Origin of the sequence: Bacillus cereus group sp. BfR-BA-01408 (assembly GCF_022663305.1) — a bacterium.
Taxonomy (GTDB): Bacteria; Bacillota; Bacilli; order Bacillales; family Bacillaceae_G; genus Bacillus_A; species Bacillus_A pacificus.
Genome location: NZ_JAKUFF010000027.1, coordinates 1 through 52,772, shown reverse-complemented (window position 1 = coordinate 52,772; position 52,772 = coordinate 1). Strand labels below are relative to the sequence as shown.

The following is a 52,772-nucleotide window of genomic DNA, read 5'->3' as shown; positions in this document are numbered from 1 at the left end:
CTTCATCTAATCCCGCAAACATTTCTTTACGTTTTTCTTTCTCTGGAAGCTTTACACCTAGCTCCTCTAACTGTTTCTTTGTATCATCCATAATCGTTTTTACTTTTTGTTTTGTAGCGTCATCTAAATCTTTTTTCGCCGTTTTTGTAGATTGCTCAGCTGCTGGAGTATTCGTTGCCGCGAATGCCGGGATGCCGACTCCCCCAATGATTCCGAATGATAAAGCACCTGCAATCGCTAAATACCCAACTGTTTTCTTCTTCATAGGAAATTTCCTCCTTCATATTTCTAATGCATGTACACTCTCGTATACAATGCCTATAGTAATGTTGGTTTCTTAAAATTTCCTTAACGACTTAACAAAAAAACACCGCTCATGATGAGCGGTGTTTTTCTATGCTTTTTGTAATTGTAATTCTTCACGTTCCATTATTCTTCTTAATACAATTGTTTGTGTCATTGTAAATAAGTTACCTGTTATCCAGTACAACACAAGACCCGATGGTGCCGCAAATCCCATAAATAAAATCATTGCCGGCATCATAATTTGCTGCATTTTCAGCATCTGTACTTGTTCTCCAGCTGTAATATTAGACTGGAAAACCTTCATCTGAATAAATGTCGTTAACGCTGCAATAATCGGTAATATATGATAAGGATCTGCATGTCCTAAGTTCACCCATAAAAACGAAGATGTGCGAATCTCTTCTGTTCGGCTAATCGCATAATACAAAGCAGAGAAAATCGGCATTTGTATAAAGATTGGCCAGCAACCAGCAAGTGGATTCCAACCGCCTGATTTCATTAGTTCTGACATTTCTTTTTGATACTGTTTTTGTTTTTCAAGATCTTTACTTACATCACCGTATTTTTTCTTTAACTTCTGCAATTCAGGTTGCATTTTCTTCATTTTCGCTTGGCTACGATATTGCGAAACAGCTAATGGAATCATTGCTGAACGAATAACGAGCGTCATAATAATGATAGCAATCCCGAAGCTAGCTCCCGGTATATGATGAGCAACAAATTGAATCATAAACGAGATTGGATATACAAAATAATGATCCCAAATTCCCGTACTATGTGCATCAATTGGGGCTGCATTACTACAACCAGATAAAACAAAAACAAGTAATAATGATAAACTAACGAGCGCAGTTCGGTATGATTTTAACATGTTCATTCCTCCAATGTTTCGTAATTATTTAGCGAAACATTGGTGTATACGGACCGACCTCGTCATTCTCTTCACTTGATTCTTGTCTGCGTACAGAACGAATCATTCCATATTTATAAAAAATTGAAAATAGCGGTACATTCCCCGCACTATCTTCACACGTATCAACTAACGCAAATGCTCTTTGTCTACCGCTTGATGCTTGCTGACGCACAAAGCGAGAAACGTTAGCAAGGAAGAAAACTTCTAATAAACAAAGTGCTGTCGTTACAAACGATATATATAGAATTGCATCCTGCAATAAAAATTCCATCGCTTCACATCCTTAATAAGGTCATTTTAGCACATTCGGCAAACATTCTCTATTTCCTTTTATCGTCAAAAAAAGTATTTTGCATATTTTCTCAAGAAAACAATAATTAAGAAACATTGTATTCGCTTTCTTTAGTATATTCACACACATCCATGAATAGGCTTGATTTATTAGAAATTTATAAAATTTTTGCATTATAATAAAACTATTGCCAGTTTTTGAAAAAACCTTTATTCTCTTCTTGTAATCAAAAATGAATATGGAGATGAAACATACTATGGGTCAACTAGGAGACGCCGATTACGTTCCCGACACCGCCTTTTTATCCTTCCCAGCAGCTAAAACATTTCACTTAGAATTTATCATACAGTTGGTTGTTATTTTCGTAGCTTCTATTTTGTATGCAATTTCTATGAATATGTTCTTTATCCCGCATAACATGATTAGCGGTGGATTCGCTGGAGTAGGGATGATTATCGGTTATTTAATGCACTACAATATCGGTGCACTTATCTTTTTACTAAACATTCCTCTTCTTATTTTAAGTCACTTTTACTTAGGCAAGAAGACAACCTTTTTAACAGCGTACTTTGTAGCTGTATCATCATTAGCGATGAACATTATCCCTGTACACCAAGTTTCAGACGATATTTTACTATCTTCTGTATTCGGCGGTGTAATCTGCGGAGCAGCTTCAGGAATCATATTCCGATTTGCTTCTTCAACAGGTGGATTTGATGTCGTTGGATTGATTGTAGCGAAATATCGCGATGTTTCAATTGGAGCAATCATATTTGTATTCAACTTAATCTTACTTGTTGTAGCAGGATTTATTTTCGGATGGGATATTACACTTTATACGTTAATTAGTCGATTTGTAGTCAGCAAAGTGATCGATGCTGTGCATACGAAACATATTAAATTGACGATAATGACAATTACAGAAAAAGGCGAGGAAATAAAAAGCGCCCTACTACATCACGGCATACGTGGCGTGACGATGGTAGATGCTGTCGGCGGCTATACAAACCATAAGAAAAAAATGATTTACACTGTCGTGACTCGCTATGAGTTAGGCGAAATGAAACGTATTATCCGTCAAGTGGATAACAAAGCATTTATGAACATTACTGAAACAGTTGAAATTGTCGGCCGTTTCAAACGTATATAAAGTAAAACTTTAATCAGTGGGGGTTTTCTTCATCCCCCACTGATTAATAGTTGAACCAATCGGACTTTTATGGGCAGTTGATCCCCCACCTAACTTCTTTGCTTTCGCTGAATTTTGAGGTGGGGGTCTTACTGCCCATTAAAGTGGGATAAAAAAGGTCAATACATGAAAGGGCATAACATATTAGTCATATATAATATGTTATGCCCTTTGTTATTCAACTCACGCGCCCTTTAGCATAATAAAATCACTACGTTTATTATGACAAATCAGAGGATAGCATTCCATATACAATACTATCTGTCCATTCATCTTTATTCCAAAAATCTTGTATGAAATGTGCTTCCTTTCTCATGCCTATTCGTTCACACAATTTTTGTGAAGCTATATTACGTGCATCAAGATTAGCTTGTATGCGATGTACATTACATTCATTAAATAATTTAAATACCAAACTACTTACTGCTTCTGTTGCCAAACCTCTCCCAGCTACTTCATTTGAAAAACTATAACCAATCTCAACAGTGTCTTTCATATTTGTGTACCATACAGATAAATCACCAACTACTTTCGTTTTGTATATAACTGCTAAACTTAATATTGAGTCTTTAGTAAGTACATTATTTTCTAGCTTCTTATTAAATCTTTTCTGCATGTCTTCATGAGTCCACTTATTATGTAATAGGAACTTACATGTATCATCATTATTATAAATAGCAAATACATCCTGTAAATCAGTACTCTTAAAAGGTCTAATTGTTAATCTTTCTGTTGTGAATTCCAAGTTAGCTCTCCTCCCTTCCATTCATGGCATAAAATATTTTTTATAGTATTTAAGTCCCCTTCTTATATCCCACCTTGATTACATATTTCATCATAGTAAATGAAAATCCTTCTTCCTCTAAACTGCACCGTTACTGGTATTTCCTTGCGCTTTTTATTTTTTACACTTATTACAAAATCAGATAATTCTATTATTATGCCTCTAAATATGTTATAATGAAAACAGACTCACAAAAAAAGAGTATATAGACTTGGAAGTTTCTCTTATTTTACAAGCAAAAAGAAACGAGCAGTCGGGTATATTTCAGACACCATACACGTAACGGTTTAAAAAACCGATCACTCTTCAATGATCTTTTTATAAAAAGATACGTACAACTAAAACTCACTTCAATATACTATACCTACCTTTTTGACTTCCAAATCATCTTATTACATAAGGAGATGAACATATGAATCAATATATACGATATACAATAGCTGTCCTGTTTGCTATTATCGGCGGAACAATCTGCTTCTGGACAAACACTCAGCTTGGAGAGAATATCATTTTTAATGGAATCGAAACACTTGTAAGCGCTTCAATTTTAGGTGGATACATTTTCTTCCTCTTTAATCCAGAAGAAAATGCGCAAAAAACAATGTTATTAACAATGATCGGAATCGTTGGCGGATGTATTTCCTACTCAATGACTAACTATACATTACCACTTCAATTAAGCTCAGCTTTCTTCCACGGTCTATGGACTTGGTTCATTGCATTCTGTCTAGCAGATGTATTCAACCTATTACAAGACAATGAAGAAGAAAACGGTCGCCAAATTGAAAGTAACTCGTAAGCTGGAAGGGATTCTTCCAGCTTTTTTTATGTTGGCTTGCATACCACGGCATCACAATAAAAAGAAGTTACCCTCACGGCAACTTCTTTTCCATATACCCCATCCAGTATCAACCGGATTATATCAGCGATTTTTCAAATATATCGACGATTTCCCCACTTATATCAGCGATTTTTTCATTATATCGACGGTTCGACACAGGATATCGACTTACCGACATTCTTCGACAATCAATTTTCATCTATATACCTCCGCTCGGAATCCGAAACGAAACGTGTGCCCCGCCTCTCACCTCACTATTTTCTACCTGAGTTTTACCACCATGCTTCTCAACAATTGTCTTAGCAATATATAACCCGAGTCCAAAATGCTCCTTGCTTCCTGAACGCGACTGATCTCCCTGATAAAAACGTTGTAATACTTTTTTCAAATCTCCTTCTTGAAAACCAGGCCCTGAATCATATACATGAAACTCTATTGCGTCATGCCAAGCACATACTTTCAAAAGCATCTTCCCTGACACCGGAGTAAATCGAACTGCATTCATTACGATGTTGTCCATTACTTGACTGATTCGCTCTTGATCAAATACTAAGCTTTGCATATCTTCATTATTTTCAAAGATGACATCCCAATCAATTTCTTTTTTTCTAGCTATGCATTCATATTCTTCTAGTTTTTTAAGAAAGAATGGATTTATATGTACTTTATTTAAACGTAATTGAAATGAGAAACTCTCTAGCTCATTTACTATTTGGAACTCCTCAAGAAGCTTTGTCATTCTGTTTGTGTTTCTTTCAATCGTTTGTAAATACCGATGTAACAAATCTTCATTTTTCCATAAACCACTTTGCAAACCTTCTGTATGACCTTGCACAATCGTTAATGGCGTTTTCAAATCGTGAGAAATAGCTCTAATATATTCTCTCCTTTCTTCTTCTAACTCCCATTGTCGTGACAAACTAGTAGCTAGCGCTGCACGCATATTTTCAAACGAACTGACTAATTCACCAATTTCATTTTTCGCGTTGTACTCTAAATGAAAATTTAAATCCTGCTCTTGAATTCTTTTTGAGGCCTCTGATAGTTCAACTAGTGGTTTCTTTATTCTTTTTCCCATTCGATTTGAAATAATGTAGGACAAAATTGTAATGTATATAAAGGGTGAAGCTAAAAATAAGATTACAAAAAAGGAATCAACTGCCGAAGCAGTAGATATTGTTAAATGATAATTAAACCCTATCGCTCCTTGTAAATCTCCATTCCTATCTACTAAAGGCAGATATGTCGTAACTTCATTATCATCTTCTTCACCATAAATATTTGTATTAATAACACTCGAAATCGGTCTCTCATTTGTTATTAATTTCTTGTTATATGTACCATAAGAAATATCTCCTTGCCTATTAACAATTTGATATTTAATTCCCTCTTTAGGGACAATTTTCTCTAATCCATTTCGCTCTTTCTCATTTAACAATAGTATGCCTTTATCTTTTACATATTCTTTTATCATAGGTATTTTCTGTTCATAATAATTCGCAGGAAATACTTTCCCATTCTTCGTTAGCCAATACCAACCACTAGCCGCTGTTAAAACCGTTAGTATTAAACTACCAAGTAGAACTATTAAGAAGCCAGCTACTAGCTGTTGTTTAATCCTTAACCTTTGCATCAATTCTGTACACTCCACTTATATCCAATTCCCCACACCGTTTGAATATATGTATTTTCTCTGTCATATACACTAAGCTTTGTTCTAATTTTCTTTATATGCTCAACTACAGTAGAGACATCACTTTCACTATCATATCCCCAAATCTTTTCAAACAGCTGCTCTTTCGTCAAAACTTGACCAGCATGAAGTGCTAACATTTTCACAACTTCATACTCTTTTTTTGTAAAATGAATTTTTTCTTTCCCAGTCATTATTTCGTAGTTTTGCAAATCTATTAATATACTTCCATAGCGTAGAAATTCCTTTTGATCCACCATTCTTAAATCTGTCGTACGGCGCAAATTGGCAACAATTCTCGCTTTCAACTCTTTTAAACTAAATGGCTTACTAATATAATCGTCTCCACCAATCAATAAACCTTCTATCCGAGACCGTTCACTACTATCCGCACTTAAAAATAAGATTGGGCATGCATAAGACTCTCTCATCTTCTCGCAAACTTTAAACCCATTCATATCTGGCAACATAACGTCTAAAATAATGAGATCCACGCTATTATCTAATTTCTTCAAAGCTTCTTCACCACTTAATGCACTTCTTACTTCATACCCTTCCATGACAAGACTATCTTCAATAAATGTAAGAATATCTGGTTCATCGTCTACAAGTAGTATTTTGCTCGTCACGGCAAGTCCCCCCTAATTAAATATATCTTTTTTACACCAACTAAACATAGCCGCTATTGCACATCCTCCTAAAATTGTACCATTTATCAGGTAAAATGTTCCTTTCCCCTCACTTAATATTCTTAGAATTGATCCACTTCCAATTACAAAATAACTTAATTCTTCATTCACATATAAACTTGCTACTAATAAACCGACTATTACAAAATATGTAATGATAGCGTTTTGAAACCACAGACTTACAAAACTACTCAACATTGTTAAAGCACTTGCTATAAACCATAGTATTAAATAATATTTTACAGTATATAAAATAGAAGCATTCGCACTATAAATGACTTGTTTATCTAAAAAGAATGTCTCTTCTGCACGCCTTATAAAAAATGTTCCATATATATAACTCTCAATGAATGCCATTAACAAAAACAAACTTACAATGCTCATTTGAGTAATCCATTTCGCCAATAATAATTCCCATCTACCTACGGGACGAATCATAACAAGCCGATACGCACCAGATGAAATTTCACTATTAAAACTATCAATAAATAAGATTGGAAAAATTAATAAGAATAACGTAAAATACCATTCTCTTGTAACTGCGACAGGAAAGTTTAAATTACTTAAGATTGCTTCTGTTCCTTTTGTATCATAAATAGCAACTCCAAAAGTATGAACCCATACGCTATGCAAAATAAGTAGCAGCCCAAAAATAGCTATTAATGCTTTCGTCTTTTTTCTATTAAAAATCCGTTCAAATTCACTTATAAGTATTTGTCTCATTCTTCACACCTCACACAAAATTATCTTTTTTCCCTATACAATAAACTGTTATAGTATTACAAACAACAATGTATAGTAGTAAAACTACAGATCCAAAAAGAATCATTCTTGAGCTACCAGATAAAGATATAGCAATTCCTTCATGTTGCAATTTAATTAAAGAAGAATAATTAATATAAAGAAAAGTCGGGGATTGGCCTATCACTAACGCCAGCGCTGGGTATCCAAAGGAAAATATAATGAATCCCATACCGAGAAGAGTCGCACTTGTTGTCGATTTACTTATAACCGACAGCATAATTAATATGCTAGCCATTGCTACTAAAGTAAGATAAGCAATTCCGTAATAAGAAATACAGTATAAGAACAAGCCAAGTGCATTCGTTTTTTCCGTATGATAAAACAAAAGAATATTCGGTTCATGCTCAAAGAAAATATAGCCAATACAATAACTGCAAATAAAATAAACACTTATAAATAGCAAACTTACCGCTACTATCGTAATTATTTTTGCAATCAGAACCTCCGAATACGTATATGATCTTTGGATTACCATCCTAATTTGACCGCTATGATACTCTTGAGCAAACACAAGAACAATTAAAACGAGTAAAACAAGATTACATATACTCATAAGCATTTCAGATAATGCAAGGACGGGGAACGAATTCGCATATGTATAATCAACCGCTATCCTTTCGACCTCTTGATTATGTTTTAAATAGTACTTAGCAGCCCCAAGTAACATCACTGGTATCATCAAAAAACAAAGCCATGTTACTTTCTTCGCCCAAATCCGCTCCCATTCCGAGCGTACTAACATCATCATGAGCTCATCATCTCCACGAAAATATCTTCTAATTCTTTATTCCTTCCTTGCAATTCTTCCGTCGTTCCCCGCCATATTAATGATCCTTCTCGAATCATGACCCATGAATCACACATAAGCTCCAATTCACGAATTAAATGACTAGAAATGAAAAAAGTAATGCCCTTCTCACGCTGTAAATCGAGTACAATTTTACGAAGCTGCTTAATTCCAACTGGATCCAATCCATTAGACGGTTCATCCAAAATGATAAAATCTGGATCCCCAAGAAGTGCCTGCGCAATCCCTAAACGCTGCTTCATCCCTAACGAATACGTACCAACTTTATCGTCAGCACGATTTTCTAAACCGACGATTTCTAATACTTGCTGCACTTTATTTTCAAGAACTTCTCCACCAGTACGTAACGTAATCCTCCCTAGATTCCGCAAATTTTTTCGTCCTGACATATAAGGGAAAAAAATTGGAGCCTCTACAATTGCGCCTACATGCTGAAGAGCTTCTTTCCGATTTTTTTGTACGCTAATACCATTAACTAATATCTCTCCTTCATTTGGTCGAATTAACCCCATAATTGTTCGAATAAGAGTTGTCTTCCCAGAACCATTTGGCCCAACAAAACCACAAATCTCATTTTTATAAACAGAAAAAGACATATGACTTAGCAACGTTCTCCCCTTCACCTTTTTCGTCACATCTCTTACTTCTAAAACCGCTTTTTTCATCTCTACCGCCTCCTTACTCTAAGAATAGAAGGTAAAAATAAACAATTTATAAACAAATAAAAAGAAGTTACCCTCACGGCAACTTCTTTTCCATATACCCCATCCAGTATCAACCGGATTATATCAGCGATTTTTCAAATATATCGACGATTTCTCCACTTATATCAGCGATTTTTTCATTATATCGACGGTTCGACACAGGATATCGACTTACCGACATTCTTCGACATTCAAGACGCTCAACATACCCTATCCCCCAAGCAATTTACTGCCGAACTCTACGATTAAAAAGATAATTAATAGGATCGCGAGTATTTTTAATGCTACATATGCCACTTTAAAAACAACATAAATGAGCAAGACGATTAAAATAATCGTTAAAATTTCCATCTAGAATTCCTCCAAGCTTTGCTCTTCACATCTTATTTTACTCGCTCCACACTTTTTATGGAACGGCATAAGACGACATAGAAAAAAGAGGATACCTCACCCATCGTAAGATACCCTCTTCTTTAGCTGCTCAAACCATTCTCTCTCTAATTGTAAATATCCCATTTCACTATTCTCAGCGCTCTTCAATTCTTTATCCGCTTTCTTCATATAAATGTGTGACGCTTCCATATCGCCCTCTAAATATTTAATAATTCCTTGTGTACGATAATATCCGTTTAGGTCCATTTTTGTAATAGCCTTCCCATGTTCCTTCGCTTCTTGCAAAGAAAGACGATCCATCTCATAAAGAGCTTTATATAAAAGGTACCAACTATGAAAACTACTAACGAAAAACTTATTTTCTTTCGTTACAGGTAGTTGAACAATTGGTTCTATATACGGTATCGCTCTTTCCATTCCTTCTTGATCAGCTCTAGCATAAAAAACGAGCATAAGTCCGCTCATTATATCTCTTATACTTTTATCCTCTTTTAATTTCTCCTTACTAATTTCTATTAATCTCTCATCCCAATCTTTCGGCCTTTTATAACTAAATAATTCACTCGATACTTGAATGTTATATAAATGCTGCTTAGCCTTTTCATCATCTTTAATTAAAATAAGAAATTGCATGCCATCACTCAAAAACGTTCCTTTTATCGGTACGATTGTAGCTGTAAAAATGACAAAGTGTAAAACAGAAAAATATAAAAGATATTGATAATAACTCACCATGTATATGTAACCGGAAGTAATACCAAATAATAAACTCGTAATCGGTCCACCTAAAGTCATCCACGCCCATTTTTTCGAAAGATTCGGTGTCTCTATAGAAGGCGGCACTAACATCGCCACGCCTCCAAAGTACGCCCATAATTTATTTTCTCGAATGCGTACTTTCCTCTTCTCTTTTTGAAAAGTAATCGGCCCTACTGTCATAAATTTAAAATTCAAACCGCCTATTAAACCAACTACTACATGTCCTAGCTCATGAATGGCTAACACTAACAATGCAATTCCAACTATTGCCCATAGGTTCAAAATTACTTCTAATTTCCCAGTTCGGATTACTCCGTATAAAATGGACAGAATTAGCGCCACTGTCATTGAGCCAGCTGGCCTTCTTAAAATATCCACCTTTTTCTCCCCTTAATAAATCATTTTTCTATGCATTTCGTACATGAATTTTCCAAGATGCAATATCCAAATAAATGAGATTAAGCCAATTAATACAAAATTGATATCACTAGCCACCGTATATATAACGGCAGCCCACCATACATATGCCAATATTGTATTCGTAAATTCATATGCTTTATATCCAGCCTCATGCACAATATGTTTTAATCCTTCATCTGCGTTTTTCGTCCACATTTTCATAGATTCCATATATGTTACACCTTGTTCAGGATATAGCTTATTATAACGATTTTTTGTTATGAGCCCACTAATCACTACAATAGTTAAACAAACGATAGAAGCTACTAAATTCCACACTGCAAATGAAACATTTGTATCCTGCAACAGTGCACGTCTACATGCAATAACTGCATATACAAACCATGCTTGCGTAACTATATCACCTACACGTAAATATATACTTATAATGCCTAATTTTCTGCCTTGTACACTCTCCTCTTCATCACGTGCCTCCGCTAACATACGTGTATTCTTCCAAGTGTAGTACATCATTAAGATTCCAAAAATGGTGCATATACCTATAAATGTATTAGATGATAATTTTCTCGGTTCATCCGAGAGTAAATCTAAAGCTATATAAGATGTTAAAAACCCACCCATCATACTTAATGCCATTTTCCCCACAAAATCAAATTGTTTTTTTCGCTTACTCTTCACCATCATCTTCCCCCTCCACCAACATAAATATTTCCTCCACCGGTACGTTGAAAATTTGTGCAATTTTTAACGACAATACGATAGATGGTGCATAATCCCCGCGCTCAATTAAACTAATCGTTTGCCGCGATGATCCAATCGCTTTCCCTAAATCCCCTTGTGATAAACGATGCTTTGCCCGCAATTCTCTCACTCGATTTTGAAGCTTCATGTCTTCCCTCTTTTTCATTTATTTAATCAAATTGTAAATAATACCCTTATTTTTGTCAATTATAATTGTCATTTTGACGTTAATAATTGACAATTATAACCTATGGGATTTTAAACTGATAAACAAACAAAAGCTTATTAAAATAAAAAAGGCAGTGCATCTGCACTGCCTCCCTAATTTTTGACATAGAATGGATTCCATATTAACTTGCGTTTTGTAAGAATGCTCGTTTTAACTGTTTGCGGAAACGAACTCCTAACGTAATTGCTACAATCGCAATCACTCCAAAAATAATTTTACCAATGTGACCTTCTAGCACTCCAAAAATATCATGTAAGTTTCCACCTAACCAGTAACCACCGATTAAGAAGAATGATACCCAAAATAGAGCACCTGAGTAAATTGTAATTGCAAAACGGCGGAATGGTAAGTTAATAATTCCTGCAAAGTATCCTGTAAAGTGACGTACACCAGGAATAAAGAAACCGATAAAAATCAAGAAGTATCCATACTTATCAAACCACATTCTTGTTAAGTCGATTTTTCTTTGTGTTAAAAATACATATTTCCCATACTTTTGAACAAAGGGCATTCCTAATTTATTTCCTAAAAAGTATTGGATTGTCATTCCTACACTTGTCCCAATAAAGGATAGGATAATTAAAATCGGTAAACTTAAATCACCCTTATGTGCTAAAAATCCCGCATATGCTAACGTTGGCTCTCCCGGAAACGGAAGTGCAATATATTCTAACAGCAAACCAACAAGTACAACATAGTACCCGTATTGCTGAAATAATTCATGAATCCATTCCATGTCATCTCTCCTTTCAATCACGTGCAACTTCTTACTAATATTGTATAAAAAAATTGTCGAAATAACTATCACAATAGCTTACATTTTTATTACATTTTTGTAAGGCTCTCACTAAACTTTTACGTTCATTATGTACTCTCATTTTAAAACAATTTAACAAGTATACACTGCGAAAAATTAGGACCTTAATATGCACTTTTTATCCATTTTTTAACACTTAAAAATCGTTATATTTTGTTCTTAATAAAAAACCACTACAAACTCATACTAACTTCATATTAGCTTCATATACGTATTGTAAGATTATATCGGAATTTGTTGAAAAATTTAACCAATATATGACTAAACATTAATTTGAATAAATATTAATCGCTTTTCGAAATTGAAAAAAGGGTGAATAAAAAATGGAAGCTTATAAAATGCACGATTTTATTAATACAAATGTTGAATCTCACCAAAATGAAACCGTTTTTAATTTGCACATATGTGAAACAAATGAATTTGACGTAAGTTTAACAAAGTCTACAACACTGTCTTTTATCGTTTCAAAAAAGAACATTAAGATTGTTACGAAAAAATGGATTAATTCAAATCAAGAAAGCATGATTGGCAAAAGCTACATCATTCCAACGAAAGCTTTTCACTACTTCTTACCAATTATTTCTGAAACTGAAGATGAATTAAATATTCAAATTCAAAGTTTTGGACTACATGGCGAACTTTTATTAAATGAAAGATTACTTATTGATAAAAACAACAAACACAATGCCAAAATTACTACCTTCTTTGAAACATTAGATGAAAATGTAAATAAAGTATTACGAGGATTGCAAATTCATTGTATGTAAGACTACTACAATAGTAAAAAGGAGAACATAATGAAAAAACTATTATTAAGCGCACTATTATCATTAGGATTTTTAACTATTCCATTCACAAATGCTGAGGCAGCTGCAACAAATGATCAGCTTATCGTGAATACACAGTTAAATAAAATGGATTATTATCAAAACGGAAAATTCATAAAAAGTTTTACTGTCGCTACTGGAAAGGCAGCTACTCCTACACCTAAAGGGACTTTTCAAATCGTAAATAAAATTAAAAATCGTCCTTATTACACAGGCAAAATTAAAGGCGGCGATCCGCGCAATCCACTTGGTGACCGTTGGCTCGGACTAAACATGGCAGGAACTTACGGAACAACTTATGCGATTCATGGTACGAACAATAATCAGGCAATTGGTAAGTGGACAACACTAGGTTGTATTCGTATGTATAACAATGATATACACTGGTTATTTGAGCGTATTCCCCAGCAAGCTACTGTCACTGTAAAATAACCTCAAAGCGCGATTTACGTGTAGCCAAGAATTTTATGTCTTGGCTTATTTTATTTCTTCATTTACAGTAGCAAAACAACTGTATTTACATATATAATAGGAATAGATTGTGTTAGGTAACATCCAAACATTGATAAACATGGATATTAAAATTATACAGTTATAATATTTTATAAATTTTATAATACATACTATAATAGAATTACTGTAATTCTTAAATATTCAGTTTCACTAAACAACTCCCCTTGCTACTTTCATGATTATTTTATGGCAGGGGCTTATTATATGTATAAACAATCTGAGTCATCGAAAAAATGATGAATTCGAATATTGCAGTTAAAAGCGTTATTTAGGAGGTGTTACTATGACGCATATACTGGTGATTGAAGACAACCCAGATATACAAGAACTAATTCGTGAATTTCTAATGGCACAAAACTTTACTGTTGATGTCGTTGGTGCTGGAACAGAAGGTATACTTCTTTTCCAAAAAAATTCATACGATCTTGTCCTCCTTGATGTGATGTTACCAGATATAGATGGCTATAGTATTTGTAAAATTATGCGAGGACAATCTGATGTACCAATCATTATGTTAACAGGCTTACATAATGAAGAAAGTGAAATTAAAGGATTTGAATTAGGTATTGATGACTATATTACGAAACCGTTCCATTACACCGTATTTATTAAACGTGTAGAAGCTGTATTAAGAAGGGCAGCAACGAAGGAAGCCGAAGCTGCGACTATACTACAATTCCATGAATTGATGTTAAATTCTACAGCATACGCCGCTTATGTTCATGGTAATCAAATTGAATTGACAACAAAAGAATTTGAAATTATTTATACTTTACTGCAAAATCGAGGAAAAGTATTATCAAGAAGTGATTTGTTGAATAAGGTATGGGGCTATGAACATTATGGTGATGTAAGAGTTATAGATACACACATTAAAAACTTACGAAAAAAATTAGGAATTCCTTATATTAAAACGGTGAAAGGCATTGGCTACAAAATCGAATCGTAGCAAAGACAACATCACCAAAAATATTTTCATCAAAACCTTATTATTTTGTATTCTTTTATCACTTTGTCTTTATCAAGTTATTTACTTCTTAGCTTCAAACTACGATAAAGAACGTTTTGCGAAAGAAAATGGAACGCATACTACAGAACAAGCGGATTCAGATAAACAAAACGACCAAAGTAAAACGAATCAAAATAAAGCTGTATCACAGGGGGACATGTTTAATTTCCAATCTGCTATTATAGATTATAATTCTCTCTCTACAGCTATCAATCACCTTTTGCAGCCTAGCCAAACTGCAAAAGCAAAAGAACATACTCAAAATATTTCGGGGAAAAATAGCGCTTCTGCTCCACTTACAGAAACGGAAAAGCAAGTCGCTACTAATGATGCCTTACATAAACAAAATGCAGCAAGTAAAGCAAATGATGCACAAGATAATCCAAAATTAACAGATGTACTGCAGCAATTAGCTCCACATATTGGCGCAACAATGCTTGCACTCTCTCTGCTTGGATCTTTAATTTATGCAAAACTAATTGCTAAACCTTTTCAATATATGAGTGATGCTTTAAAAGATATTATGAATCTTGATTTCTCAGATAAAAAGCTACTCAACAAAAATACTGATCAAACAGATTTTAATTTACAAGTAGCTGCTTCACAAATACCAAACATAGTGAAGAATTTGCATGCGAGCAATCAAGATTTAAGAAATGAACTCAAAAAGGAGCAACAATTAGAACAATCCCGTAAAGAATTTATGTCTATGGTTTCCCATGAATTAAAAACACCAATCGCAGCCGTTATGGGACAACTAGATGGCATGATTCACGGAATTGGAGCTTATAAAGATAGAGATAAATATTTAAAACGCTCCTATGAAATGATGCAAGACATTAACATATTAACGGAAAAAATGTCGGAATTATCCAAAATACAAAACCCTCAATTTAAACCTGATTTAAAAGTTATCTCATTAACTAATATTATTGAGGACGTTATGAAGAAAGTAGATTATTTTGTATCTGTAAAGCAGTTAAATGTTCAATCTAACATTAAACAAGATGTACAAGTTTTAGCTGATCCTAAATTTATTCAAACTGCCATTTTTAACATTATTTCAAATGCAATTCATTATACAATTGACCATCAGCATGTATATATAAAGCTTTATGAAAAGCCAAACGGTTACGCATTAGAAGTATTAAATACAGGTTCACAAATAGATGAGGATAAACTTGCCCATTTATTTGAGCCATTCTATCGCGCAAACCCTGACAAACACGGCTTAGTACAAGGTAGTGGTCTTGGGTTATACATTGTAAAACAAATACTAGATAAACATCAATTTCCTTATGGTATACAAAACACGCCTCAAGGTGTAAAATGTTCTATTGTATTCCCAAAAGCAATGTAAAAACCTACTACAATTTCATATCCCAAATTCATACTTCGTATGAGTGGCGGAATTTTGTAGAGTATATGACTCTGTTTCGTTCGCCCGTTATCCTTATTTGGATAGCGGGCGTTTTTTATTATGTAAAAGGAGGATTTTCATGGAGAAATTTAAGTATTCATTACTCGTTTTATTCGGAGCTTGTAGCTACGGCGTACTTTCAACTATTTTCAAACTCGGATTCATTGATGGATTTTCAGCCCATCAACTATTAGGAGGTCAATATGTCTTCGGATGGATCGGTCTTCTTCTGCTCGTTCTTTTCGTTTCACGTCATAAAGTAACAAAAAAGCAATTCTTTTCCTTACTAACAGTTGGCACAACGATGAGTATGACCGGTATCTTCTACGCTATTTCGGTAGAAGAACTACCAGCATCTATCGCTGTCGTCCTACTTTTCCAGTTCACATGGATTGGTGTCGTTATTGAAGCCATTGCAAATCGAACATTTCCAAGTCGTGAGAAAGTTATATCTATCATTATTTTATTTACTGGTACATTGTTTGCAGGCGGTGTCTTTGAAGGCCTCGGACAAAACTTTTCCACAAAAGGTATGATCTTTGGTCTATTAGCCGCTGTCTCTTTTTCATTCTATGTTTTTGCAAGTGGGCGTGTTGCTACAGAAGTTCCGCCTTATACGAAAAGCTTTCTTATGGCAACAAGCGCTACTCTTATCGTATGTCTATTCTTCCCGCCAACCTTTTTAACAGACGGTGCTTTGCAAGATGGCCTATGGAAATATGCTTTCTTCCTCGGGTTGTTCGGCGTTGTCGTACCTGTCATTTGTTTTTCAATTGGCGTACCGAAAGTAGGAACAGGACTTGGTACAATACTAGGAGCAGCTGAATTACCAACGGCCATTATCGCTTCTATTACACTTGTACATGAAGTCGTAACGTTCATGCAGTGGATTGGGATCATCTTTATACTACTTGGAATTTTTACTCCTCAGCTACTTACGGCTAGGAAAGAAAAGAAACATAGTAGCGTGCATAGTGCATGAAAATAGAAACTTGCATATAAATGTAAATACAGTTACAATGTGGTATAATTTCAAATCTATTTGGAGGTATAAATGACTATTTTAAGCGTAGCCTTTTTTGCCATTATGTGTATCTTCTTCCTAATAAGATATATGAAAGAAAAGAAATTTTACGATGTGCTCCTCATTCCCATTTGCATATATGCTGGGGCAGTCAAAACCCCTTTGGTGGAGTACTTAAACTTTAATACCACATTCAAAATAACATATGATATTGCAGCTATTATTCTCGTAATCCTTGCTGTGCTGTTCTTCTTAAAGGATAAGAAAGAGAATCCTACTGCATAACAAAAGACCTTTCATATATTTGAAAGGTCTTTTTCTCTATCTCACTTTACTGCTCCATATAACTTCTCTATCTCACACTCAATTTGTTTTACATCAATCCGTTCAAATAGTGGCTGTACACTATCAATTCTATTCGGCAACGTGTTTTGAGGCTCCCAATTTCGTTTCACAATTGATAATGTGTTTCTAACTCTTTCACTTGAAAATGGTAAAAACGGTTCAAGGAGATTTACAAAATTAGCGATGAGATACACACAATTATAAATCGTTTCTTCGCATGAAACTGGATCATCCTCCCTTTCTTTCCAAGGCTGCCTCTCATCAAAGTATTTATTTGCAAAACGTACTGCATCAAATATTGCTTCTAGCGCCACCTTAAATTTAGTTTGCTCAATCGCCTCTCCTACATGTTTATATAATCCTTCTATTTTATCTTTCAGCTCTACATCAATACTTCCCTTCGGCACGATACCACCATAGTACTTTTCAATAAATTTTAATGTTCGGTTCACAAAGTTTCCGTATGCACCTAACAATTCACTATTATGACTGTAAATAAATTCTCGCCATGAAAAGTCAGTGTCACGATTTTCTGGTGCGTTCACTGTTAAAAAGTAACGAATAGAATCCGGATCATAGCGTTCTAATATATCAGGCACCCATACTGCCCAGTTTTTACTCGTAGATAATTTTCTTTTTTCCACTGTTAAATATTCATTCGAAACGATATGACGAGGAATTGTCCCTTCTCCTATTCCAAGCAATACCGCTGGCCAAATGATAGAATGAAACGGAATATTATCCTTTCCGTGCACATAATATGTTTTCGCTTCTCTATCCCAAAACTCTTGATCATCTTTCCCTGTTTTTTCAGCCCAATGTTTACTCGCCGAATAATATCCTGTCACTGCTTCAATCCATACGTAAATTTTCTTATCTTCATACCCTTCTACTGGAATTGGTACCCCAATTGGTAAATCACGTGATACAGCCCTATCTAGTAACCCTTCCTTTACGTATCTTTCTGTTAGCTGAATTGCATTGTCGCGCCATGTTCCTGTTTGTTTTGCTGTTTCTACAGCCACTTTGATTTGCTCCTGAAATGTATGCAACGCGAAATAGAAATGCTCTGTTTCCTGTACGGATGGTGCACTGCCACATAGCTTACATTTCTTTTCTAACAAATCGAGTGGATCTAAAATAGCTGAACACGCATCACATTGATCTCCTCTTGCTGCTTCATGACAATGCGGACATATTCCTTCTACATAACGATCAGGTAAAAACTGCGTACACGTTTCGCAATATGCTTGTTCCACTGTTTTTTTATAAATATGGCCTTCTTCTAATAAACGTAAAAAAACTTTTTGAACCGTTTTATGATGGTGCTCACTATCTGTACGTGTATAGCAATCATACGTAAAACCAAGGTTACGAAAACATCGCTGGAACTCTTCATGATACTTATTAGCAATTTCCTTCGCCGTCACACCTTCTTGTTTTGCCCGAATTGCAATTGGTGTTCCATTGCAATCACTTCCCGACACATACAACACATTCTCACCTTTTGCCCTGTAATAACGTGCTAAAATATCTCCAGGTAACAAACTCGCAATATGCCCAAGGTGTAATGAGCCATTTGCATATGGCCAAGCTCCTCCAATAAAAATACTCATCTTACATTCCTCCTTTTAAATATAAAAAGCCCCGCCCCTATCTAAAAAAAGATAAGGGCGGGGCTGTATAAACAGTCGCGGTACCACCTTATTTCGCCAATTACTCACATAATTAGCCTTAACAAGTACGGAGCTATATGCTCTTATACTGTGGTTTTGATAACGAGTACCAACTCTCGTCGCCGCCTACTATTATCATTTCATAAGTTCAGGACGAAGCTCAAAGGCCATTGTTCAAATGAATATTCTTGCTTCTTCTCAGCTACCGAAGCTCTCTGGAAAGAATGTGTTCATCCTACTTTTCCTTTTCAACGCTTTTACGTATAACAAGTATTGTACGACTTAATAACAGAAAAATCAAACTTTTGTCCGAAAAGAAAAGGAAATCCCATCCTCCCGCCGAATACCTATACGTTCACAAAAGGAGTGATATGATTGAATCAAAAACAACTAAGCGCGCGGAATGAAAAAAGCTGGAATGCAGCTGCTTATGAAGCTTGGACGAATCGCCACGGGGCGCCAGCAGATTATGCAAAAAAGCTTATGGAAGATCCCATGCGCGAGGTAGATCACTATTTACCTTACATACAATCTCCAAAAGGAAAACGTATTATTAATTTACTCGGGTCAAAAGGAAATAAAGCTGTTGCTCTCGCTCTTTTAGGAGCTGACGTAACGGTTGTTGATATTTCAGCAAGTAATGCAAAATATGCAAATGAACTTGCGGACGCAGCAGGTGTCTCTATTCAGTATGTCGTTTCTGATGTATTACATGTGCAACTATCAGAGTCATTCGATATCGTATTGCTGGAACTTGGTGTACTCCATTACTTTCTCGATTTAAAACCGCTTTTTCAAAAAATTGCTACCTTGCTTAAGCAAGATGGAATGCTTATCCTTCGTGACTATCATCCTGTTTACACGAAATTATTAGGAGTCGACCACCCATCATTTCAGGCCAATGGAAATTATTTTGATGAAGAATTGATTGAAGATGATGTTGCTTATAGCATCCTTCTTACAGAAGCACAGAAAGAATCGCTACCTAAAACAACTATCCGTCGCTGGACGCTAGGAGAAATCATTACAACGCTCGCGGAAGCACATTTTAAAATTGAAAAACTAGTTGAAGAACACGGGTCACATCAAAGGTGGGTCTTCCCTCCTACTGCACCGGAAGGAATGGAAGAACGTGTGCCAGGCCTATATACATTAATTGCAACAGCATGCAAAAAAGGATCCCTTCACGGATAGGATCCTTTTTGCATGCTCACGCATATAAGTTGAGGTTGGAGATTACCATAATTCTGTAGAATAGGACACAAGATATTTCAACATTTCGTCTCTGACTTACGTCGTCAAAAAGGGGTATGACCAACATAACGAAGAGTAATGTTATTAGTTGATACTGATAATCGTTATCAACTAATTAGAAGTATACATGATGTTTTTTCAAATTACAATAGCATTTCTAATTTTTATTTATGAATTTTTCGATATACAAATGTATACATTTTAAGAACATTTACTCATACTGATTTGCTATCTTCCATTATCTGCTATAATTTTCATTGAACAGATTAATAACTTCATAATAATGTTTTTATTAACTCTGTATTAAAATTTATAAATCATAATAAATAGGTTTTAAAAGGTAGGGGTAACGATGAAATATGTTAGCATTCGAAAAAAACTACTGTTCACACTCTTAAGTATTTGTTCCTTATTTAGCATTGCTCTTATTGTTATTCTTTCATTCGCCATGAATCAAGCAAATGAAGTCGAAACCTTAAAAAATGATGTATCCAAAAGAGCAACCATTTTAAAAGAACGTGGCGATTGGTTCCAAGCACAAGTTGCTGGTTTACAAGAATATTTACTGTCACATGATCAAAAAGGATTGGATAAATTCAACCGAGAAGGAAAAAAACTAGCTGATACGAGAGAAAAAGTAACTAGTGATAAAAAACTTTCGGAAGGAATGAAAGAAGCCATTTTAATGGGTGGAAAATGGCGAAGCGTCATAGATAATGAAGTCCTCCCTCTCGCTCGCGAAGGAAAATGGGACGAAGCATCCAAAATCGCTTTAGCTCAAACCGATTATGTAAACGACCTTTTAAGTCGTTTTACGAAATATGCAAATGAAGAAAATGATAAACGTGACGCATTAATTGCTGACGTAGAATCTTCTTCATCTCTTATTCAATATATTATTTTCTTCTCACTTATTACATGTACAGTAACATCTATTTTATTAGCATGGTGGTTCTCTGGTAAACTCGTTAAACCGATACGACAAATTGATGAGAAATTAAAAGAATTAGCTTCTCAAGATGGTGATTTAACTGCTAGGCTGCACGTAACGAGTAAAGATGAAATCGGTGATATCGCCAATTCCTTTAATCAAATGCTCGCTAACTTACAACGTATCATACAACAAGTGCAACAAACATCAACAAGTGTAAAAGAAGCATCTGAAAATGTGTTTATTGAAACAACTGCTTCTATGGAAAATACAGCAAAAACGCAAGAAACTATGAATGCTCTTGAGCATAATATTCGTTCACAAGTCTCCAGCATCGAAGAAAGTTCAACTGCAATGGACGATATGGCAACGAGTGTTCAACGTATTGCAGAATCCGCATCTTCTGTTGCTAGCCTAGCTGTTACTACTTCAGAAAAAGCTGATAGTGGGAATAAAGTCATTGAGAAATCTATTACACAAATGCATACCATTAATGAAGCTGTGAACGCTACATCACAAGTAGTGGAACGACTCATTACACATACAAATCATATTGATACTGCACTTCAATCTATTTCTAATATCGCGGAACAAACGAATTTACTTGCTTTAAATGCTTCCATTGAAGCGGCTCGTGCTGGTGAACATGGAAAAGGCTTCGCTGTTGTTGCCGATGAAGTACGAAAGCTTGCTGAACAATCTCAGCTAGCAGCAACTGATATTAACCATTTACTTCATCAAATTCAAGCAGATACAAAAATAGCAAATGAAATGATGACGCAAGGTCAGTCAGAGGCTTCTGAAGGCATTACAGTCATTCGTACTGCTGGATCTTCATTCTCAGAAATTGTTAACCACATTAACAAAGTCTCTACACAAATGCAGGAGGTGTCTGCAACTGCTGAAGAAATGGCCGCAAGTTCTGAAGAAATGAATGCAGCTTTAAATAACATCGCTTCTATTTCAAGTGAAGTTGCCGCTGAAACATCACAAACAGCAACTTCAGCTGGTGACCAAGTAAACAAAATGAGTGTCGTTGCTAAAAAAGCATCTGAAATGAAAACGACCGTACAAGAACTTGAAGTTCTCGTTTCTCATTTCAAAACAAATGCTTAAAGTGAAAAAAGAGAGATTTACAATCTCTCTTTTTTCACTTTAAAATATCTCTTTCTATCTCTCATTCCGTCTGCTATAATTCCTAAAGGAAAGAAGAAAGCTTTATTCCAGACGGAGTAAAGCTTTCTTTCAATTTTTTACATTAATTAATTCTAATACTATGATTTCACAAAGGAGGATTTTATTATATGAGTTTTATTAGCATTCGAAAAAAACTAATGTTCATGATGGGAACGATTTGCGCTTTATTTGGAATCGCCTTAGCTTTTATTTTATTTTTTGCTATTGATCAATCTCGTCAAGCTGAAGCATTACAAAAAGAGATTTCCCCCCTTGCAACACAATTAAAAGAGCGCGGGGATGCTTACCAAGTACAGCTCTCTGCTTTAAGAGGGTATTTATTACAGCACGATCAAGTTGAATTAGACAAATTTAATGAAATGAGTAAACTTCTTGAAGATAAGAAGGATGAGCTTCTTTCAAATCCTAATCTTTCTCAATCTGTGAAAAGCACAATGGAATCAGGATCGGCTTGGAGAAAATTTATTGAAGAAAAAGTTTTCCCTCTTGCAAAAGAACAAAAGTGGGAAGAAGCTTTACAAGTAGCTTATGCAGAAAATGGTACTGTTTATAAAGTAATTGGTGACTTCACAAATTATAGTAATGAACAAGCTAAGCTACGTGATCAATCTATCGCAAAAATTGATCAATCTTCACTACAAATTGAATATGTTGTCTTCTTATCACTTGTTATTTGTATTATCGTAGCTATCACACTTGCATGGTGGTTCTCTGGTAAACTTGTTAAACCAATTCAACAAATTGATAGCAAGCTAAAAGAATTATCATCTCAAGAAGGTGACTTAACAGCCCGCCTACAAGTAAATAGTAATGATGAAATTGGTACGATTGCAACATCATTTAATAAAATGTTAGAAAATCTACAACATATTATTAATCGTGTTCAAAAAACATCTGTGGAAGTACAAAACGCTTCTGAAAATATGCTAGAAAAAACGAATATATCACGTGAGGCAACAATAAAAGTTCAAAGCTCGATGTCTAGCTTAAATGCAAGTATTCAATCGCAATCTGCTAGCATGGAAGAAAGCTCAACTGCAATGGACGATATGACAGTAAGTGTTCAGCGCATTGCTGAATCTGCTTCATCTGTAACTGAACTTGCTGTAGCTACATCTGAACAAGCTAACGATGGAAATACTGTTATTCAAAAATCTGTTTCACAAATGACAACGATACACGACGCGGTAAATGCTACGTCAGAAGTGGTCGAACGTCTAATCACTCATACAAAATATATTGATACAGCTGTACAATCTATTTCTAATATCGCAGAACAAACAAACTTACTTGCTTTAAACGCCTCTATTGAAGCAGCTCGTGCTGGCGAACAAGGAAAAGGTTTCGCTGTCGTAGCTGACGAAGTTCGAAAACTTGCTGAACAATCTAAAACAGCGGCAACAGATATTAACCAGCTACTACATCAAATTCAACAAGACACTGAAACTGCTAACTCTATGATGTCGCAAGGCCGTTCGGAAGCATCTGAAGGCATTCATGTTATTCGTGAAGCTGGCAATTCTTTCACAACAATTGTAGAACAAGTAAACAAAGTATCTACTCAAATGCAAGACATCTCAGCAACTGCTGAAGAAATGGCTGCAAGTGCTGAAGAAATGAACGCTTCACTGAATAACATCGCTTCTATTTCTACCGAAGTATCTAGTGAAACAGCGGCAACAGCACAATCTGCTGAGAAAAAAGTCGTTACGATGAATGAAATGACACAAACAGCTAAACAAATGAAACAAACAGTTGAAGAATTAGATCAACTCGTATCTCATTTTAAAACTGAATAGCCATTCCAAAAATATTCCTCTTCCAAGAGGAATATTTTTTTGAGCTCATTTCCTGCACTTTAGACATATATCCGTTATAATGAGAATCGATATCATTAATATGTAGGGGGTGCTACACATGTCACAACAAGCATTTGAAGAAAAGTTATATGCAAGCTTAGAAGCTGTTATTGACCCTGAACTCGGTGTTGATATCATTAATCTTGGATTAGTTTATGACGTTACAGCAGATGAAAATAATAATGCTGTCATTACGATGACGATGACTTCTATCGGTTGTCCAATGGCTGGGCAAATTGTATCAGACGTAAAAAAAGTATTATCAACGAACGTACCTGAAGTCAATGAAATAGAAGTAAATGTCGTATGGAATCCGCCCTGGTCTAAAGAACGTATGTCACGTATGGCGAAAATCGCATTAGGTATTCGCGACTAAATACAGAAAGACCTGACATCCTAGTCAGGTCTTTTTCTCTTATTATTTTACACCTACTGCATCATAAGCTTTCGTTACAGCTTGTACAGCTTTAGAGTTTTTACCATATAAATCTTCAGCTGACTGAAGTGCTGCTTGACGCATCATCTTAAAGTCAGAGTTTGCAGTTAAATATTTCGTAAGAGCACGGTAATAAATTTTTTCTGTCGCTTCACGGCCTACTCCTGTTACTTTCACGCCGTAATGCTCCCCGCCTTCAGATACTAAGTATGCAGCTTTATTGTTAATGCTACTGTTAATGTGAACGCCGCCATTATCAGCTGTTCCAGTGTAGCGCTTATTGTAGTGATCTGGGTAACCTTCACCTGGTTTTAATGGATTCGGAATAGATGCTGGATCTTTCAATGAACGAAGTGCATCACCAGGTTTACCAGGTGTATAAATGTCAGCACCTAAATCCCAGCTCTTCTTCTCAACCATAACACCCATAATATCAGATAACGATTCATTTAACGCACCCGGCTCATTTTTATAAACAAGATTTGCTGTATGCTCAGTGACAGCATGCGTTAATTCGTGACCGATAACATCTAGTCCAGCAGATAATGGAATGAATGTTTTACCATCGCCATCACCATACATCATTTGCACACCGTTCCAAGCTGCGTTATTCCAGCTTTCTCCAACGTGAACAGTAGAAATTAGCTTCGCACCTTTATCATCGAAAGAGTTACGATTAAATGTCTTTTTGTAGTAATCATATACTTTCCCTGCATTTACATGCGCATCAACTGCCGCTTTATCTTCGAAGAACTTAGATTTACTCTTAACTTCTTCTCCCGTATACCCAAGAATTTGTGAGAATAGATTAAACCAGTTTTCGTCCATATTCTCTGCATCAAATGTATGGATACCTTGTCCTCGTTTACCATCAAATAAGTTGAATTCTCCTGTTTTCGTATCTTGAGCAATTTCAAATGATTGTTTACCGCCCAATACTCCGTAACCAAATCCTGTAATGTTATCTACAGCGTTATATTTCTCAATCACATTTCCATTTGTCGCATCAACAAAGTAATGCCAATACCCTGGAGCTGGCTTTGAAATCGATGCTTTCACTAAGTATGCAAGATAGTAATTCCCATCTTTTTCATACACATATAAATCTTTTTTCACACCGTCATAATTCTTTACTTTACCAACTTCTTTTTCAATATCTGCCTTTGCAATTGTTTCTGCTTGCTCTGCACTAATCTTTGCAAATGCAGGAATATTTTTATCCTCTAAATTCGGAATAACTTGTCCGAAGAATGCTTTTACATTATTCTCTTTATCTAGTGTAACTGTTTGATCTGAACCGTACACAGGAATGTTATTATGTTTCTCAACTAGCTTCACGTGTGTTGTACCGGATTCAGCATCTTTTTCTTCCCCAACGACATTAAAGTGTTTATCCATATTTCCTGCTAATTTGAACATATCTTTCTTACTCTCTAAATATTGAAAGACCGTTTCTTTTTTATCTAGTCCTTCCGGTGCTTTCCATTCTTCACCTATGTATGCAGGCGTTTTAAATTCTTGATGGTATTGAATTTTTTGTTCTTCCGCTTTCGTTGTTGTTGCTCCAAATGTTCCAAATCCCCCGGCGATAACAGTTAACGCTAATGCTGATGAAATGACTTGCTTTTTCACTATAACATTCCCCATTCCCATAAAGATTTTTGACACTTTTATACAATTCTTGTTTTTCAAGTTGATACCTTTCCCTAAAATTTGAGAAAGTTTTTTCTGACAATTCCACTCAAAAAAAGAGGACATCTATCGGATGTCCTCTTTTCAAACCTTTTATTGTTTTTTCAATTCAATTGCTAAATAGTGAGATTGCTCTTTCGCTACAATATGAATATCTTCTTCTATCGCTTCTGCCGCATCACGCATAACAAGTGTCTCACCGTTGATTACACTACTACCTTCAATTTGTACAAGATACAATTGACGGCCTTCTTTCACTGGAAAATGAATTTCTTTTCCAGCATGTAACGATAAAGCATATAAATTCGCATCTTGATGAATTTGAATTGGTGCCCCGCCTTCTACTTGAGATACCATATGAAACCATTCATTTTCACGCTTGCTCCAATCAAATTTAAACTCACCATAGTTTGGTTTATGGTCCGCGCGATCTGGTAAAATCCAAATTTGTAGTAAACGTAATGTTTCATTTCCTAAATTATGCTCACTATGAAATACACCCGTACCCGCACTCATATATTGAACATGTCCACGCTCAATTGTTCCGCGGTTCCCCATGCTATCTTCATGTGTTAAAGCACCGTCTACAACGTACGAAATGATTTCCATATCGCGGTGGGGATGCATATCAAAACCAGTTTGCGGTGCTACTAAGTCATCATTAATTACACGTAATGCACCGAAGTTCATGTTATTAGGATTATAATAATTTGCAAATGAAAAATGAAAATGTGTATTTAACCAACCGTGATTTGCTCTTCCCATATTTTTATGATCAACTTTTCTAAACATATCCTTCACCTCATATTATCTCGAATTCGAGATTTATTTTAAAATTTTTCTCACTGTAACTTTTTTAGTAATTGTAGTAATTGATGTTGTTCTTCTACATTTAAATTTTGAAACTGCTCCGCTTGGAATGTTTCTTGAGGCGGGATGATTTCTTCATATAAAGCTCTTCCCTTTTCTGTTAACGAAATATATTTTGTAGTACCTTCTTGTTCACGACGAATCCATTCGAGCTGCTCCATTTTATTTAAAAGCTGCGTAATATTTCCCTTCGTAACAAATAGCTTATTTCCAAGCTCTTGCTGCGTTAAACGGCCATGCCCTCCAACTTGAGCTAGTACATCAAACTGAGCGGCAGATACTTTCCATTCTTTCAAATGCTGATTCGTCTCACGAATACTTTTGTTATAAAAACGTGATAAACGAAACCATAGTAGTAAACCTAGTCTATCTTCTGTTTTCATTTCATCACCTCGCTCATTTCATACCATTAGTTTAGAACTAAACTTCATAAAAGTCAATTACTTATTTTTAGTAAGAACCAAAGAAAGCACAGCGCTATTTCTCCACTATGCTTTACATTAACTTTCTATTTTTATATTCATCTAACTTCCTCTCCGCGAACTTTCTCGCATCTTTCTCAATCCATCTATCTTCGTACAATTCACTTCCAACATACAATACTTCGCTCTTATGCTGCATTGCATGACGAAATTCATGCAGTAGTGTTTTAAGGACTTGCTCATACTCTTCCCACATACAAACAAAAATTAATTGTTTTTCTTTATGATAAAAACCACCTACTGGGAATAAAAATTCCTCTTCTTCTTCTCCTAGTGATAAAAGGACATGATTCACATCACACGTATCACAAAAAATAACCGGTGTTTTACATACTTCAATCAGTGAAAATAAATCGTCTCTAAGCCTTTTGACATCCCAAGGAAGCTCCGAATCCAACACATACCAATTCTCCACCTGTTGATATACATTTTGAAACTGGAGTTCCATTTCTCTTTATTCCCCTTTCCAAGCACCCTTTTTTTATATGTATGCCACAATATGGTAAATATTAAACGTATTCTTTCATCCTTGAAAAAATACCAATAAAAAAGGAACCTATGCCGACATAGATTCCTTTTCCGTAATCACTTTTTCATACATATCTTTTACTTTTATTTTTTTAATTTAGTTAGTCTTCGTATCCCACTTAAAGATTTTATTTAAAAATTTATATACATTCTTTGACTCTTTTGTCAGAAGTGGACCTAAGATAGATAGTATAAGCACGTATAGTGCTGAGAATGGCTTCAAGACTGACATTAAACCACCAGCGATACCGATATTGGCCATAATGATGGAGAATTCTCCTCTTGAAACGATTGTTAATCCAATATTTGTTGACGCTTTATGAGATAATCCAGCTTGTCGTCCTGCAATCATCCCCGCTACAAAGTTCCCGATGATTGTAAGAAGAACTGCACCTAACGTTAACCATATCGCTCCGCCCAATGAGAACGGATCAATGCTTAATCCGAAACTGAAGAAGAAAATAGCTCCGAAAAAGTCTCTAAATGGAACAACGAGATGTTCAATTCTGTCACTATGCTCTGTCTCAGAAAAAACTAATCCTAAAAGAAGTGCTCCAATTGCTTCGGCAACGTGAATTGTTTCCGAGAATCCTGCAATAAAGAATAATGAAGCAAATACTACAATAATGAAAATTTCATCCGAACTAATATTAAGCAATTTATTTAATAACGGCGTCGCCTTTCTAGCTACAATAAAGAATAGAAGCATATATCCTAAAGCAATTCCAATTGAAGTAAGGGCACCTAAGAATGAAGCGTGATCCCCTAGAACTAATCCAGAAACGACTGATAAATATACAGCAAGGAATATATCTTCGAACATGATAATTCCTAAAATTAATTCGGTCTCATTATTACCAGTTCTTCTTAAATCCACTAACACCTTTGCAACGATAGCGCTAGAAGAAATCGTAATAATCCCCGCAATAATTAAGATTTCTAGTAAAGGGAATCCCATGATAAATCCGTACAATAACCCAAGTGAAAAGTTAATTAAAATATAGATCGTTCCGCCAATCGCAATAGAACGTCCAGATTTAATTAGTTTTTTCATCGAAAACTCTAGTCCTAGATAGAACAGAAGAAACAGAACGCCAATCCGTCCAAGGAAGGAAATGACACTTGCACTTTCAATAAACTTGAAATCGATCACACCAATTGTCGGCGCATGTGGCCCCACTAACATCCCAAGAACAATTAAAAACGGAATAACTGAGAATTTAAACTTACCAGCAATTACTGCTGCAATTGCAACTAATACTAACGCTGTACCAACTTCAAAAATTAACGTATCCATCTAGTCAGTCCCCCTATTCGAAAGTAACTCATTAATAATTTTTTTAATTTCTTCTCTCTCACCTGAAACTACAAGCATATCGCCTTCCTCAATTACTGTTTCTGGTCCTGGATTAAATAGCTTTTTCATATTCTTTTTCATAACTGCAATAATCGTTACGCTATATGTTTTTCTTATTTCCAGATCGCCGATTGTTTTTCCGATTGCTGGCGCAGCATTCTCCACTTTAAACCACTCAATCGCCAAACCTTCAAAAACCATTTCAACATTTTCTAATGCTCTCGGCTTATATACCATTCCACCTAATATGGCTGCAATTTGTCTTGCCTCTGAGTCACGTAATGAAATACTTGAGATACTTTCTTCATGGTCTGAATCAAAATGATACATTTCTCTACGCCCGTCATCATGAATAACAATCACCATCTTCTCGTTACCTTTCGTAACGATTTGAAACTTATAACCAATACCCGGAAGTTCACTTTCTCTAATATTCATATTTAGCTCCTCCACAACAATTTTTATTTAAATTTTCTGTTTTTCTGTCTTTTATTCATCCAATCAACTTTAGAAACTCTAACCATTCAGGATACCTGTGATTTGGAAATCTTTTATTGTAATAATAAGTGGCTCCTAAAAAGATACTTAAAGATGTAATGATAAAAAATATATTACTTCTCATTTTCAAACTCTTAAGGCTTACTTTCAATAAAGTTTCTTCTTTCAAATTATCCCCTCTTTCTCGCTTTACATTTAGTTTTTTAAAATGGAAACAATTCTAAAAATATTACGATGTAACATAATCATAACATAAAATAACTTTAAGTAACATAATTTTTTAGAAAAATTGATTCTCGTATATTTTTTGCATATAATTTTCTTATTACGGAAAAAAGGAAGTGTATTATATGGTTGATATCTTTAGCAGATTCCTTGAGGTAACGAATAATATTTTATGGTCATATATTCTTATTGCAATGCTAATCGGCTTCGGTCTTTATTTTTCTTTTAAATTAAAATTTGTCCAAATTACTCATTTCGGTGAGATGGTCGGTTTAATTAGTAAAGGATTTAATCGAAAAGAAAAAAAGAAAGATAGCATCTCTCCGTTCCAAGCATTTTGCTTAAGTGCAGCAGCACGTATCGGTATCGGAAATTTAGCTGGTGTAGCATTAGCTATTTCAATGGGTGGACCTGGTGCAGTGTTTTGGATGTGGTTTATCGCCATCCTTGGAGCAGCTACTAGTTTCGTAGAATGTACGCTCGCGCAAATTTATAAAGTAAAAGATGGAAGCAGATTCCGTGGTGGACCCGCATATTACATGGAAAAAGGATTAAACAAACGCTGGATGGGTGTTTGGTTCTCACTTCTTATTACAGTTGCATACGGATTAATTTTCAATTCTGTACAAGCAAATACAGTAACAATTGCATTTGAAAATGCTTTTGGACTAGAGCGAACGATCGTAGGAGCTCTATTAGCTTTATTAGTTGCAGTTATTATTTTCGGTGGCATTAAGAGCATTTCACGTATTACGGAAATGATTGTTCCTCCAATGGCAATCATTTATATTGGTGTGGCTATTTTTGTCGTGATTAACAACTTTACTATGTTACCAAGCATTTTTATGGAAATATTTAATGGTGCATTCGGTTTAGACCAAGCCATCGCTGGTGGTATTGGAGCAGCAATCAAGTACGGAATTCAGCGCGGTCTATTCGCAACAGAAGCAGGTATGGGTAGCTCCCCTAACGCAGCCGCAACATCAGATGTATCTCACCCTGTAAAACAAGGACTTGTTCAAGCATTAGGTGTTTTCGTAGACACATTCTTAGTATGTACATCAACAGCATTTATCGTATTATGTTCTGGACTTTACAAAGGTTCAAATTTAAAAGGTATCGAATTAACACAAAATGCATTAAGTTCACAAATCGGACCGTGGGCAAGCACTTTCTTAGCGATTATTATTTTCCTATTCGCTTTCAGTTCGCTTCTAGGAAACTACTATTATGGTGAAACAAATATCGCATTCATTAAAGAAAGCAAAACATGGTTAATGATTTATCGCGTGGCAGTTGTCGGAATGGTATTCTTCGGATCAATCGCTGCCCTTCAAACAGTTTGGAGCTTAGCTGATTTATTCATGGGACTAATGGTATTCACAAACTTAATTGCCATCTCATTCCTAAGCAAATTCGCCTACGCAGCATTAGTAGACTATATTAAGCAAAAGAAACAAGGAAAAGATCCTGTTTTCGTTGCAAGTTCTATCCCTGGCTTACAAAATACAGAGTGCTGGGATGGACAGGATATAGAAGAAAAACAGAAGGCTGTGTAATAATTAAAAGCGGAGGCGGCTCGTCCAGAATCGCAGGCTATTTGGAGCTCTCGACCTTGAAGCGCTTTTTGCTTCGAGCGAGAGAGCGAAATGCCCGGAGATTCTAGCCGCTGGAGCTGGATATCACTAAAAGTGAAAGCAGCTCGTTTAGAACAACAGCTATATATCAAACAAAATCCCTATTACTTCAACGTAATAGGGATTTTTATTTACAACAGTTCATAATTTGTTCAAATTAATTCCAGCAAAAGGGTTGATTTATACGAATTACTAGATTATAATAATTATAAATTAGTAATTGATATCACATAACAACTCAAAAGGAGATTGATCATAATGAACAAACAAGTAATCGAAGTATTAAACAAACAAGTAGCAGACTGGAGCGTTTTATTCACAAAATTACACAACTTCCATTGGTACGTAAAAGGACCTCAATTCTTCACATTACATGAGAAATTCGAAGAACTTTACACAGAATCAGCTACTCACATCGATGAAATTGCAGAACGTATTTTAGCAATTGGCGGCAAACCAGTAGCAACAATGAAAGAATACTTAGAAATATCTTCTATTCAAGAAGCAGCATACGGAGAAACTGCAGAAGGGATGGTCGAAGCAATCATGAAAGACTACGAAATGATGCTAGTCGAACTGAAAAAAGGCATGGAAATCGCTCAAGACTCTGATGACGAAATGACATCTGACCTACTACTAGGCATCTACACAGAACTAGAAAAACACGCTTGGATGCTACGTGCGTTCTTGAATCAGTAATACTTAAAAGCGGAAGCGGCTCGTTCAGAGTCGCTTTTTTCTATGGAATGGTCGCGCGTATCAGTACATGAAATTTATATCAACGATTTTCCCTATATATCGACGATTCGACATAGGATATCGACTTACCGACAAATCACGACAAGATCTGCGTCCCTCTCCCCTACTTTCATCAATATATTACAATCTCTTTTATGTTAAAATATAGTAACATAGATTCAAAAAAAGCTTTTCCATATTCATCATTTACTACTTAAATGGCGGGAGTGGTTCAGTTGAAAGACTACTTAATTAGAGCATTTTTTGCGTTAATAACAGTTGGGATTGTCTTACTTATAGCTAATATTTTCAACATACGTATCGAGGTGAAAGACTACGCTTTCCTCGTTGTAGTAGCAATTGGTGGCGGCTGGGGTGGCTGGTACTTGTATAAAAAACAAAGTAATCAAAATGATAAAGGCATTCCAAAGTAATACGGAATGCCTTTTTTTATTTCCGCCTATAATAAATAATGAAGTTCAAACCGCTAATACAAACTATCCCAATAAACATATCAAACGACAACGAATCTCCACCTAAATTATACTCATCAACAATAAACCCAGACATAAACAACGTGATCGCCGAAACACCGATACACAATATCGAAATAAACCAAAGAGAAAATTCATTAATTCGCTCTTTCTTCTGTATTGAAACAATTAACATAACAAGAATAGATGCTGCTAAAATACATTTAAAAACCGGCCTTAAAAACACGAATTCTTCCATCTATTTCTCCTTTTTCAAAAACATTACATCTCAACGTTAACATATTTAACCAAATTAAAAACACATGCCTTTTGAAGATAAAGTGACATGTGTTTCCAAAACTCTCTATAAAATTGTATTATGATAACTGCTTCCACTTCGTTCCTAAAACAGGACGCTCGTAATTTTGTATTTCATGAATTAATTTATCGGCTGTCTCAGCTGAAACGATTAACTCTTTATTTGACGGATTCATAAACCCTTCTTCCGCTGCGCGTTCAACCATTTGCAAAATTGGTCCATAAAAATCTTTTATGTTCAATAAACCAACTGGCTTATTATGTATACCAATTTGTGACCAACATACTACTTCAAATAGCTCTTCAAACGTTCCGTATCCCCCCGGCAGTGCGATGAAAGCATCCGAAAGCTCTGCCATTTTCGCTTTACGTTCATGCATCGTTTCTACTTCAATTAATTCTGTTAACCCTGTATGAACGATTTCTCCTCGGAATAGACCGCGCGGCATAACACCTGTTACACGCCCGCCTAAACGAAGTACTTCATTTGCTACTTCTCCCATTAATCCAACGCAAGAACCACCGTATACAAGCTCATAATCGTTCTCAACAAACATTTTCCCTAACGCTATTGCCTGCTCTTTAAATTCTGGTCTCTCCCCTAAGTTGGAACCTGCAAACACACAAATCTTTCTCATCCTTACACCCCGAAACTATATATTGTTATGATACAATGAACATTGTACAACATATTGAGGGGATGAGAAAGAAATGGATATCGTTGCATTTCAAAGATGGGTTGAGGAATTTTACGAAAAACGAAGCTGGTCACAGTATAATGCCTTTATTCGCTTAAATTTCTTAACAGAGGAAGTTGGGGAAGTTTCACGCGTTGTTCGCGCAATCGAAATCGGTCGCGATCGTCCTGATGAAGACGCTAAGACAGAAGAAGAGCTAAAACAAGAACTAAAAGAAGAACTTGGTGATGTACTATCTAATCTTATTATTCTTTCACAAAAATATGATTTAGATTTGCAAGACATTATGGACGCACACGTCACAAAGCTTTCGAAAAGGTTTGAAACATCCAAATGAGAATATTATCAATTGTGATATAATATTCTTGTCACAATACTAAGGGGGATTTTATGTTATCAAAAAAATTGCACGATGCATTAAATGATCAAATGAATTTTGAATTTTACTCTGCCCACGCTTATATGGCAATGGCTGCTTACTGTACAGCCGAAAGCTATGATGGATTCGCTAACTTTTTCCTTGTACAAGCTGAAGAAGAACGTTTCCATGCGATGAAGCTTTACAACTATATTAATGACCGCGGTGAGCGCGCTATTATTACTGGATTTGATAATCCGAATAACGAATATGAATCTGTACTGAACGCTTTTGAAGTAGCACTTGAGCACGAGCGTGAAGTAACGAAACGTATTTACAACCTATCTGATATCGCCTGGGATGAGCGTGAACACGCAACAATTACATTCTTAAAATGGTTCGTCGATGAGCAAGTAGAAGAAGAAGCTTCATTCGATAGCATCATCCAAAAATTAAAACGTATTACAAGCGATTCAAACGCATTATTTATGTTAGATGCTGAATTAGAGAAACGTACATTTACGCCTCCAGCTGAGTAGTATTTCAATCACCTTAATGAATGGATTAAGGTGATTTTTTTATTTCTTCTCTCAGCTGAATAACCCTCGCCACATCTTTCTTATAAAACCTAGAAACCTTTTCAACAAAGTCACTATGAGTAAAAGTCCCATCGCCTTCTTCTACTATGCTCAAATATCCATGTATCAATTTCAAAAACGCTCTAGCATCTTCTCCAGTTAATTGATCAATGTTATCTATAATCTCATCAAACTCCTTTAAAATATCCTGTTCTTCCAACCTAATTCCCCTTCTCTGTATTATTTATCATACCAAAACAAAAAAAGTCGTTTATCCTCTAAGTGAGAGATAAACAACTTTTTTACTATTTATTAAAGCATAACCCCAACGATAACCGCTGATAATATACTTACTAACGTTGCACCGTATACAAGTTTTAATCCGAATGATGATACAACGTTTGCTTGTTTGCCATCGATACTCTTCGTTGCACCTGCGATAATTCCAATTGATGAAAAGTTCGCAAATGATACAAGGAAGATAGATAAAATACCTACTGTACGAGCTGATAAATCACCAGCTACTTTACCAAGGTCAAGCATTGCAACGAATTCGTTCGTTACTAATTTCGTTGCCATAATTTGTCCTGCTGTTAACATCTCTGATGTTGGGATACCCATTACGAATGCTAATGGTGAGAAAATGTATCCTAAAATGCTTTGGAATGTGATTCCGAAAATTGAATCGAACACACCATTAATTGCTGTAATTAATGCTACGAAACCGATTAACATCGCCGCTACTGTTACAGCGATAGAGAAACCAAGCATAATATATTCGCCTAACATTTCAAAGAATGTTTGCTTTTTATCTTCTTGTAATTCTAAAATGTCGTCTTCTTCTTTCACGTCATATGGATTAATAATATGAACGATAATGAATCCACTAAATAAGTTTAATACAAGTGCCGTTACTACATATTTTGGATCAATCATTTTCATATAAGAACCGACAATTGACATCGATACTGTAGACATGGAAGATGCACAAAGTGTGTATAAACGATTTTTCGGTAATTTGCTTAATTGATCTTTTACTGTAATGAATACTTCCCCTTGACCAACAATCGCAGCTGCTACTGCATTATATGATTCTAGTTTTCCTAAACCGTTCACTTTACTTAATAGGAAACCGACTGCACGAATGATAATCGGTAAAATTTTAATATGTTGTAAGATCCCAATTAATACTGCTAAGAAAATAATTGGTAATAATACTGTTAAGAAGAATGGTGCTTGTCCATCATTTGCTAGACCACCAAATACGAAATTAACCCCTGCCTCCGCAAATTTTAAAATAGCGCCAAATCCATCTGCAATCCCTTTTACTAATACAAATCCGACCTTTGTATTTAGTAAGAAATATGCAAGTACCAATTGAATGACAAGCATAAGTGCAATTGGTTTATATTTAATTTTCTTACGATCTGAACTGATAAGGAAACCTAGTACAAATACTACAAGTAAACCGACTAGAAACATTACTATTTTCATATGTGAATCCTCCACTTCTCCCACGAGTTATCGGTCGTATAACGAATGACGTCTGACCATTGATGTTAAAAAAATTTAAAACCCCTAAATACTATTCAACTATTATCTAAAATCAGTAAGCGTTTACATAAATTGCAATTTATAAAAGGTAGCTTCTTCTCTCCTACCATACTTGAAAGTCTGAAATTGATACCACCTACAAATCAAATTGTAAGCGTTATCTAACTGAAATGCAATATAAATTTTAAAAGATTTTTATATGTTAATATATTCCTAATTAATTGGTTTTTCTATGCAAATTTACCATAAAAAAATGGCCCTAGCTATGAGCTAGGACCATCTTTTTTATAACATAACACCAACGATAATCGCTGATAGAATACTTACTAATGTTGCACCGTACACAAGGCGTAAACCGAATGATGATACAACATTTGATTGATTTTCATCGATACCTTTCGTTGCACCTGCGATAATTCCGATTGATGAGAAGTTCGCAAATGATACAAGGAATACAGAAAGAATTCCAACTGTACGAGCTGATAAGTCACCCGCTACTTTTCCAAGATCAAGCATCGCAACAAACTCGTTTGATACTAATTTCGTTGCCATAATTTGTCCCGCTGTTACCATCTCTGCTTGCGGGATACCCATTACGAATGCTAATGGCGAGAAAATGTATCCTAAAATAGCTTGGAATGTAATACCGAAAACTGAATCAAACAAGCTATTGATTGCTGTAATTAATGCTACGAAACCAAGTAACATCGCTGCTACTGTAATCGCGATTGTGAAACCAAGCATAATATATTCACTTAACATTTCAAAGAATGACTGTTTTTTCTTATTTTCTAATTTCAGTGTATCTTCTTCTTCTGTAATATCGTACGGGTTAATAATATGAATAATAATGAAACCACTAAATAAATTTAATACAAGTGCTGTCACTACATATTTTGGTTCGATCATTTTCATGTAAGAACCGACGATTGACATCGATACTGTTGACATAGAAGATGCACATAATGTATATAAACGGTGTTTTGGGATTTTACTTAATTGATCTTTTACTGTAATAAATACTTCTGCTTGCCCAACAATAGCAGCTGCTACTGCGTTATATGATTCTAGTTTTCCTAAACCATTTACTTTACTTAACAAAGTACCAATAGCACGAATAAATATCGGTAAAATTTTAAAGTGCTGCAGAATTCCAATTAAAACGGCAAAGAATACGATTGGCAATAACGCTGTTAAGAAGAATGAAACCTCTCCTTTATTAACAAGACCACCAAATACGAAAACGATTCCAGCTTCCGCATATCCAAGAAGTGCGCCAAATCCATCTGAAATTCCTTTTACTAAAATATAACCAATTTGCGTATTTAATAAGAAATAAGATAATGCTAGCTGAATAATAAGCATAATTGCGATTGGTTTATACTTAATCTTCTTTCGATCGGAGCTTATAAGAAAACCGAGTACAAATACAACGAGTAATCCTACAAGAAACATAACAAACTTCATTAATAAAATCCTCCATTTAACTCTTCATTAACGTTGAACGTCTGACCACTAAAAACAAGAAATAATCCGAACTTTCCATTTCTCCTCCAAAATCTTCAATCGGATAAGAAAAATCATAAAACCTCTTGTTTCAAAGGCATTTTCCATTCTAACATAAATCACAACTCATATCCGCACTTTTCTTTAAAAAATTACATTTTATTAAGAAACATTCATTAATGTTCGTCTTTTACTTCTTACAAAGATTTAGATAAAATAAAAAAATGGGCATCAAGTTTCACTTGATACCCATTTCCTTATACCGCTTTTTCTTTATCTGCTACTTGCTCTTCCCAGCACTCTGTATTTTTCAGGCCTGGAATTGAATTCGCATAGAAGACTGGATCTTTTCCTTGTTTCTTTTGCTTTACATAATCTGATAATGCTGCAAAAGCATACTTAGAAAGGAATACGATTGCAACTAAGTTAATAACAGCCATAATACCCATGAATAGATCAGCTACATCCCAAACGATTTGAATTGTTGCTACAGACCCTAACATAACCATACCAAGTACAGCAATGCGGTACGCTGTTAATAACACTTTACTTCCATTTAAGAATTCAATATTCGTTTCACCATAGTAGTAGTTACCTACTAATGAACTAAATGCAAACAAGAAGATTGCAACTGCTACAAATATAGATGCCCACGGTCCGATATGTTGACTTAATGCTTGTTGCGTTAATTGAATACCATTTAAATCAGCTGCATTATGCACATCTGATAAAAGAATGATAAATGCTGTACAACTACAAATTAATAATGTATCTGTAAATACCCCTAAAGTTTGAATGAAACCTTGTTTAACTGGGTGCGTTACGTTTGCAGTCGCTGCTGCGTTCGGCGCACTACCCATACCTGCTTCATTTGAGAATAATCCGCGTTTTACCCCTAATAAAATCGCAGCACCTAATCCTCCACCTACTACTTCTTTAATTCCGAAAGCATGTAAGAAAATTTCTTTAAATACATACGGAATTGCCGTAATGTTTGTTACAACAACGAATAATGCTACTGCTACATAAATAATCGCCATTACTGGAACAATCATTTCAACCGCGCGTGCAATTCGCTTTACTCCGCCAAAAATAATAACTGCAAGTAAACCAGCCATTACAAGACCTACTAATCTACTATCTGTTTTGAATGCCCCATCAAAAGCAGCTGCTACAGTATTAGATTGTACAGCGTTAAAAATTAATCCGAAACTTACTGTTATTAATACAGAAAAGATAGCTCCAAGCCAGCGCTTATTTAAACCCTTTTCCATATAATACGCTGGACCACCACGGAACGTATTCCCATCTTTCACTTTATAAATTTGCGCTAATGTGCTCTCTACAAATGCAGAAGCACCCCCAATTACCGCGATTAACCACATCCAAAATACTGCTCCTGGTCCACCTGCTGAAATTGCAATAGCTACTCCGGCTAAGTTACCAGTACCTACACGAGAAGCTGTACTCATACAAAAAGCCTGGAATGATGATACACCACTCTTCTCTTTTTGTGCTTTCCTCGTTTTCGAACTCGCCCCATCCCCAAGCAATCGAATCATTTCACCGAAGTAACGAACTTGGACAAATTTCACACGGAATGAAAAGTAAAGTCCTAACCCAATTAACATCGCAATAATGATATATGACCAAAGGACATTATTTATATCCCCAATTACCTTAGCTAAAAAATCCATAATTGCATTGCCCCCTCTTCCTAACAATAAGAAAATTATATTCTAAAAACTCTTAGTAATCAAGAACTTTATGTTAGGTTTTCTGACATCTGTACGTTAACGCAATTAACATTCATGATTTTTTTACGTAAAACTATAACCAATACGCGCATTTATCCAATACTAAATCACTCGCCCTATGCAACCAGTCATACCTTTAAGACAGTACGTTTCCTACAAATAACATGAGAAATGAACAAACAAAAATTATATCAATCATTACCTCTCACTCTTTTCATCATTTACTACAACAAAAAACGAGCACTGAATTCATCTCGATGCTCGCCTTTTCATTATACTGCCTTTTCTTTATCCGTTACCGCTGACTTATCCCAACACTCTGTGTTCGTTAAACCGGGAATAGAATCTGCACGGAAGACTGGATCTTTTCCTTGTTTCTTTTGCCTTACATAGTCTGCCAATGCAGCATACGCAAATCGTCCAAGAAGTGTAATCGCAATTAAGTTCGTGATTACCATTAGTCCCATAAATAAGTCCGCCATATTCCATACAACTTGAAGCGTCGCAACAGAACCGAATAATACCATTCCCACTACCGCAATACGGTAAATTGTTAACCAAGTTTTACTTTGTTTAATGAATTCAATATTCGTTTCACCATAATAGTAGTTTCCTAAAAGTGAACTAAACGCAAATAAGAAAATAATAATCGCTAAAAAGCTACTTGCCCATGGGCCAATTTGTGAACTTAATGCATTTTGTGTTAGTTCAATACCTTCTAAATTCGTTGCTTTATATGCACCAGAACATAGTACGATAAATGCTGTTGATGTACATACTAAAAATGTATCTACTAATACTCCAATTGTTTGAATAAAACCTTGCTTTGCCGGATGCGTTACATCAGCTGTTGCTGCCGCATTCGGAGCACTACCCATACCTGCTTCGTTCGCAAATAATCCGCGCTGAATACCATATTTCATCGCAGCACCAATACCGCCACCTACAGCTGAATCTAAACCGAATGCACCTTTAAAGATTTCCGTAAACACATCTGGTATTAAATAGAAGTTTTTAATGACAACGAAAATCGCTACTGCAATATAAATAAGCGCCATTGGCGGAACAATCATTTCCGACATACGTGCAATACTTTTTACACCACCAAAAATAATAACCGCAACTAATGCAGCTAATACAACCCCAACAATATAACGCTCAATACCAAAAGCATTTTTAAATGCTAATGTTACTGTATTTGCTTGTACTGAGTTAAAAATTAAACCGTAACTAATTGTAATAAGGATAGAGAACCAAATTCCCATCCAACGTTTATTTAAACCTTTTTCCATATAATAAGCAGGGCCACCACGGAAGCCACTGCCATCTTTTGTTTTATAAATTTGGGCAAGCGTACTTTCTACAAAACTTGAAGACGCCCCAATAATCGCAATAATCCACATCCAAAATACTGCTCCAGGTCCTCCCATAGAAATCGCTAACGCTACACCAGCTAAGTTACCAATACCAATACGGGCTGCTGAACTCATACAAAATGCTTGGAAAGAAGATACACTACCTTTTTTACGCGTCTTTCCAGTTAACCCATCACTCATTAAACGAATCATTTCCCCTAAATGAGTAATTTGTACGAATTTCAATTTAATAGAAAAATAAATCCCTAAACCAATTAACATTGCTATAAGAATATATGACCAAAGAATTGTATTTGTTGATGAAACGAATTGTTCCAAAATATTCATACAATTAACCCCTCCTTTTCTCCATAAAACGAATTATATTTAAAAAACATTCAAAAATCAACATTTTTCGACAATTTGCAATTTCCAAATATTAGACAGTCTTGCAGTAAAAATATCTCTATGACTGTTCTCCCTCTAACTGTGCATACTAAAACAAAAAATAATTCACAAACAACCCTATTGACAAAAATAACACCCTGTAACTATAATGATTACATCAGGTTGTAACAAACCTAATTACAACAAATTCATTTACTTTCAGATATACACTTTAACAAAACACTTTGGAGGGATTTATTATGAAAATCGGAATTATCGGAGCAACTGGTAAAGCAGGAAGTCGTATTTTAAAAGAAGCATTGGATCGCGGACATGAAGTAACTGCAATCGTAAGAAACGCTGCAAAAATTACAGAAGAAAATGTAAAAGTTTTAGAGAAAGATGTATTCTCTCTTACATCTAACGACCTACAAGCATTCGATGTAGTTGTAAATGCATTCGGTGCTCCAGCAGGCGAAGAACACCTTCACGTAGATGCAGGAAATGTACTAATTGAAGCTATGAAAGGTGCACCTAACACAAAATTACTTGTAGTTGGCGGCGCTGGAAGCTTATTTGTAGACGAAGAGAAAACAACACGTGTATTTGATACACCAGGTTTCCCGAAAGAATACCTTGCAACTGCTCAAAACCAAGGTAAAAACTTAGAAATTTTACAACAAACAAATGACATCACTTGGACATTCATCAGCCCTTCTGCACTATTTGCATTAGGAAAACGCACAGGCTCTTATACAGCTGGTAAAGACAACCTTCTTGTTAACGCAAAAGGTGATAGCTACGTAAGTTACGAAGACTTCGCAGTCGCAGCACTTGATGAAATCGAAAATCCAAAACACGTAAACGAACGCTTCACAGTTGTTTCTGAGGCTGAATAATAAAGAAAAGCTCGTAAAACATAATGTTTTACGAGCTTTTTTATTATCTCACTTGTTCTAAACCATTTGGAGTAATCTTAAAGGAAATCTCTTTAAATTTCTTCGCGTCCCCTTTTCCAAGTAACTCACCAGTTTTATACCAACTTAAACGATCAGATTCTGCATGATACACTTTTATCGTATCTCCATACTGGAATGGTGTACCGTTTACTTGTTCTGCAAAATTCTTTGAAGTTTCTTGCCCTTCTGCTGTTACATGTTTTTTCTCGTTTCCATTTCCATCGTAAATCGTAAGACCTATATATTGTTCATTTACAAAACGATAATGAATCGTATCATTTGTAAATGTTGCATGTAATTTCTTTTCATCATGATTTAGTGTAACAATCGAACGCGTTACATTGGACACACCTTGATATACTATACTATCTCCATATGTAACTTCTACAGGAACTTCTGTCACTTGCCTATTTCCAAAACAATCTTTCGTTTCTACTTTTACTTTTTGTGCACCGATTTTTGTTGTATTTGGTTTCTCTACAAAGCCAATTACTTCTCCATCTTTCACTTCAACAAAGTTTTTTGCATCTAATATTTCACTGTTTGTTCCAATTACTACTTTTTGCGGCAATGCTTTTACTTCTTGCAACATGTCCATTCTCTCAAAACCTTTTTCTGTTACTTTGAAGAATAGTTCTTTCGTTCCTTTTTCCTCACCTTGACCAGTAAGGTTATTATTTTGATACCATTTCAAACGATCTGGTTCCGCGTGGAATACTTTCACTACATCTCCATACTCGAACTGCATACCATTCACTTGCTCTGCAAAGTTCTTTGAAGTTTCTTGTCCTTCTGCTGTTACATGTTTTTTCTCTTTTCCTTCTCTATCATATAAAGTAATTCCCATGTAGCGCTCTTTATTAAAATACTGATGAATTTGTCTATTCATATCAGTCGCATGGAATTGTTTCTTTTCATGCTTTAACGTTACAACTGAAGCAATTTTATTGTCGAATCCTACATATGCGATACTATCTCCATATGTTACTTCTAACGGTACTTCTGTCACTTGCTTATTCCCGAAACGATCTTTCGTTTCTACTTTTACTTTTTGTTCTCCGACTTTTGATGTAGTTGGTTTCTCTACAAAGTCAATTACTTCACCGTCTTTTACTTCAACAAAATTTTTGGCATTTAATTTTTCAGTATCTGCCCCGACTACTACCGTTTGTGGTAATGCTGTTACTTCGTGCAAACTACTTTTTAATTCAAACCCTTGTGGAGTGATTTTGAAGAACTTTTCTTTTTTATTCCTATTTTCTGCTAGATTTACTAACTTGTCATTTTGATACCAACTAAAACGCTCTGGTTCCGCATGAAATACTTTCACAATGTCTCCATATTGAAATTCAATCTCTTTCAATTGCTCAGCAATTTTTTTTGAACTTTCTTGCCCCTCTACAGAAATATTTTTCTTTTCATTACCTTCTTTATCGTATACTGTAATCTCTACATATTTTTCGTTTTTAAATCGATGATGGAGTGCATTAACACTGAAATCAACATCAATTTTCTTTTCATTATGAAGAAGTGTTATAACAGAACTCACTTCATCACCAAAACCTTTAACTACCATAGCATCCCCATAACGAGAATTGACTGGAACAGTTATTAAATTCTTATTCCCTTTATTATCTACAATTTCTACTAATACTTCCTGTTTTCCATTCTCTAATTTAGGCCATATAATCTTACCTGTTACTTTTACATCCTCACCTAAATTTTGAACGAGTTTACTTGCTTCTTTCTCATCAAACTCTGTACCCACTACAAGGTTTTGCACCTCACTTGACGGTTCACCGTATGGAATTGCGTACGCTTCAACTTGCTTTTCACGAATATCATTACTATCGGTAGCTTTCCATATTTCTTTTTCTAACTTAGGTAAATTTAATTTTTCTATTTTCTCTCTAGTATCATCATTTGCACTTAATCCCCATTTTTCAAAGAAAGGAACTAAATTTTGTCCTGCCACTTTTGACGTCATGTAAATAAACATCTGCTTTTTCTCTTCATCAGATTTAGGCAGTTCTGTATTATGTAACAAACGATACATTTGGTGCAATTTCGGATAGAATTGATCTCCATAAGCTAAATGCAATTGCCAAAACATAACTAATTTCTCAAATTCATTCATTTTCTCTTGCGCGTCTGTTTGACCTAAATAAGCAAAAGCTGCCTTGTAGCGCTCTTCTTCTTCCAGCCTTGTTTGATGACCAAACTTAGTTTGAACTGCTAAAGAGTAAATATTAACGGTTACCTCTCCCAGGTCTTCCCACTCCCAAGGTGCCTGCTGATGTAAATGCCCAACTTCATGCCAAGGCCCCCATCCATCAGTTTTTAACTCTTTACTGTCTAATACATACTTCATCGCATTCTTAACATAAGAAGTGCGGTAATAGTATGCATTCATCCAATCGCCCTCTTCTGGATATCTATTTTCAACAAATTGAACATAGTGTTTTGGCGCTTTCGCCACTCCTACACTCTCTTCAGATAATCCCGAAATCTTATTTTCTATGCGAATGATTTGATCATGCAGCTTCAATAATTCTGTTGGATCTGTATTTTTCATATAATCTTGTACAGCGTCATAGCTTGATGTGATTAGGCTTCTTTCTCCTCTTAATTCCACTGCATATGGATTCTCATACTTTTTCAGCATTTCATCCCAATCTTTTTTCGTATGCTTTCCTAATATGAATAATGGAAAATGACTTCCACCCTTAGTAACTTCAGCTGTGATATCACCTTGATTGTTCGGGTTATAGAAATACAGTATCCCGCCCACTGGAGATGATATTACATTTTCACCAGGTGTTAAATCAAATTCCTTAGGGTCTTCTTCATCATACGCATGTGTTCCTATAAAAGCTTTAATAGACTTATCACCTTTTATTTTAATTTTCATTTCTTCATTTGGCTTTGCATAAATCCCAGTTGGTTCATTTGCCGCTAGTTCCCAGTCCACCTTTAAACGATCTCGTTCCTCAGTGACATCACCTTTTCCAGGCACATAAAACGTCCTCTGCTCCAAACGACTCTCTTTGCTCTCTTCCAACTTTCCACCTTTAACCTCTTCCAAAGGCGCCGCATATCCTTTTGATGCTTCAAAAGCTACTGGTGATAATAATGTAGATATGCATATACCAGCTACTAATACCCTACTCTTTTTCTTCTTCGACATAATCTGTGTCCCCTGTTCCTTTATTTAGAAAAACCATCCTATATATTTATTTAATGAAAAATCCTATTATTTTTATAAAAATATGTAATAAATAAACGAACACCTCGCGCACCTGTATCTATTACTACCGCATTTCCCTCCATGTATTCGCTTTCTTACATTGTAAAATTTTTATGTAATATGTCCTCCTCACTTCTCTCTATTTGTGATGAGTTCTCTTCGTACATAAAAAGAGAATAGTAAAAGATATCATTTAGTATTGTCATCTATACATGTAAAGTTATAAATAGCAATAAAGTCTTACATTTTCTTCATATATGACCATCTATAGGTAGTTTTTCCAACTGAATTTTACACGCTTTACACTTTGTTTGATAGCCTTTTCAATTAGAATAATGTTACAATTTTGTGAATTTAATCTATTAATCTTAACGTTTGGATTTTATTATATTTCGTTATTTTTAAATAGCTTTTATAACATAAAAAAAGTGCTTTGTTTAGTTAATAATTATTTTAATATAATTTTATATTTCATATATAAAAAGCATTGGTTCATACCAATGCTTTCATCCTTACCTTTTATATTGATTCGGTTTATGCGGTTCGTTTGGAGTATGTGGTTTATTATTATCATGACCATTTCCTTTTTTCCAGCTCACCGATAACTCAGGACTTGTTTTTTCCTCACTACGCTCAAGTAATACGACTGCATTTTGAATTGTCGGTGTACCTTTATGCGCAATGCCTTGTAGTTTCGTTAAATTTCCTATTACTTTAAAGCTGAATCCACCAGCTGGTGTTTGTTTTGGAATTAAAATGCGGAACTTTTCTCCTACATTAAATTCCGTTTTTGCTTCGCCCTTTTCATTTACAAATCTGGCTCCCGCTGGTGCACCTGTTGCTTGCACTTTATACGTTCCACTTTTGGCATTTGTTTCTACTGTATATAAGCCTGTTTCAAAGAAATCATTTTTCAATACTGCTTCTTGTTCTTCTGTAGGAGTTACACTCATCGTAATTTCTTGTAATTCTTCACTAGCATTTGCCTTGGCAACGATATCTTTCGTTACCTTTTCTACATTTTTATTACGGAAGTCTAAATCATTAATATCGATTTGTTTTAATGCATTCCACACTGCAAGCTGCGTTGCATAATGTGCTTCTCTCCAATCTGAAACACCTAATTCTTGCGGGCTCTTTTGTGGATATCCATTCAATAGTACACGGTACACATTAATATCCACTTTCCCCATTTCCGGTAAATCTTGACCGCTTGGAGATTTCAAATCTACATTTAAGCAAAAAGCAATTTTGCCATCTGCCGTTTTAATAAGCTCTGTGCGGATTGGTTTCTTCTTGGACTTACTATAGCTCCAATCCATTTGATACTTTGTATGGTCCATAACTTCTGCGAATGCTTTTTGAAGTGGGAATAACACAAATAAAACACTTAAAAACATAGCTAAAATTTTGAACGATTGCTTTATATTCATGTTTACAGCCCCTTAATAACAAACTTAATACTAAGTAGTATTTATTTAGAAACTATTTTTATGCACAAAAAAAGAGTGCTTTTACACACTCTTTTTTCTCACCTTCATCTTAGAAATCAAAGTTATCAGGATCTGGACCAACACGGTGATTTTGGTTTAACGCATCGATTTTTTCCATGTCCTCTTTCGTTAATTCAAAGTTAAACACATCAGCGTTTGCAATAATACGGTATTCTTTCGTTGATTTTGGAATTGTAATTACTCCATTTTGAAGATCCCAACGTAAAATCACTTGAGCTGTCGTTTTACCGTGTTTCTCTGCAATTGCTTGTAATGTTTCATTATCTAATAATTGACCTTGCATTAATGGTGACCATGCTTCCATTTGAATACCTTGTTCTTTACAGAAAGCTTGTAATTCTTTTTGTGTTAAACGAGGGTGGTATTCTACTTGGTTAATCATTGGTTTAATTTCTGCATCTTTCATTACATCTTGTAAGTGATGGATTTGGAAGTTACTTACGCCAATTGCACGTACGCGCTCTTCTTTATAAAGTGTTTCTAACGCTCTCCACGTATCTTTATATTTCCCTTCTACAGGCCAATGAACAAGATATAAATCTAAATAATCTAGCTCTAATTTTTTTAAGCTTTCTTCATATGCAGCAAGTGTCGTTTCATATCCTTGATCCGAATTCCACACTTTTGAAGTAATGAATAAATCTTCACGAGAAATGCCTGCTTCTTTTATACCTGCACGAATTCCTTCACCTACAGCTTTTTCATTTCCGTAAATTGCAGCTGTATCGATGCTGCGGTATCCTGCTTTAATCGCTGATTTTACAGCTTCTACAAGTTCTGGCCCATCTTCTACTTTAAATACGCCTAAACCGAACCAAGGCATTTCTACACCGTTATGCAATGTTGTTGTACTTTGTAAATTTTTCATTATATTTTCTCTCCTTCTATTTCACTTGATCTCTTTTTTCTAAAGTCATACTCCACGCCGTTAAAATAACAGCACCTACTACCATCACACCGCCTACCCAAGCTGTATGAATTAATCCTAACGAGTTCGTTACAATACCACCTAAATAAGCACCGAGAGCGATTCCAGCGTTAAATGCCGCAATGTTAATCGCGGATGCCACATCAACAGCGCTAGGTACAAATCGTTCAGCCAATATAACGACATACACTTGTAGTCCTGGAACATTCATAAATGCGAATAGTCCCATAAAAATAATTGTGATGAATCCAGCGACTTGAAACGGCGCTGTAAATGTTAAAACAAATAATACAATTGCTTGAATAAAGAACATGTAAAATAACGCTCGAATCGGATTATGATTTGATAATTTCCCGCCAACCATATTCCCAATCGCAATTGCAATTCCGTACACTAACAAAATAATTGTAACGGTACTTGCTTTAAATCCTGTCACTTCTTGTAATAGCGGCGATAAATACGTAAATGTTACGAATGTTCCCCCGTACCCTAATGCAGTAATGATAAATACAAGTAATAGTCTTCCATTCGTAATCAGCTTAAACTGATCGCGAAATGATACAGACGTACCTTTTTTTAAATTAGAAGGAATGAGCATACTGTTAGCGATTAAGGCAACGATTCCAATTGCCACAATTACCATAAACGATGCTCTCCATCCAAATTGCTGACCGATAAATGTTCCAATTGGCACACCTGTAATGGTCGCAACCGTTAAACCAGTAAACATAAATGCAATTGCACTTGCACGTTTATTCTCAGGTACAAGCGCAGCCGCAATTGTCGATCCTATCGACATAAAAACACCGTGTGCAAACGCAGATACAACCCTTGCGATAAGTAACACAGTAAAGCTTGTTGCCACTGCCGCAATTCCATTACCAATAATGAAAATAATCATAATCCACATTAATAATGTCTTTCGCGACATACTAGCTGTTACTGACGTTAATACCGGGGCACCGAACGCTACTCCTAACGCATATAAAGAAACGGTTAAACCCGCTGTTGTAACAGAAACATGTAAATCCTCTGAAATAGATGGTAATAAACCGACACTAATAAATTCGGTTGTACCAATTCCAAACGCACTAATGGCTAGTGCTAATAAAGCAAACATACTTCTTCGATTCGTCTGCATAGCCGAAGAAGATACTGTATATGAATTCAATTGAACCCCTCCTTAATACGAGAAATCCAATCATAATAGTGTGAAAAAAGGCCTTTTTTCTTCTACAAAAATAACTTTATTGCTCATATATACTATTATGAATGGCTTCGCTCTTTTTTTGAAGAACGCACTTAAAAGTACGATAGGTACCAAAAAGTAACATAGGCACTTTTTAGTACCGTACTACTCATTTCCCTCTTACGTATGCTATTATGGAACATATTCAACATGATAAAAAGTACGTACTTTAAAGTGCTATAGGTACTTTTTAGTAACATTTAAATGATTTAGCTTCTTTTGTTGGAGAAATGCAATCTAGATTCATCAAAGGAGATTTTTATATGAAGAAATATAACATTCCCGTTGAAGCGACTTTAGAAGTTATCGGCGGAAAATGGAAAGTCGTTATTCTTTGCCACTTAACGAAAGGTACAAAGAGAACGAGTGAATTAAAACGTCTCATGCCTGGTATTACACAAAAAATGTTAACGCAGCAATTACGCGAACTAGAAGACGACGGCGTTATTCAAAGAAAGGTATACAATCAAGTACCACCGAAAGTAGAATATTCCCTTACAGACTACGGTTGGTCTTTAGAATCCATTCTTGATTCCCTTTGTACTTGGGGCGAATGCCATCTTGAAAAAGAAGGTAAGACATCGATGCTAATTGCAGAAAGTGAATAAAAGGAAAAAGGAAAAAACGAACGTGAATTTGTTCGTTTTTTCCTTTTTTTGTTTATATATATGTACATTTCTAACTGGAACAAAATATTTTATACGCTTCCATACCTTGTCAGTACTACGTTATACGCTCAATATCAAATAATTAGGAATCATTTTTATGTTAACATAGGTGTATATAGTATATAATATAGGATATATATTATATACACTTTCCGGTAACGGAGCTTTTCCATTATGCGGACAAGCCATATATCGGACAGTTCATAAATAATAAGTAAGACGTTATGGTTTTAGATTTATGTTTACAGCTTACTTGCTGTCATAAATTTAAAGGCATTTTATTGTGTTTTGTGAAACTTTGTATAAAGTTTCGTAACCGTTTACTATCTTACTTATCAAAAATAAGAGTATTGCTATCGTAAAGGAGAATTGGAGATGCCAGAAACTATGACTCAAACAAAGCCAGAACAAGAAACTGTACAAATTTCTGCTAGCCAAGGACAACTTGATGTACTTGATCAGTTGTTAAAACCTGAGGTACAAGAATCATTAACAACACTAGTAGAACAGCTTCCAAAATTAACTGAGCTTGTTAACATTTTAACTAAGTCTTATGACTTCGCTCAAACTGTTGCTACTGATGAAGTATTAAAAAGCGACACTGTTGGTGCAATCACAGAGCTTGTAGAACCTGTAAAAGATACAGTGAAAAGCATGGCTGCAACTGCAATCGAAGCGAAAGACCGTGCTGACGAAAGCAACGAAGTTATCGGCCTATTCGGTCTTTTAAAATTACTAAAAGATCCACAAGCACAAAAAATGTTCCGCTTTGTGAACGCATATCTTCAAATTAGTGCAGAACGTAACAATAAATAAGTTAACTTATAACAACAATTAGTAAAGACGGGGGATATCATACTATGTCAAAACAAATTGTCATCTTAGGCGCTGGTTATGGCGGTCTTCTTGCCGCTTTAAACGTACGTAAATATTACAGCAAATCAGAAGCACAAGTTACAGTGATTAACCAATACCCAACACACCAAATCATCACTGAACTACACCGCCTTGCAGCTGGTAACGTGTCTGAGCAAGCAGTTGCAATGCCACTTACAAAGCTTTTCAAAGGTAAAGATATCGATCTTAAAATCGCAACAGTTGAGTCATTCTCAGTTGATAGCAAAGAAATCAAATTAGCTGGCGGCACTACTTTATCTTACGATGCACTTGTAGTTGCTTTAGGAAGTAAAACTGCTTACTTCGGTATTCCAGGACTAGAAGAAAACAGCATGGTATTAAAATCTGCTGCTGATGCAAACAAAATCTACAAACACGTTGAAAACCGTATTCGTGAATACGCGAAAACGAAAAACGAAGCTGATGCTACAATCGTAATCGGTGGTGGCGGATTAACTGGCGTTGAGCTAGTTGGTGAGCTTGCTGACATTATGCCTAAACTTGCAAAAAGCCACGGCGTAAATCCAAAAGAAGTTAAACTTCTTCTTGTTGAAGCAGGTCCAAAAATCCTTCCAGTATTACCAGACCACTTAATCGAACGTGCAACTACTAGCCTAGAAGCACGCGGCGTTACATTCTTAACTGGTCTTCCTGTAACAAACGTTGCTGGCAATGAAATCGACTTAAAAGACGGTCAAAAACTTGTTGCTAACACATTCGTTTGGACAGGTGGCGTTCAAGGTAACCCACTAATCGGTGAATCAGGTCTTGAAGTAAACCGTGGTCGTGCAACAGTTGATGCATACCTACAATCTACTTCTCACAAAAACGTATTCGTTGCTGGAGACAGCGCTGTTGTCTTCGCTCCAGACGGACGTCCATACCCACCAACTGCACAAATCGCTTGGCAAATGGGTGAGTTAATTGGATACAACTTATACGCAGCACTAGAAGGCAAAGCATTCGAAGAGTTCGCACCTGTAAACTCTGGAACACTTGCTAGTCTAGGACGTAAAGATGCTGTTGCTACAATCGGAGCAAGCAATACTCCACTTAAAGGCTTACCAGCATCATTAATGAAAGAAGCAAGTAACGTTCGTTACTTATCACACATTAAAGGTCTATTCAGCTTAGCTTACTAATCTGAATATAAGCCCGAATCATGCCCTGCATGGTTCGGGCTATTTTTATCCCGCTTTAATGGGCAGTAAGACCCCCACTGATTAAAGTTTCACTTTATCCGTAATTTTCTCTAACTTATTTATTCGTCAAAAAAATGATATACCCTTTAAATTTATCTAAATATACTGACTTTTTCACAATAAAAGCTATCCCGTTTTGGAACAGCTTTTATTGTCACCTTTTGTCGGTAAATCGATATATTGAGAAAATCGCTGATATAATTCGAGTTACGGTCGATATATTT

The 52,772-nt window shown here is 35.4% G+C and carries 52 protein-coding genes, 1 pseudogene and 1 other annotated feature; of the genes and pseudogenes, 21 read left to right on the top strand and 32 right to left on the bottom strand.

Annotated elements, in window-relative coordinates:
- The 3 genes and pseudogenes from MR083_RS13665 to MR083_RS13655 form a co-directional block, all read right to left on the bottom strand.
- A pseudogene (locus MR083_RS13665) lies at positions 1-265 on the bottom strand (hypothetical protein); the annotation flags it as partial.
- Between the two features lie 129 nt (positions 266-394).
- The gene (gene yidC / locus MR083_RS13660; RefSeq protein ID WP_000920550.1) at positions 395-1,177 is read right to left on the bottom strand and encodes a membrane protein insertase YidC; all 783 of its coding nucleotides are present in this window, start codon (positions 1,175-1,177) and stop codon (positions 395-397) included.
- Between the two features lie 28 nt (positions 1,178-1,205).
- On the bottom strand, positions 1,206-1,490 hold the full coding sequence (locus tag MR083_RS13655; protein WP_000394930.1) for a hypothetical protein: 285 nt from the start codon (positions 1,488-1,490) through the stop codon (positions 1,206-1,208).
- 277 nt (positions 1,491-1,767) lie between these two features.
- Here MR083_RS13655 and MR083_RS13650 point away from each other — a divergent pair, with 277 nt between their 5' ends.
- On the top strand, positions 1,768-2,661 hold the full coding sequence (locus MR083_RS13650; RefSeq protein WP_000530037.1) for a YitT family protein: 894 nt from the start codon (positions 1,768-1,770) through the stop codon (positions 2,659-2,661).
- Between the two features lie 259 nt (positions 2,662-2,920).
- On the opposite strand, the gene MR083_RS13645 is transcribed toward MR083_RS13650, so the two are convergent.
- Positions 2,921-3,445 carry a GNAT family N-acetyltransferase gene (locus MR083_RS13645; protein WP_041184797.1) on the bottom strand — a complete coding sequence of 175 codons (525 nt, stop codon included), beginning with the start codon at positions 3,443-3,445 and terminating at the stop codon, positions 2,921-2,923.
- A 451-nt stretch (positions 3,446-3,896) separates the two neighbouring features.
- Between MR083_RS13645 and MR083_RS13640 the strand changes: the two genes are divergently transcribed.
- On the top strand, positions 3,897-4,283 hold the full coding sequence (locus tag MR083_RS13640) for a DUF3938 domain-containing protein (protein ID WP_001077770.1): 387 nt from the start codon (positions 3,897-3,899) through the stop codon (positions 4,281-4,283).
- A gap of 241 nt (positions 4,284-4,524) precedes the next feature.
- Here MR083_RS13640 and MR083_RS13635 read toward each other — a convergent pair whose 3' ends face one another.
- From MR083_RS13635 to MR083_RS13590, 10 genes are all read right to left on the bottom strand, one after another.
- Positions 4,525-5,958, bottom strand: coding sequence for a sensor histidine kinase (locus MR083_RS13635; RefSeq protein WP_242269471.1), 1,434 nt, complete (start codon positions 5,956-5,958; stop codon positions 4,525-4,527).
- Positions 5,958-6,647 carry a response regulator transcription factor gene (locus MR083_RS13630; protein WP_016718853.1) on the bottom strand — a complete coding sequence of 230 codons (690 nt, stop codon included), beginning with the start codon at positions 6,645-6,647 and terminating at the stop codon, positions 5,958-5,960. The genes MR083_RS13635 and MR083_RS13630 overlap by 1 nt, the downstream gene beginning before the upstream one ends.
- 12 nt (positions 6,648-6,659) lie before the next feature.
- Positions 6,660-7,430 (bottom strand): ABC transporter permease, encoded by a 771-nt coding sequence (locus MR083_RS13625; RefSeq protein ID WP_242269470.1) that lies wholly within the window; start codon positions 7,428-7,430, stop codon positions 6,660-6,662.
- 10 nt (positions 7,431-7,440) lie between these two features.
- Positions 7,441-8,259: an ABC-2 transporter permease gene (locus MR083_RS13620; protein WP_242269469.1), complete on the bottom strand. Its 819-nt coding sequence runs from the start codon at positions 8,257-8,259 to the stop codon at positions 7,441-7,443.
- Positions 8,256-8,984, bottom strand: coding sequence for an ABC transporter ATP-binding protein (locus MR083_RS13615; protein ID WP_049113727.1), 729 nt, complete (start codon positions 8,982-8,984; stop codon positions 8,256-8,258). Before MR083_RS13615 ends, MR083_RS13620 begins: the two co-directional genes overlap by 4 nt.
- 249 nt (positions 8,985-9,233) lie before the next feature.
- Positions 9,234-9,374, bottom strand: a complete 141-nt coding sequence (locus tag MR083_RS13610) for a DUF3985 family protein (protein WP_000404784.1) — start codon at positions 9,372-9,374, stop codon at positions 9,234-9,236.
- A gap of 96 nt (positions 9,375-9,470) precedes the next feature.
- Entirely contained in the window at positions 9,471-10,523 is a 1,053-nt protein-coding gene (locus MR083_RS13605) for a M50 family metallopeptidase (protein ID WP_011040819.1), read from the bottom strand.
- Between the two features lie 42 nt (positions 10,524-10,565).
- On the bottom strand, positions 10,566-11,276 hold the full coding sequence (locus MR083_RS13600) for a DUF3169 family protein (RefSeq protein WP_000240935.1): 711 nt from the start codon (positions 11,274-11,276) through the stop codon (positions 10,566-10,568).
- The gene (locus tag MR083_RS13595) at positions 11,263-11,484 is read right to left on the bottom strand and encodes a helix-turn-helix transcriptional regulator (protein ID WP_000776164.1); all 222 of its coding nucleotides are present in this window, start codon (positions 11,482-11,484) and stop codon (positions 11,263-11,265) included. Before MR083_RS13595 ends, MR083_RS13600 begins: the two co-directional genes overlap by 14 nt.
- A gap of 202 nt (positions 11,485-11,686) precedes the next feature.
- A complete protein-coding gene (locus tag MR083_RS13590; protein ID WP_000454759.1) occupies positions 11,687-12,301 on the bottom strand; it encodes a DedA family protein in 615 nt (204 codons plus the stop codon).
- Between the two features lie 404 nt (positions 12,302-12,705).
- On the opposite strand from MR083_RS13590, the gene MR083_RS13585 reads away from it, so the two are divergent.
- The 6 genes from MR083_RS13585 (at position 12,706) to MR083_RS13560 (ending at position 17,460) form a co-directional block, all read left to right on the top strand.
- Positions 12,706-13,149 carry a DUF3978 domain-containing protein gene (locus tag MR083_RS13585; RefSeq protein ID WP_000388750.1) on the top strand — a complete coding sequence of 148 codons (444 nt, stop codon included), beginning with the start codon at positions 12,706-12,708 and terminating at the stop codon, positions 13,147-13,149.
- Positions 13,150-13,179: 30 nt separating this feature from the next.
- Complete coding sequence (locus MR083_RS13580; RefSeq protein ID WP_000735048.1) at positions 13,180-13,641, top strand: L,D-transpeptidase; 462 nt, start codon at positions 13,180-13,182, stop codon at positions 13,639-13,641.
- A 364-nt stretch (positions 13,642-14,005) separates the two neighbouring features.
- The gene (locus MR083_RS13575) at positions 14,006-14,671 is read left to right on the top strand and encodes a response regulator transcription factor (protein WP_000148833.1); all 666 of its coding nucleotides are present in this window, start codon (positions 14,006-14,008) and stop codon (positions 14,669-14,671) included.
- The gene (locus tag MR083_RS13570) at positions 14,649-16,091 is read left to right on the top strand and encodes a sensor histidine kinase (RefSeq protein ID WP_000201975.1); all 1,443 of its coding nucleotides are present in this window, start codon (positions 14,649-14,651) and stop codon (positions 16,089-16,091) included. The genes MR083_RS13575 and MR083_RS13570 overlap by 23 nt, the downstream gene beginning before the upstream one ends.
- 139 nt (positions 16,092-16,230) lie before the next feature.
- Positions 16,231-17,133: an EamA family transporter gene (locus tag MR083_RS13565; protein WP_000410496.1), complete on the top strand. Its 903-nt coding sequence runs from the start codon at positions 16,231-16,233 to the stop codon at positions 17,131-17,133.
- Between the two features lie 72 nt (positions 17,134-17,205).
- Positions 17,206-17,460, top strand: coding sequence for a hypothetical protein (locus tag MR083_RS13560; protein WP_000154154.1), 255 nt, complete (start codon positions 17,206-17,208; stop codon positions 17,458-17,460).
- A gap of 41 nt (positions 17,461-17,501) precedes the next feature.
- On the opposite strand, the gene metG is transcribed toward MR083_RS13560, so the two are convergent.
- Positions 17,502-19,136 (bottom strand): methionine--tRNA ligase, encoded by a 1,635-nt coding sequence (metG, locus tag MR083_RS13555; RefSeq protein WP_000021591.1) that lies wholly within the window; start codon positions 19,134-19,136, stop codon positions 17,502-17,504.
- Between the two features lie 50 nt (positions 19,137-19,186).
- Positions 19,187-19,457: a binding site (T-box leader), on the bottom strand.
- Positions 19,458-19,571: 114 nt separating this feature from the next.
- On the opposite strand from metG, the gene MR083_RS13550 reads away from it, so the two are divergent.
- The 4 genes from MR083_RS13550 (at position 19,572) to MR083_RS13535 (ending at position 24,813) form a co-directional block, all read left to right on the top strand.
- Positions 19,572-20,390: a class I SAM-dependent methyltransferase gene (locus tag MR083_RS13550; protein ID WP_001072218.1), complete on the top strand. Its 819-nt coding sequence runs from the start codon at positions 19,572-19,574 to the stop codon at positions 20,388-20,390.
- A gap of 412 nt (positions 20,391-20,802) precedes the next feature.
- A complete protein-coding gene (locus MR083_RS13545; RefSeq protein WP_000878415.1) occupies positions 20,803-22,497 on the top strand; it encodes a methyl-accepting chemotaxis protein in 1,695 nt (564 codons plus the stop codon).
- 188 nt (positions 22,498-22,685) lie between these two features.
- Positions 22,686-24,377 carry a methyl-accepting chemotaxis protein gene (locus MR083_RS13540; protein ID WP_000008434.1) on the top strand — a complete coding sequence of 564 codons (1,692 nt, stop codon included), beginning with the start codon at positions 22,686-22,688 and terminating at the stop codon, positions 24,375-24,377.
- A gap of 118 nt (positions 24,378-24,495) precedes the next feature.
- Entirely contained in the window at positions 24,496-24,813 is a 318-nt protein-coding gene (locus MR083_RS13535; protein WP_000082524.1) for a metal-sulfur cluster assembly factor, read from the top strand.
- Positions 24,814-24,855: 42 nt separating this feature from the next.
- Here the strand turns inward: MR083_RS13535 and nprB are convergent, their stop codons facing one another.
- From nprB to MR083_RS13505, 6 genes are all read right to left on the bottom strand, one after another.
- A complete protein-coding gene (nprB, locus tag MR083_RS13530; protein ID WP_014893422.1) occupies positions 24,856-26,505 on the bottom strand; it encodes a neutral protease NprB in 1,650 nt (549 codons plus the stop codon).
- 153 nt (positions 26,506-26,658) lie between these two features.
- Positions 26,659-27,357, bottom strand: coding sequence for a pirin family protein (locus tag MR083_RS13525; RefSeq protein ID WP_000488942.1), 699 nt, complete (start codon positions 27,355-27,357; stop codon positions 26,659-26,661).
- 50 nt (positions 27,358-27,407) lie between these two features.
- Positions 27,408-27,818 (bottom strand): MarR family winged helix-turn-helix transcriptional regulator, encoded by a 411-nt coding sequence (locus tag MR083_RS13520; RefSeq protein ID WP_000845455.1) that lies wholly within the window; start codon positions 27,816-27,818, stop codon positions 27,408-27,410.
- A gap of 112 nt (positions 27,819-27,930) precedes the next feature.
- Positions 27,931-28,365 carry a DUF3920 family protein gene (locus MR083_RS13515; protein ID WP_000422828.1) on the bottom strand — a complete coding sequence of 145 codons (435 nt, stop codon included), beginning with the start codon at positions 28,363-28,365 and terminating at the stop codon, positions 27,931-27,933.
- A 177-nt stretch (positions 28,366-28,542) separates the two neighbouring features.
- Positions 28,543-29,742 (bottom strand): cation:proton antiporter, encoded by a 1,200-nt coding sequence (locus MR083_RS13510; protein WP_000380218.1) that lies wholly within the window; start codon positions 29,740-29,742, stop codon positions 28,543-28,545.
- Complete coding sequence (locus MR083_RS13505) at positions 29,743-30,240, bottom strand: cation:proton antiporter regulatory subunit (protein WP_001026069.1); 498 nt, start codon at positions 30,238-30,240, stop codon at positions 29,743-29,745.
- Between the two features lie 410 nt (positions 30,241-30,650).
- Here MR083_RS13505 and MR083_RS13500 point away from each other — a divergent pair, with 410 nt between their 5' ends.
- From MR083_RS13500 to MR083_RS13490, 3 genes are all read left to right on the top strand, one after another.
- On the top strand, positions 30,651-32,084 hold the full coding sequence (locus MR083_RS13500; protein ID WP_000227573.1) for an alanine/glycine:cation symporter family protein: 1,434 nt from the start codon (positions 30,651-30,653) through the stop codon (positions 32,082-32,084).
- Between the two features lie 336 nt (positions 32,085-32,420).
- Positions 32,421-32,861, top strand: a complete 441-nt coding sequence (locus MR083_RS13495; protein ID WP_001041889.1) for a Dps family protein — start codon at positions 32,421-32,423, stop codon at positions 32,859-32,861.
- Between the two features lie 275 nt (positions 32,862-33,136).
- A complete protein-coding gene (locus MR083_RS13490) occupies positions 33,137-33,334 on the top strand; it encodes a hypothetical protein (protein WP_000656322.1) in 198 nt (65 codons plus the stop codon).
- Positions 33,335-33,350: 16 nt separating this feature from the next.
- Here the strand turns inward: MR083_RS13490 and MR083_RS13485 are convergent, their stop codons facing one another.
- Complete coding sequence (locus MR083_RS13485) at positions 33,351-33,632, bottom strand: hypothetical protein (protein ID WP_000390890.1); 282 nt, start codon at positions 33,630-33,632, stop codon at positions 33,351-33,353.
- Positions 33,633-33,750: 118 nt separating this feature from the next.
- Positions 33,751-34,329: an LOG family protein gene (locus MR083_RS13480; protein ID WP_001225729.1), complete on the bottom strand. Its 579-nt coding sequence runs from the start codon at positions 34,327-34,329 to the stop codon at positions 33,751-33,753.
- A 73-nt stretch (positions 34,330-34,402) separates the two neighbouring features.
- Here MR083_RS13480 and MR083_RS13475 point away from each other — a divergent pair, with 73 nt between their 5' ends.
- Both MR083_RS13475 and MR083_RS13470 read left to right on the top strand, forming a co-directional pair.
- Complete coding sequence (locus MR083_RS13475; RefSeq protein WP_000355748.1) at positions 34,403-34,726, top strand: MazG nucleotide pyrophosphohydrolase domain-containing protein; 324 nt, start codon at positions 34,403-34,405, stop codon at positions 34,724-34,726.
- A gap of 53 nt (positions 34,727-34,779) precedes the next feature.
- Positions 34,780-35,286, top strand: a complete 507-nt coding sequence (locus MR083_RS13470) for a ferritin (protein WP_000949392.1) — start codon at positions 34,780-34,782, stop codon at positions 35,284-35,286.
- Positions 35,287-35,311: 25 nt separating this feature from the next.
- On the opposite strand, the gene MR083_RS13465 is transcribed toward MR083_RS13470, so the two are convergent.
- From MR083_RS13465 to MR083_RS13445, 5 genes are all read right to left on the bottom strand, one after another.
- Positions 35,312-35,545: a hypothetical protein gene (locus MR083_RS13465; RefSeq protein ID WP_000392429.1), complete on the bottom strand. Its 234-nt coding sequence runs from the start codon at positions 35,543-35,545 to the stop codon at positions 35,312-35,314.
- Positions 35,546-35,637: 92 nt separating this feature from the next.
- On the bottom strand, positions 35,638-36,819 hold the full coding sequence (locus MR083_RS13460) for a NupC/NupG family nucleoside CNT transporter (RefSeq protein ID WP_000706846.1): 1,182 nt from the start codon (positions 36,817-36,819) through the stop codon (positions 35,638-35,640).
- A gap of 345 nt (positions 36,820-37,164) precedes the next feature.
- The gene (locus MR083_RS13455; protein WP_000673860.1) at positions 37,165-38,346 is read right to left on the bottom strand and encodes a NupC/NupG family nucleoside CNT transporter; all 1,182 of its coding nucleotides are present in this window, start codon (positions 38,344-38,346) and stop codon (positions 37,165-37,167) included.
- A gap of 296 nt (positions 38,347-38,642) precedes the next feature.
- Positions 38,643-40,082, bottom strand: a complete 1,440-nt coding sequence (locus tag MR083_RS13450; RefSeq protein ID WP_000346387.1) for an alanine/glycine:cation symporter family protein — start codon at positions 40,080-40,082, stop codon at positions 38,643-38,645.
- Positions 40,083-40,414: 332 nt separating this feature from the next.
- A complete protein-coding gene (locus MR083_RS13445; protein WP_242269468.1) occupies positions 40,415-41,845 on the bottom strand; it encodes an alanine/glycine:cation symporter family protein in 1,431 nt (476 codons plus the stop codon).
- Positions 41,846-42,144: 299 nt separating this feature from the next.
- On the opposite strand from MR083_RS13445, the gene MR083_RS13440 reads away from it, so the two are divergent.
- Positions 42,145-42,783, top strand: coding sequence for an NAD(P)-dependent oxidoreductase (locus tag MR083_RS13440; RefSeq protein ID WP_014893420.1), 639 nt, complete (start codon positions 42,145-42,147; stop codon positions 42,781-42,783).
- A gap of 43 nt (positions 42,784-42,826) precedes the next feature.
- On the opposite strand, the gene MR083_RS13435 is transcribed toward MR083_RS13440, so the two are convergent.
- From MR083_RS13435 to MR083_RS13420, 4 genes are all read right to left on the bottom strand, one after another.
- Positions 42,827-46,030 carry a putative mucin/carbohydrate-binding domain-containing protein gene (locus MR083_RS13435; RefSeq protein ID WP_242269467.1) on the bottom strand — a complete coding sequence of 1,068 codons (3,204 nt, stop codon included), beginning with the start codon at positions 46,028-46,030 and terminating at the stop codon, positions 42,827-42,829.
- A gap of 572 nt (positions 46,031-46,602) precedes the next feature.
- A complete protein-coding gene (locus MR083_RS13430) occupies positions 46,603-47,523 on the bottom strand; it encodes a thioester domain-containing protein (protein ID WP_001022516.1) in 921 nt (306 codons plus the stop codon).
- Between the two features lie 109 nt (positions 47,524-47,632).
- On the bottom strand, positions 47,633-48,472 hold the full coding sequence (locus MR083_RS13425; RefSeq protein ID WP_000793577.1) for an aldo/keto reductase: 840 nt from the start codon (positions 48,470-48,472) through the stop codon (positions 47,633-47,635).
- Positions 48,473-48,488: 16 nt separating this feature from the next.
- The gene (locus MR083_RS13420) at positions 48,489-49,673 is read right to left on the bottom strand and encodes an MFS transporter (RefSeq protein WP_161945776.1); all 1,185 of its coding nucleotides are present in this window, start codon (positions 49,671-49,673) and stop codon (positions 48,489-48,491) included.
- A gap of 371 nt (positions 49,674-50,044) precedes the next feature.
- Between MR083_RS13420 and MR083_RS13415 the strand changes: the two genes are divergently transcribed.
- The 3 genes from MR083_RS13415 (at position 50,045) to MR083_RS13405 (ending at position 52,488) form a co-directional block, all read left to right on the top strand.
- The gene (locus MR083_RS13415; RefSeq protein ID WP_000760472.1) at positions 50,045-50,389 is read left to right on the top strand and encodes a winged helix-turn-helix transcriptional regulator; all 345 of its coding nucleotides are present in this window, start codon (positions 50,045-50,047) and stop codon (positions 50,387-50,389) included.
- Positions 50,390-50,824: 435 nt separating this feature from the next.
- Complete coding sequence (locus MR083_RS13410; protein WP_001115309.1) at positions 50,825-51,265, top strand: DUF1641 domain-containing protein; 441 nt, start codon at positions 50,825-50,827, stop codon at positions 51,263-51,265.
- Between the two features lie 44 nt (positions 51,266-51,309).
- Positions 51,310-52,488: an NAD(P)/FAD-dependent oxidoreductase gene (locus MR083_RS13405; protein WP_242269466.1), complete on the top strand. Its 1,179-nt coding sequence runs from the start codon at positions 51,310-51,312 to the stop codon at positions 52,486-52,488.
- Positions 52,489-52,772 lie beyond the last annotated feature (284 nt).

Excerpts from the sequence above, each read along its gene's own strand:
- yidC (WP_000920550.1), bottom strand. The coding sequence starts at position 1,177 with ATGTTAAAATCATACCGAACTGCGCTCGTTAGTTTATCATTATTACTT.
- MR083_RS13655 (WP_000394930.1), bottom strand. The coding sequence starts at position 1,490 with ATGGAATTTTTATTGCAGGATGCAATTCTATATATATCGTTTGTAACG.
- MR083_RS13650 (WP_000530037.1), top strand. The coding sequence starts at position 1,768 with ATGGGTCAACTAGGAGACGCCGATTACGTTCCCGACACCGCCTTTTTA.
- MR083_RS13640 (WP_001077770.1), top strand. The coding sequence starts at position 3,897 with ATGAATCAATATATACGATATACAATAGCTGTCCTGTTTGCTATTATC.
- MR083_RS13635 (WP_242269471.1), bottom strand. The coding sequence starts at position 5,958 with ATGCAAAGGTTAAGGATTAAACAACAGCTAGTAGCTGGCTTCTTAATA.
- MR083_RS13625 (WP_242269470.1), bottom strand. The coding sequence starts at position 7,430 with ATGAGACAAATACTTATAAGTGAATTTGAACGGATTTTTAATAGAAAA.
- MR083_RS13620 (WP_242269469.1), bottom strand. The coding sequence starts at position 8,259 with ATGATGATGTTAGTACGCTCGGAATGGGAGCGGATTTGGGCGAAGAAA.
- MR083_RS13615 (WP_049113727.1), bottom strand. The coding sequence starts at position 8,984 with ATGAAAAAAGCGGTTTTAGAAGTAAGAGATGTGACGAAAAAGGTGAAG.
- MR083_RS13610 (WP_000404784.1), bottom strand. The coding sequence starts at position 9,374 with ATGGAAATTTTAACGATTATTTTAATCGTCTTGCTCATTTATGTTGTT.
- MR083_RS13605 (WP_011040819.1), bottom strand. The coding sequence starts at position 10,523 with ATGACAGTGGCGCTAATTCTGTCCATTTTATACGGAGTAATCCGAACT.
- MR083_RS13600 (WP_000240935.1), bottom strand. The coding sequence starts at position 11,276 with ATGGTGAAGAGTAAGCGAAAAAAACAATTTGATTTTGTGGGGAAAATG.
- MR083_RS13595 (WP_000776164.1), bottom strand. The coding sequence starts at position 11,484 with ATGAAGCTTCAAAATCGAGTGAGAGAATTGCGGGCAAAGCATCGTTTA.
- MR083_RS13590 (WP_000454759.1), bottom strand. The coding sequence starts at position 12,301 with ATGGAATGGATTCATGAATTATTTCAGCAATACGGGTACTATGTTGTA.
- MR083_RS13585 (WP_000388750.1), top strand. The coding sequence starts at position 12,706 with ATGGAAGCTTATAAAATGCACGATTTTATTAATACAAATGTTGAATCT.
- MR083_RS13580 (WP_000735048.1), top strand. The coding sequence starts at position 13,180 with ATGAAAAAACTATTATTAAGCGCACTATTATCATTAGGATTTTTAACT.
- MR083_RS13575 (WP_000148833.1), top strand. The coding sequence starts at position 14,006 with ATGACGCATATACTGGTGATTGAAGACAACCCAGATATACAAGAACTA.
- MR083_RS13565 (WP_000410496.1), top strand. The coding sequence starts at position 16,231 with ATGGAGAAATTTAAGTATTCATTACTCGTTTTATTCGGAGCTTGTAGC.
- MR083_RS13560 (WP_000154154.1), top strand. The coding sequence starts at position 17,206 with ATGACTATTTTAAGCGTAGCCTTTTTTGCCATTATGTGTATCTTCTTC.
- metG (WP_000021591.1), bottom strand. The coding sequence starts at position 19,136 with ATGAGTATTTTTATTGGAGGAGCTTGGCCATATGCAAATGGCTCATTA.
- MR083_RS13545 (WP_000878415.1), top strand. The coding sequence starts at position 20,803 with ATGAAATATGTTAGCATTCGAAAAAAACTACTGTTCACACTCTTAAGT.
- MR083_RS13540 (WP_000008434.1), top strand. The coding sequence starts at position 22,686 with ATGAGTTTTATTAGCATTCGAAAAAAACTAATGTTCATGATGGGAACG.
- MR083_RS13535 (WP_000082524.1), top strand. The coding sequence starts at position 24,496 with ATGTCACAACAAGCATTTGAAGAAAAGTTATATGCAAGCTTAGAAGCT.
- MR083_RS13525 (WP_000488942.1), bottom strand. The coding sequence starts at position 27,357 with ATGTTTAGAAAAGTTGATCATAAAAATATGGGAAGAGCAAATCACGGT.
- MR083_RS13520 (WP_000845455.1), bottom strand. The coding sequence starts at position 27,818 with ATGAAAACAGAAGATAGACTAGGTTTACTACTATGGTTTCGTTTATCA.
- MR083_RS13515 (WP_000422828.1), bottom strand. The coding sequence starts at position 28,365 with ATGGAACTCCAGTTTCAAAATGTATATCAACAGGTGGAGAATTGGTAT.
- MR083_RS13510 (WP_000380218.1), bottom strand. The coding sequence starts at position 29,742 with ATGGATACGTTAATTTTTGAAGTTGGTACAGCGTTAGTATTAGTTGCA.
- MR083_RS13505 (WP_001026069.1), bottom strand. The coding sequence starts at position 30,240 with ATGAATATTAGAGAAAGTGAACTTCCGGGTATTGGTTATAAGTTTCAA.
- MR083_RS13500 (WP_000227573.1), top strand. The coding sequence starts at position 30,651 with ATGGTTGATATCTTTAGCAGATTCCTTGAGGTAACGAATAATATTTTA.
- MR083_RS13495 (WP_001041889.1), top strand. The coding sequence starts at position 32,421 with ATGAACAAACAAGTAATCGAAGTATTAAACAAACAAGTAGCAGACTGG.
- MR083_RS13485 (WP_000390890.1), bottom strand. The coding sequence starts at position 33,632 with ATGGAAGAATTCGTGTTTTTAAGGCCGGTTTTTAAATGTATTTTAGCA.
- MR083_RS13480 (WP_001225729.1), bottom strand. The coding sequence starts at position 34,329 with ATGAGAAAGATTTGTGTGTTTGCAGGTTCCAACTTAGGGGAGAGACCA.
- MR083_RS13475 (WP_000355748.1), top strand. The coding sequence starts at position 34,403 with ATGGATATCGTTGCATTTCAAAGATGGGTTGAGGAATTTTACGAAAAA.
- MR083_RS13470 (WP_000949392.1), top strand. The coding sequence starts at position 34,780 with ATGTTATCAAAAAAATTGCACGATGCATTAAATGATCAAATGAATTTT.
- MR083_RS13460 (WP_000706846.1), bottom strand. The coding sequence starts at position 36,819 with ATGAAAATAGTAATGTTTCTAGTCGGTTTACTTGTAGTATTTGTACTA.
- MR083_RS13455 (WP_000673860.1), bottom strand. The coding sequence starts at position 38,346 with ATGAAGTTTGTTATGTTTCTTGTAGGATTACTCGTTGTATTTGTACTC.
- MR083_RS13450 (WP_000346387.1), bottom strand. The coding sequence starts at position 40,082 with ATGGATTTTTTAGCTAAGGTAATTGGGGATATAAATAATGTCCTTTGG.
- MR083_RS13445 (WP_242269468.1), bottom strand. The coding sequence starts at position 41,845 with ATGAATATTTTGGAACAATTCGTTTCATCAACAAATACAATTCTTTGG.
- MR083_RS13440 (WP_014893420.1), top strand. The coding sequence starts at position 42,145 with ATGAAAATCGGAATTATCGGAGCAACTGGTAAAGCAGGAAGTCGTATT.
- MR083_RS13435 (WP_242269467.1), bottom strand. The coding sequence starts at position 46,030 with ATGTCGAAGAAGAAAAAGAGTAGGGTATTAGTAGCTGGTATATGCATA.
- MR083_RS13430 (WP_001022516.1), bottom strand. The coding sequence starts at position 47,523 with ATGAATATAAAGCAATCGTTCAAAATTTTAGCTATGTTTTTAAGTGTT.
- MR083_RS13425 (WP_000793577.1), bottom strand. The coding sequence starts at position 48,472 with ATGAAAAATTTACAAAGTACAACAACATTGCATAACGGTGTAGAAATG.
- MR083_RS13420 (WP_161945776.1), bottom strand. The coding sequence starts at position 49,673 with ATGCAGACGAATCGAAGAAGTATGTTTGCTTTATTAGCACTAGCCATT.
- MR083_RS13415 (WP_000760472.1), top strand. The coding sequence starts at position 50,045 with ATGAAGAAATATAACATTCCCGTTGAAGCGACTTTAGAAGTTATCGGC.
- MR083_RS13410 (WP_001115309.1), top strand. The coding sequence starts at position 50,825 with ATGCCAGAAACTATGACTCAAACAAAGCCAGAACAAGAAACTGTACAA.
- MR083_RS13405 (WP_242269466.1), top strand. The coding sequence starts at position 51,310 with ATGTCAAAACAAATTGTCATCTTAGGCGCTGGTTATGGCGGTCTTCTT.